The sequence below is a fragment of the Vibrio inusitatus genome (assembly GCA_024346935.1).
Taxonomy (GTDB): Bacteria; Pseudomonadota; Gammaproteobacteria; order Enterobacterales; family Vibrionaceae; genus Vibrio; species Vibrio inusitatus.
The window spans coordinates 2,018,185-2,075,855 of sequence record AP024878.1 but is presented as its reverse complement, the minus strand read 5'-3'; the positions used below and the strand labels follow the sequence as shown (position 1 = coordinate 2,075,855).

Annotated in this window: 49 protein-coding genes and 1 pseudogene (2 of these 50 only partly in view); 27 read left to right on the top strand and 23 right to left on the bottom strand. The window is 41.6% G+C overall.

Features of this window, described 5'->3' with window-relative positions; genetic code table 11:
* The 4 genes from OCU48_RS09520 to malZ all read left to right on the top strand — a co-directional run.
* Positions 1-955, top strand: partial view of an ABC transporter substrate-binding protein gene (locus OCU48_RS09520; protein ID WP_141346055.1) — the 3' portion only. Its footprint begins 11 nt before the window's first position; only the last 955 of its 966 coding nucleotides appear in the window; the start codon falls outside the window, past its left edge; its stop codon occupies positions 953-955.
* A gap of 66 nt (positions 956-1,021) precedes the next feature.
* Positions 1,022-1,939, top strand: a complete 918-nt coding sequence (locus OCU48_RS09515) for an ABC transporter permease (RefSeq protein ID WP_141346057.1) — start codon at positions 1,022-1,024, stop codon at positions 1,937-1,939.
* Complete coding sequence (locus tag OCU48_RS09510; protein ID WP_141346059.1) at positions 1,936-2,730, top strand: ABC transporter ATP-binding protein; 795 nt, start codon at positions 1,936-1,938, stop codon at positions 2,728-2,730. The genes OCU48_RS09515 and OCU48_RS09510 overlap by 4 nt, the downstream gene beginning before the upstream one ends.
* Positions 2,731-2,853: 123 nt before the next feature.
* Positions 2,854-4,695, top strand: coding sequence for a maltodextrin glucosidase (gene malZ, locus OCU48_RS09505; RefSeq protein ID WP_141346061.1), 1,842 nt, complete (start codon positions 2,854-2,856; stop codon positions 4,693-4,695).
* Positions 4,696-4,772: 77 nt separating this feature from the next.
* On the opposite strand, the gene dusC is transcribed toward malZ, so the two are convergent.
* Positions 4,773-5,729 carry a tRNA dihydrouridine(16) synthase DusC gene (gene dusC / locus OCU48_RS09500; RefSeq protein WP_141346063.1) on the bottom strand — a complete coding sequence of 319 codons (957 nt, stop codon included), beginning with the start codon at positions 5,727-5,729 and terminating at the stop codon, positions 4,773-4,775.
* 143 nt (positions 5,730-5,872) lie between these two features.
* Here dusC and OCU48_RS09495 point away from each other — a divergent pair, with 143 nt between their 5' ends.
* Positions 5,873-6,475, top strand: coding sequence for a YecA family protein (locus tag OCU48_RS09495; protein ID WP_141346065.1), 603 nt, complete (start codon positions 5,873-5,875; stop codon positions 6,473-6,475).
* 31 nt (positions 6,476-6,506) lie between these two features.
* Here OCU48_RS09495 and dsbB read toward each other — a convergent pair whose 3' ends face one another.
* Positions 6,507-7,031 carry a disulfide bond formation protein DsbB gene (gene dsbB / locus OCU48_RS09490; RefSeq protein ID WP_141346067.1) on the bottom strand — a complete coding sequence of 175 codons (525 nt, stop codon included), beginning with the start codon at positions 7,029-7,031 and terminating at the stop codon, positions 6,507-6,509.
* Positions 7,032-7,172: 141 nt separating this feature from the next.
* The gene (gene nhaB, locus OCU48_RS09485) at positions 7,173-8,762 is read right to left on the bottom strand and encodes a Na(+)/H(+) antiporter NhaB (RefSeq protein WP_141346069.1); all 1,590 of its coding nucleotides are present in this window, start codon (positions 8,760-8,762) and stop codon (positions 7,173-7,175) included.
* Positions 8,763-9,394: 632 nt separating this feature from the next.
* Between nhaB and fadR the strand changes: the two genes are divergently transcribed.
* From fadR to OCU48_RS09470, 3 genes are all read left to right on the top strand, one after another.
* Positions 9,395-10,234, top strand: a complete 840-nt coding sequence (gene fadR, locus OCU48_RS09480; protein WP_141346071.1) for a fatty acid metabolism transcriptional regulator FadR — start codon at positions 9,395-9,397, stop codon at positions 10,232-10,234.
* Positions 10,235-10,463: 229 nt separating this feature from the next.
* A complete protein-coding gene (locus OCU48_RS09475) occupies positions 10,464-10,757 on the top strand; it encodes a hypothetical protein (protein ID WP_141346072.1) in 294 nt (97 codons plus the stop codon).
* 465 nt (positions 10,758-11,222) lie between these two features.
* Entirely contained in the window at positions 11,223-11,513 is a 291-nt protein-coding gene (locus OCU48_RS09470; RefSeq protein WP_141346074.1) for a hypothetical protein, read from the top strand.
* Between the two features lie 78 nt (positions 11,514-11,591).
* On the opposite strand, the gene OCU48_RS09465 is transcribed toward OCU48_RS09470, so the two are convergent.
* From OCU48_RS09465 to imuA, 3 genes are read right to left on the bottom strand one after another with little or no spacing between them, the layout of a single operon-like run.
* Positions 11,592-14,681, bottom strand: coding sequence for an error-prone DNA polymerase (locus OCU48_RS09465; protein WP_141346076.1), 3,090 nt, complete (start codon positions 14,679-14,681; stop codon positions 11,592-11,594).
* Between the two features lie 32 nt (positions 14,682-14,713).
* Positions 14,714-16,141, bottom strand: a complete 1,428-nt coding sequence (locus OCU48_RS09460; protein ID WP_141346077.1) for a Y-family DNA polymerase — start codon at positions 16,139-16,141, stop codon at positions 14,714-14,716.
* Complete coding sequence (gene imuA / locus OCU48_RS09455) at positions 16,138-16,812, bottom strand: translesion DNA synthesis-associated protein ImuA (RefSeq protein ID WP_141346079.1); 675 nt, start codon at positions 16,810-16,812, stop codon at positions 16,138-16,140. The genes OCU48_RS09460 and imuA overlap by 4 nt, the downstream gene beginning before the upstream one ends.
* Before the next feature lie 81 nt (positions 16,813-16,893).
* Here imuA and OCU48_RS09450 point away from each other — a divergent pair, with 81 nt between their 5' ends.
* Positions 16,894-18,303, top strand: coding sequence for a DUF1800 domain-containing protein (locus tag OCU48_RS09450; RefSeq protein ID WP_244312321.1), 1,410 nt, complete (start codon positions 16,894-16,896; stop codon positions 18,301-18,303).
* A gap of 14 nt (positions 18,304-18,317) precedes the next feature.
* Positions 18,318-19,427, top strand: coding sequence for a DUF1501 domain-containing protein (locus OCU48_RS09445; protein WP_141346080.1), 1,110 nt, complete (start codon positions 18,318-18,320; stop codon positions 19,425-19,427).
* Here OCU48_RS09445 and OCU48_RS09440 read toward each other — a convergent pair.
* From OCU48_RS09440 to OCU48_RS09430, 3 genes are all read right to left on the bottom strand, one after another.
* On the bottom strand, positions 19,424-21,736 hold the full coding sequence (locus tag OCU48_RS09440; protein WP_167496195.1) for a putative bifunctional diguanylate cyclase/phosphodiesterase: 2,313 nt from the start codon (positions 21,734-21,736) through the stop codon (positions 19,424-19,426). The two genes, OCU48_RS09445 and OCU48_RS09440, sit on opposite strands and share 4 nt — an antisense overlap.
* On the bottom strand, positions 21,733-22,665 hold the full coding sequence (locus OCU48_RS09435; RefSeq protein WP_141346082.1) for a transporter substrate-binding domain-containing protein: 933 nt from the start codon (positions 22,663-22,665) through the stop codon (positions 21,733-21,735). Before OCU48_RS09435 ends, OCU48_RS09440 begins: the two co-directional genes overlap by 4 nt.
* A gap of 61 nt (positions 22,666-22,726) precedes the next feature.
* Positions 22,727-24,148, bottom strand: coding sequence for an aminotransferase class V-fold PLP-dependent enzyme (locus OCU48_RS09430; protein ID WP_141346083.1), 1,422 nt, complete (start codon positions 24,146-24,148; stop codon positions 22,727-22,729).
* A gap of 627 nt (positions 24,149-24,775) precedes the next feature.
* On the opposite strand from OCU48_RS09430, the gene OCU48_RS09425 reads away from it, so the two are divergent.
* Complete coding sequence (locus OCU48_RS09425; protein WP_141346084.1) at positions 24,776-25,213, top strand: DUF3859 domain-containing protein; 438 nt, start codon at positions 24,776-24,778, stop codon at positions 25,211-25,213.
* 95 nt (positions 25,214-25,308) lie between these two features.
* Here OCU48_RS09425 and OCU48_RS09420 read toward each other — a convergent pair whose 3' ends face one another.
* Both OCU48_RS09420 and OCU48_RS09415 read right to left on the bottom strand, forming a co-directional pair.
* Complete coding sequence (locus OCU48_RS09420) at positions 25,309-26,190, bottom strand: NAD(P)-dependent oxidoreductase (RefSeq protein ID WP_141346085.1); 882 nt, start codon at positions 26,188-26,190, stop codon at positions 25,309-25,311.
* Between the two features lie 260 nt (positions 26,191-26,450).
* Positions 26,451-27,389, bottom strand: a complete 939-nt coding sequence (locus OCU48_RS09415; RefSeq protein ID WP_141346086.1) for a LysR family transcriptional regulator — start codon at positions 27,387-27,389, stop codon at positions 26,451-26,453.
* A 321-nt stretch (positions 27,390-27,710) separates the two neighbouring features.
* On the opposite strand from OCU48_RS09415, the gene pdxY reads away from it, so the two are divergent.
* Positions 27,711-28,568, top strand: a complete 858-nt coding sequence (pdxY, locus tag OCU48_RS09410; RefSeq protein ID WP_141346087.1) for a pyridoxal kinase PdxY — start codon at positions 27,711-27,713, stop codon at positions 28,566-28,568.
* Between the two features lie 38 nt (positions 28,569-28,606).
* Here pdxY and OCU48_RS09405 read toward each other — a convergent pair whose 3' ends face one another.
* Together OCU48_RS09405 and OCU48_RS09400 are read right to left on the bottom strand one after the other, a co-directional pair.
* Positions 28,607-28,939: a hypothetical protein gene (locus OCU48_RS09405; RefSeq protein ID WP_141346088.1), complete on the bottom strand. Its 333-nt coding sequence runs from the start codon at positions 28,937-28,939 to the stop codon at positions 28,607-28,609.
* A 122-nt stretch (positions 28,940-29,061) separates the two neighbouring features.
* Positions 29,062-30,282 (bottom strand): MFS transporter, encoded by a 1,221-nt coding sequence (locus OCU48_RS09400; RefSeq protein WP_141346089.1) that lies wholly within the window; start codon positions 30,280-30,282, stop codon positions 29,062-29,064.
* Between the two features lie 117 nt (positions 30,283-30,399).
* On the opposite strand from OCU48_RS09400, the gene OCU48_RS09395 reads away from it, so the two are divergent.
* Positions 30,400-31,269, top strand: coding sequence for a LysR family transcriptional regulator (locus tag OCU48_RS09395; protein ID WP_141346090.1), 870 nt, complete (start codon positions 30,400-30,402; stop codon positions 31,267-31,269).
* Positions 31,270-31,287: 18 nt separating this feature from the next.
* Here OCU48_RS09395 and OCU48_RS09390 read toward each other — a convergent pair whose 3' ends face one another.
* The 3 genes from OCU48_RS09390 to OCU48_RS09380 form a co-directional block, all read right to left on the bottom strand.
* On the bottom strand, positions 31,288-32,811 hold the full coding sequence (locus OCU48_RS09390) for a winged helix-turn-helix domain-containing protein (protein WP_141346091.1): 1,524 nt from the start codon (positions 32,809-32,811) through the stop codon (positions 31,288-31,290).
* Between the two features lie 97 nt (positions 32,812-32,908).
* The gene (locus OCU48_RS09385; RefSeq protein ID WP_141346092.1) at positions 32,909-34,510 is read right to left on the bottom strand and encodes a bifunctional aspartate transaminase/aspartate 4-decarboxylase; all 1,602 of its coding nucleotides are present in this window, start codon (positions 34,508-34,510) and stop codon (positions 32,909-32,911) included.
* A 111-nt stretch (positions 34,511-34,621) separates the two neighbouring features.
* On the bottom strand, positions 34,622-34,900 hold the full coding sequence (locus OCU48_RS09380; RefSeq protein WP_141346093.1) for a hypothetical protein: 279 nt from the start codon (positions 34,898-34,900) through the stop codon (positions 34,622-34,624).
* A 247-nt stretch (positions 34,901-35,147) separates the two neighbouring features.
* Between OCU48_RS09380 and OCU48_RS09375 the strand changes: the two genes are divergently transcribed.
* The 11 genes from OCU48_RS09375 to OCU48_RS09325 all read left to right on the top strand — a co-directional run bounded on the left by OCU48_RS09375 (position 35,148) and on the right by OCU48_RS09325 (position 48,015).
* On the top strand, positions 35,148-36,266 hold the full coding sequence (locus tag OCU48_RS09375; RefSeq protein ID WP_141346094.1) for an efflux RND transporter periplasmic adaptor subunit: 1,119 nt from the start codon (positions 35,148-35,150) through the stop codon (positions 36,264-36,266).
* Between the two features lie 10 nt (positions 36,267-36,276).
* Positions 36,277-39,318, top strand: a complete 3,042-nt coding sequence (locus tag OCU48_RS09370) for an efflux RND transporter permease subunit (RefSeq protein WP_141346095.1) — start codon at positions 36,277-36,279, stop codon at positions 39,316-39,318.
* A gap of 744 nt (positions 39,319-40,062) precedes the next feature.
* Positions 40,063-40,419 carry an HdeA/HdeB family chaperone gene (locus OCU48_RS09365; protein ID WP_141346096.1) on the top strand — a complete coding sequence of 119 codons (357 nt, stop codon included), beginning with the start codon at positions 40,063-40,065 and terminating at the stop codon, positions 40,417-40,419.
* 9 nt (positions 40,420-40,428) lie between these two features.
* On the top strand, positions 40,429-40,926 hold the full coding sequence (locus tag OCU48_RS09360) for a general stress protein (RefSeq protein ID WP_141346097.1): 498 nt from the start codon (positions 40,429-40,431) through the stop codon (positions 40,924-40,926).
* Positions 40,927-40,943: 17 nt separating this feature from the next.
* The gene (locus OCU48_RS09355) at positions 40,944-41,300 is read left to right on the top strand and encodes a hypothetical protein (RefSeq protein WP_141346098.1); all 357 of its coding nucleotides are present in this window, start codon (positions 40,944-40,946) and stop codon (positions 41,298-41,300) included.
* A gap of 45 nt (positions 41,301-41,345) precedes the next feature.
* Positions 41,346-41,777 (top strand): hypothetical protein, encoded by a 432-nt coding sequence (locus OCU48_RS09350; RefSeq protein ID WP_141346099.1) that lies wholly within the window; start codon positions 41,346-41,348, stop codon positions 41,775-41,777.
* 44 nt (positions 41,778-41,821) lie between these two features.
* On the top strand, positions 41,822-42,253 hold the full coding sequence (locus OCU48_RS09345; RefSeq protein ID WP_141346100.1) for a hypothetical protein: 432 nt from the start codon (positions 41,822-41,824) through the stop codon (positions 42,251-42,253).
* A gap of 345 nt (positions 42,254-42,598) precedes the next feature.
* Positions 42,599-43,762 (top strand): D-alanyl-D-alanine carboxypeptidase family protein, encoded by a 1,164-nt coding sequence (locus tag OCU48_RS09340; RefSeq protein ID WP_167496196.1) that lies wholly within the window; start codon positions 42,599-42,601, stop codon positions 43,760-43,762.
* 122 nt (positions 43,763-43,884) lie between these two features.
* Positions 43,885-44,499, top strand: a complete 615-nt coding sequence (locus OCU48_RS09335) for an SDR family oxidoreductase (protein WP_141346101.1) — start codon at positions 43,885-43,887, stop codon at positions 44,497-44,499.
* A 539-nt stretch (positions 44,500-45,038) separates the two neighbouring features.
* On the top strand, positions 45,039-46,166 hold the full coding sequence (locus OCU48_RS09330) for an AI-2E family transporter (RefSeq protein WP_141346102.1): 1,128 nt from the start codon (positions 45,039-45,041) through the stop codon (positions 46,164-46,166).
* Between the two features lie 241 nt (positions 46,167-46,407).
* Entirely contained in the window at positions 46,408-48,015 is a 1,608-nt protein-coding gene (locus OCU48_RS09325; protein WP_141346103.1) for a BCCT family transporter, read from the top strand.
* 149 nt (positions 48,016-48,164) lie between these two features.
* Here the strand turns inward: OCU48_RS09325 and OCU48_RS09320 are convergent, their stop codons facing one another.
* From OCU48_RS09320 to OCU48_RS09290, 7 genes are all read right to left on the bottom strand, one after another.
* Complete coding sequence (locus OCU48_RS09320; protein WP_141346104.1) at positions 48,165-48,584, bottom strand: universal stress protein; 420 nt, start codon at positions 48,582-48,584, stop codon at positions 48,165-48,167.
* Positions 48,577-49,119, bottom strand: coding sequence for an HPP family protein (locus tag OCU48_RS09315; RefSeq protein ID WP_141346105.1), 543 nt, complete (start codon positions 49,117-49,119; stop codon positions 48,577-48,579). The genes OCU48_RS09320 and OCU48_RS09315 overlap by 8 nt, the downstream gene beginning before the upstream one ends.
* 116 nt (positions 49,120-49,235) lie before the next feature.
* On the bottom strand, positions 49,236-49,673 hold the full coding sequence (locus OCU48_RS09310) for a hypothetical protein (RefSeq protein ID WP_141346106.1): 438 nt from the start codon (positions 49,671-49,673) through the stop codon (positions 49,236-49,238).
* Between the two features lie 644 nt (positions 49,674-50,317).
* Entirely contained in the window at positions 50,318-51,385 is a 1,068-nt protein-coding gene (locus OCU48_RS09305) for a c-type cytochrome (RefSeq protein WP_141346107.1), read from the bottom strand.
* Between the two features lie 9 nt (positions 51,386-51,394).
* Positions 51,395-52,849: a cytochrome-c oxidase, cbb3-type subunit III gene (gene ccoP, locus OCU48_RS09300; RefSeq protein WP_208727157.1), complete on the bottom strand. Its 1,455-nt coding sequence runs from the start codon at positions 52,847-52,849 to the stop codon at positions 51,395-51,397.
* Positions 52,846-53,463: a cbb3-type cytochrome c oxidase subunit II gene (locus OCU48_RS09295; protein WP_141346108.1), complete on the bottom strand. Its 618-nt coding sequence runs from the start codon at positions 53,461-53,463 to the stop codon at positions 52,846-52,848. Before OCU48_RS09295 ends, ccoP begins: the two co-directional genes overlap by 4 nt.
* Before the next feature lie 3 nt (positions 53,464-53,466).
* A complete protein-coding gene (locus OCU48_RS09290; RefSeq protein ID WP_141346109.1) occupies positions 53,467-54,864 on the bottom strand; it encodes a cbb3-type cytochrome c oxidase subunit I in 1,398 nt (465 codons plus the stop codon).
* A gap of 366 nt (positions 54,865-55,230) precedes the next feature.
* Here OCU48_RS09290 and OCU48_RS09285 point away from each other — a divergent pair.
* The 3 genes and pseudogenes from OCU48_RS09285 to OCU48_RS19720 form a co-directional block, all read left to right on the top strand.
* Positions 55,231-55,691 (top strand): annotated as a pseudogene (locus tag OCU48_RS09285) (transposase); the annotation flags it as partial.
* A gap of 1,078 nt (positions 55,692-56,769) precedes the next feature.
* Positions 56,770-57,330 carry a Crp/Fnr family transcriptional regulator gene (locus tag OCU48_RS09280; RefSeq protein ID WP_141346110.1) on the top strand — a complete coding sequence of 187 codons (561 nt, stop codon included), beginning with the start codon at positions 56,770-56,772 and terminating at the stop codon, positions 57,328-57,330.
* 103 nt (positions 57,331-57,433) lie between these two features.
* Positions 57,434-57,671, top strand: the 5' portion of a protein-coding gene (locus tag OCU48_RS19720; protein ID WP_371859114.1) for an EamA family transporter. 554 nt of this gene lie beyond the right edge of the window; the window shows 238 of its 792 coding nt (coding positions 1-238); the start codon lies at positions 57,434-57,436; its stop codon lies beyond the right edge, outside the window.

Here is a 57,671-nt window from a genome sequence, read left to right as displayed (position 1 = left end):
TAAGATGATTGCCACCGCATGTTTAGTCGGTGCTACGCTTCTATCTAGTACCAGTGTTATGGCAAAAACAGCTAAGGTGGCGGTCTCTCAGATTGTTGAGCACCCGGCACTAGACGCAACGCGACAAGGTCTACTTGATGGCTTAAAAGCCAAAGGCTACGAAGAAGGTAAGAACCTTGAGTTCGATTATAAAACTGCTCAAGGTAACCCTGCCATCGCGGTGCAGATTGCTCGCCAATTTGTGGGCGAAAATCCCGACGTGTTAGTCGGTATCGCAACACCAACGGCTCAAGCGTTGGCTTCTGCGACGCGCGACATTCCTATTGTGTTTACAGCTGTGACTGATCCAGTAGGGGCTAAACTTGTTCCACATCTAGATAAACCAGGCAAAAATGTTACGGGTCTATCTGATCTTTCCCCTGTGGCTCAGCATGTTCAGTTAATCCAAGAAATACTCCCTGATGTTCAAACCATTGGTGTGGTGTACAACCCAGGCGAAGCCAATGCTGTGAGCCTAGTTCAATTACTAAAAGTAGCGGCAAAAGAAAAAGGCCTAACGGTTATTGAGTCTACGGCGTTGAAGAGTGCGGATGTGTTGTCCGCAACTCAAGCTATTGTTGCAGAAGCAGATGTTCTCTATGCACCAACAGACAATACAGTAGCGAGTGCTATAGAAGGGATGATTGTTGCGGCTAACCAAGCCAATAAGCCAGTCTTTGGCGGAGCAACGTCCTATGTTGAGAAGGGTGCAATTGCGAGTTTAGGCTTTGATTATTACCAAGTTGGCGTACAAACTGCAGATTATGTTGCAGCAATACTAGATGGCAAAGAGCCCGGCTCACTAGATGTTAAAGTTGCCCAAGGATCTGATATCGCTATAAGCCAAACTGCTGCTAAAAAGCTAGGCATTAGCATTCCTCAATCTGTTGTAGCGCGAGCTACCCAAGTTAAATAAGTAAGTTAGCCAGCCAATAGGCTGGCTTTTCCACTTTGTGGGGCTTAGAGCAGCGAAGGAGTATGTATGTCTGCTTTTGCATTTTTTGGGGCACTTGAGCTTGGGCTGGTCTACGGCCTTGTTGCATTAGGTGTCTATCTTACTTTTCGCGTTTTGGATTTTCCGGATCTTAGCGTGGATGGTTCCTTTCCTATGGGCGCAGCTGTCGCTGCCACCGCGATAGTTGCGGGTATTAACCCTTGGCTGGCAACAGGAATGGCCATTGTGGCAGGAGCAATGACCGGATGGGTAACGGCTTTTCTTGCAGTACGCTGTGGCATTTTACATTTGCTCGCCTCAATCCTTACCATGATTGCCGCCTTCTCAATCAATATTCGCATTATGGGTAGACCCAATGTTGCACTATTGGGCGAAAATACCATTCTTACTCCGTTTGAGAGTATCGGTGATCCCATGTTGATTCGCCCTCTCGTGGTGGGCGTTCTCGTTCTTCTTGCCGCCTTTTTTATTATCCGACTGCTTAATAGTGATTTTGGACTTGGTCTGCGGGCGACAGGTGTAAACGCACGCATGGTGCGAGCTCAGGGTGGAAGTACTTCTTTCTATACCTATTTTGGTCTTGCTTTGTCGAATGGCTTTGTAGGTTTTGCCGGAGCGCTATTTGCTCAAACTAATAGCTTTGCTGATGTAACATCTGGAGTAGGAACCATAGTCGTGGGCTTAGCGGCTGTGATCTTGGGACAAACGCTTATCCCCGGGCGAAAAATATGGGTAGCCGTGACCGCAGTTATTGTCGGCTCGGTGTTGTATCGTTTGGCTGTTGCTTTTGCGTTAAGCTCTGGAATGTTTGGGTTACAAGCCTCCGATCTTAACTTGGTCACGGCTGTTTTGGTCGCAGTAGCATTGATTGCGCCGAAGATGAAGGCAAAATACAAAGCGAAACAAAAAATGCAACAAGCGCGCACAGATAAGGAGGTGGCATGATTGAGTTAAGTAATATCCAGGTCACCTTTAACCCTGGAACCATTTTGGAAAACAGAGCGCTGCGAGGCGTCGACCTTGTCGTTCCTGAGCATGAGTTTTTAACTGTTATTGGCTCAAACGGTGCTGGAAAGTCGACCTTGCTAGGAGCAGTAACGGGTGAAACTCCTATGGTAGGAGGTAGCGTAGTTATCGATAGCATTGATGTCACGCGTCGTTCTGTAGATCAAAGAGCGAGTTTATGTGCTCGTGTCTTCCAAGACCCTTTGGCAGGGACGTGTGGTGACCTGACAATTGAAGAGAATATGGCTCTAGCCTACCGCCGAGGGCACCGACGTGGTTGGACCTTGGCATTGTCGAGCAAGCGCAGAAAACTATTCCAAGATCGTATTTCTATTTTGGGATTGGGATTAGAGGATAGGCTTGGCGATAGCATAGGACTTCTTTCGGGTGGACAACGGCAAGCCGTGAGTCTAATTATGGCGACGCTATCAGACAGTAAGCTTTTGCTATTGGATGAACATACCGCAGCGCTTGACCCTCGTATGGCGGCATTCGTGATTGATCTCACCAAGAAGGTAGTTAAGGAGTTTGACCTTACTGCAATGATGGTGACTCACTCAATGAAGGATGCTTTGGCTTGTGGAGATCGCACAGTCATGCTTCACCAAGGAGAGATCGTTTTGGATGTTGCCGGAGAGCAACGAGCTAATATGGGCGTTCCAGATTTGCTAGAAATGTTCAGTAAAGTTCGAGGTGAGGAACTAACTGATGACGGGTTGCTTCTCAGTTAACCGGTCACTGTTATTTATTATCTATACAAAGCGTGATCTCACCTTGATATGCGGTGGTTCACGCTTTTTTATCCCTTAACAATTCTCTAATTTGTGGGCAGTTCATTCCGTTTCGGAGTTTGTATGCAAAGCCCATTTCTATTTCATCCCCAATCGAGTAATAGTCTTACTTTTGATGGTACTCATTTAACCTTAACACTGATTGTTGAACCTATTGACGATATACAACAAATAGTGATTCGACATGAGCCGGATAATGAACAGTTTTATATCCCAATGTCGCAGATTGAAGGCGCTTCCAAGGGACGACTTCAGGTGTGGCAGGTTTGCTTCCCTATTAATCAAGATAGAGATGTCACTCATTATGTGTTTAAGGTTCAGACTAAAACGTCCCAACATTGGCTAGATGCGCGTGGCGTTTCCAATCGTATTCCACCAAAAGAGTATCATTTTAAATTTAATGCCCAACATCGCCCTGCGGATTGGATGCAGAGTCAGGTCTTTTATCAAATATTCCCAGATCGTTTTTGCAATGGTAATCCAGATATAGGTGTTTCTAGTGGAGAATACAGCATTAAAGATGGGACGGTGCCCGCTATTGAATCTGAATGGGGCTCACCTATCAACAATGATGACTCCATGTCTGTTCAATTCTTCAATGGCGACATTGCCGGTATTTACTCTAAGTTGGATTACCTGCAAGACTTGGGTATAACAACTTTGTACCTTAATCCTGTATTTAGCTCTCTCAGTAACCATAAATACGATACGACAGACTATTTAAATGTTGATCCGCATATTGGCGATAATGAAGAGCTCGCAGAACTATGCCAAGAGGTTCATCGTCGTGGAATGAGAATTGTGTTGGATGCGGTATTTAATCATACCTCGGCTGAGCATCCTTGGTTTGATAAGAGTGGCAAAGGCACTGACGGGGCGTACCATCATCTTGATTCCAAATATCGAGATTATTACTTCTTTGATGGTGAGTCGCAAAGCTACGAAGGTTGGAATGGCGTTCAAAATCTACCCGTGCTCAACTTCGAGCATCAGGAAGTGCGCGATTATATCTATGACTCTGACTCCGCAGTTATTAAGCATTGGCTACGTCCTCCTTACAATATCGATGGTTGGCGTTTTGACGTCATTCACATGCTAGGAGAGGGCAAGGGGGCATTTAATAATGCACATTATGTAAAGGCATTTCGTAATGCCACCAAACAAGAAAATAGTGAGGCACTCGTTCTTGGTGAGCACTTCTTTGAGGCAACTTCATGGCTGCAAGGTGACCAAGAAGATGGTGCCATGAACTACTATGGGTTTGCTCACCCGGTGCGCGCGTTTTTTGCCAATCAAGATATCGCATATGACCCTATTTCATTGACCAGTCATGAATTCCAGCAATGGCTATTAGAAGCAAAAGCTAAGGTTCCATGGCACAATCAGTTGGCTCAATTGAACCAATTAGACAGCCACGACACTGCACGCTTTATTACCTTATTGAAGGGGGATGAACATAAAATGCGCCAAGCGGGTCTTTTCTTGATGGCGTACATTGGTGTACCGTGCCTTTATTACGGTACCGAGGTTGGTCTTGAAGGAGAGAACGATCCTGATAACCGACGCACTTTCCCTTGGGAGCGTATTGAGCATTCCAAGTGGATACCATTCTTCAAGCAAATGCTGGCATTGAGGCACAAGTACAGGTCGCTACAAAGTGGTGATTTGCACTTCTTTGAAAGCCAAAATGAACAATTAGCCTTTGCTCGAAGCTATGGTGATGAACAACTAGTCGCTTTATTTAATAGCAGCGATAAGCCTACAGAGTTTCGCGTGCCGGTGTGGCAATTAGGCTTAGAGTTTGGCTTAGCCGAAAGTGTGCTTTCTTATGAAAAAGTGTCTATTGAAAATGGTGAATTAGTGATGACTCTTAGTGGTAAAGGGTGTGACCTAATTAGGCTATAACGTCTAGAACACTGTAATGAAAACGACCATTAATATTCATAATATTAATGGTCGTTGAATGAGTCTTAAATTTCAATTCAAGCACTAGTCAATAAATCTTGCTGGTAGCGTTGAATGTATTCCACTATCGGTTCAGCCTTGTTATAGGTGCGGATGCTATGGAACAACTCTTTTGCTTCGGGATATTGCTGGCGAAGATACGAAAACCATTGTTTGACACGATTAGGGTAATATAAGCCTTTATCACCTTTCATCTCATATTCTGAGTATCTTAATAGAAGGGATACCACTTCATCCCATGGCATAATGGCTTGGTTGTGTTTAACTACATTGCCAAGATTTGGCACATTAAATGCGCCACGGCATACCATTAGAGAGTCAATACCTGTTGTTTCAATGCAGCGTTGTCCATCTTGGTAATTCCAAATTTCACCATTGGCAATCAGTGGCATCTTGGTGTGTTGACGGATCTTGTTAAGGTAATCCCAGCGGATCTGATCGGCGCGATAACCACCTTCTTTGGTTCTTGCGTGTACGGTTAATTCACTTGCTCCTGCGCTTTCCACTGCATCGACGATTTCAAAGCAATCCTCTGGATCTTCCCAGCCAAGACGAATCTTGGCGGTAACAGGGATCTCGCTTGGCACGGCCTCACGACACGCGTTGATGATCTGATACATAAGTTCAGGCTCTTTTAATAGAACCGCACCACCTTTACTCTTGTTAACTAGACGAGCAGGGCAACCAAAGTTTAGGTCGATTCCAGCCGCTCCAAGATTAAAGGCTTTATGGGCATTTTCTGCCATCCACTGTGGATGTTGACCAAGAAGTTGTAAGTGTATAGGTGTACCCGACTTTGTCTTGGAGTCTTGCAGGAGTTCAGGACAAAGCTTATAGAATGAACGGTCTGGTAATAGTTGGTCGCTGACGCGCACAAACTCGGTGACGCACAGGTCAAAGTCGTTGATGTCAGTGAGGATTTCTCGCATTAAGTGATCGAGAATGCCCTCCATTGGGCCAAGTACGAGACGCATTTTATTCTACCTTTGTTTGCAGGAGGGCGGATTTTAGTGGGTTTTGAGCAAAATGTCACCGACAAAGTGATCTCGCTCTTGGCACTGTAGCAGCCTAGGCTATTTTCACTCATACTAGAGAAAATTTTTAGAGAGTAAATATCATGAGTGATTTGATTAGCTTGCCTGAGAGTGTTGCGCAGAGTGCTTACTTTTGGGAAGGCGCTATTTTAGCTGCTAACTTGACAGTGAAACCGCTAGAGCCAGAAATGTGGGCTTCAGAGTTGTGTGGTGAAGAGTTTGAAGCAGTGAAGCCTAGCATCATCGAGCAAATTAATGCCCAATACGGCAAACTTAAAGCCAATCAATACTCTGTGCTTGAACTAACCAATAATGACCCTGAACACCTTGCTGATTTGGCTGAAGGTTTTTTAGCTATATGGCCTATTGTTGAAACAGAGTGGCAATCCACAGAGGTAGCTGATGGCACGGTAAGAATGTTATCAGCCTTGCTAACCACACTATCTTTATTGGCTGATGAAGAGCAAACCCATCAGCAAATGAAAGAGGCAGGCTTTGAAGAGTTACCTCAAATTGCGGATCTTCAGCCACAGCTTGATTTGATGATTAATGAGGTAGCACAGGCTGCCGATGAGCATATGGTGGGAAATAAGAGTCAAACACTTAACCCCTTTAAGGATGTGGGTCGTAATGACCTATGCCCGTGCGGTAGTGGTAAGAAATTTAAAAAGTGTTGTGGTTCCTAGAGCCGAGAACCTAGGCTCTAGGTTTTAGTATCTAGGGTCTGTTCGACTTTACTCCAACAAGTTGGAGTAAACTAAATAGCACAGCAACACTTAAGCTCGCGCCAAAAATAATCACCAGCCATTGAGGCATAGATAGGTCAAAGAACTGCCATACGATTTTACTACAATCACCGGAAGGCTCGAACATCCAAGGAACCCACTTATCTAGCGGTGCCCAATTGGGAAAGTTAACAAAGATATCGCAGGTTCTAAACGGTGATGGATGAAATTGGTAGTCAACATGTTCAAGAGCCAGCATTAGTCCTTTATAGCTGAACGCAATCCAGCCAACTAAACCTAAACCACGAACGATGGCGTTTTGTGGTTTGCACAAGCCAATAGCAGCAGCAACGGCAATGCCAAGCATGGCTACTCGTTCATAAATGCACATTACGCAGGGAGCGAGTAACATTACGTGTTGAAAGTAAAGAGCACAAAGCTCAAAGGCGATCATTGCAAGTAGCAGAAGTAGCCACGATAGGCGTGAGCGAGAGAAATGGTAGAGGTTCTCGAACATTAATTTATTTCCTTATATGCGCATCTTCCATACGCAAAAAAGCCGGCGATAACTGTCGATCACGCCGGCCGATAACAGTCTGTTAGTTTTACCCCTTTAAAGCAGGCAAATCAATAGACTACAAATAATGATATAAGTTTCCTAATGATGCCCAATAGAGCTAGCTGCTTCGACAGCACTTGATGGCGATATCCAACCAAAATCATAGAACATTGCTGTCATAGGCTCTAACAAGAACATAATGCCAAACATCCCTACAAGTGCCAGTACAATGGTGTAAGGGAATGCCATGATGACCATACGACCATAAGAAAGACGAATCAGTGGTGCAAGCGTCGATGTTAGTAAGAATAAGAACGCTGCTTGTCCATTTGGTGTCGCTACAGAAGGTAAGTTAGTACCTGTGTTTATCGCTACAGCCAGAAGGTCAAACTGGTCTCGGCTAATCACACCTTGCAGTAGCGCTTCTTTTACTTCGTTGATGTAAACCGTACCTACGAATACATTATCTGAAATCATAGAGAGTATGCCGTTTGCGATATAGAACAACACAAGCTGAGTACCTTGATCTTCAACAGCGAGAACACCATCAATGATTGGAGCAAATAGGTCTTGTTCAATGATGACAGCAACAATGGCAAAGAAAACAGCCAGTAGTGCGGTGAAAGGCAGTGCTTCCTCAAACGCTTTCCCCATAGAATGTTCTTCGATAACGCCCGTAAACGCAGTCGCTAAGATGATGACTGATAATCCAACGAGACCAACAGCGGCAACGTGTAATGCTAGGCCAACAATAAGCCAAACTGCAATTGCACCTTGTATCCAAAGTTTTGCGACATCTTGTTTAGTACGACGTTTTTTTTCTTCTTGGTTGTAGTCTTCTAATATTTGTCGAACATGTACAGGTAGCTCAGAGCCATAGCCAAAAATCTTTAGCTTTTCGACGACAATAGTAGTGAGTAGCCCCATCGCTAGTACCGGTAAGGTAACAGGCAGCATGCGCATGATGAACTCACCAAATAACCAACCTGCTTGGTCGGCAATAATAAGGTTTTGAGGTTCACCAACCATGGTCATCACACCACCAAGTGCAGTGCCAACACCAGCATGCATTAGCAATGAACGTAAAAATGCACGGTATTCATCAAGGTCATCACGAGTGAGCTCTGTTAAATGTCCATCCTGAGTATGGTCATGGTTACTTGCATGTCCTTGACCAGAAACCACTTTGTGGTAAATGGAGTAGAAGCCAACAGCAACACTGATAACAACTGCGATAACTGTTAGAGCATCGAGAAATGCAGACAAAAACGCAGACGCAGCACAAAAGGCGAGAGACAGCATCGTTTTTGAGCGAATACCGAGCAGTATCTTAGTGAAAATATAAAGTAGAAGCTGTTTCATGAAGTAGATACCGGCGACCATGAAGATCAGCAGTAGCAATACTTCTATGTTGGCTACTAATTCATGCTTAACCATTTCGGGGCTAGTCATACCAATAGCGATAGCTTCAATGGCTAAAAGGCCACCAGGCTGTAACGGATAGCACTTTAGTGCCATAGCGAGTGTAAAGATGAACTCAATGACCAATAACCAACCCGCAGTGAAGGGGTCTATGAAGAAAAAAACAAATGGGTTAATGATTAAAAAGGCAACGATAGCCAGCTTGTACCAGTCTGGGGCCTTGCCAAGAAAATTCTTGATGAAGGCGTTTCCTAGGCTTAAAGGCATAACACTTCTCTCTATAGTATTTAAATCTGGTTGAGTCGGTTTTATACGACCTATCCATGCAACAACCTGATTTAGCGATTGGATAAGCTTAGGATATAAGATATTGCGGTGAGATATAGTTCGTATATTTGCTAGTCGAGGGCGCCATTTTTACTGGTAACATCTCGTAACACTCGTTTATCGGCGCATCTTCACTCGTATCACGATATTAGTCAAATTTATAGTGTGATTTAGATCTTGTTTGCAATAAATACAACTGAAAACACCCGTTTATATAACTTTATTTTGTTATTGGTGGTCGTTTGGGTATATCAAGTGTCTTTATTTGTATGAGAAATACTTTATGTCATTAAGTTGCTGTTTATTATGGTTTTAAATTTTTGTTTAGTATAGGAAATTAATTTTCAAACGACGACATACTTAGTATCATATTTCGGCTCATATGATTTTCATTAGCCATTTATCTGAAGATGGTTTTTTAGTGTTTTTTTGTTTTTATAGAATGATATTTAGTTTAATGTAATGGATTTTCTTCAAAGTTCACAAGTTATTTCCCACTGATTTTTGTAATTCAGAATTAGGTGGTATGATGAGTAATATTTTAATGAAATTCGAGTTGGAATATCCAATCTATGGTTATTAAGGCAAAAAGCCCAGCAGGCTTCGCAGAGAAGTACATTATTGAAAGCATTTGGAACGGGCGTTTTGCTCCCGGTTCTATTCTACCCGCTGAGCGTGAGCTATCTGAACTCATTGGTGTAACAAGAACAACGCTAAGAGAAGTGTTACAACGGCTTGCTCGTGATGGATGGCTGACCATTCAACACGGCAAACCGACTAAGGTAAATCAGTTTATGGAAACCTCGGGTTTGCACATCCTTGATACATTAATGACTCTGGATGCAGACAATGCAACAAGTATCGTTGAAGACCTATTAGCAGCGAGAACGAATATCAGTCCTATCTTTATGCGCTATGCGTTTAAGGTAAATAAAGAACAATCTGAAGAAACGATTAAGCGTGTTATCGAGTCTTGTGAGGCTTTGATGAAGGCTGATTCGCATGCAAGCTTCATGGACACTTTTCCGTATGCCGATAAGATTGCGCAGAACGTAAAAGAAGACAATGAGAAAGACGAGCAAAAACGCGACGAGATTTTGATCGCGAAGACATTCAACTACTATGACTACATGTTGTTCCAGCATCTGGCGTTTCATTCAGGAAACCAGATCTACGGTTTAATTTTTAACGGTTTGAAGAAGCTCTACGATCGTGTTGGTGCTTTCTATTTCTCAAACTCAGTTTCGCGTGAGTTAGCACTAAATTTCTACAAAGACTTGCTATCAATATGCGAAGAGGGAAGACGAGATCGTTTACCTGGCGTTGTTCGCCAATACGGCATCGAAAGTGGCCTGCATTGGAATGAAATGAAAGTGAGTTTGCCGACAAACTTTACTGAAGATGACAGCTAGTTTTTAGACTCAAATATATTTCGGAGCCTCGCAATTGCGAGGCTTTTTATTGCGTGGTGATTAGAGTGAGAGAACAGCAATGGTTATAGATCGTTGTTTTTTCTTTGTTTCGTGGTGAGTTCTTTAGTTTTAATAGTAATGATTATGACTATCAATGTATTTATTATTAAAGTGGTACTAGAATTAAGGGGCGCTCATAGCTTTAACTGAGTTTAAGGAGGGCGTTCAAATGAACCTAAAAACTGGCTTTATTGCAATATGTGTAGTGGCGTTTTCACCCGCAGTACTTGCGCAACAAGAGGTGTTTAACGGTTTTATTAGTGAAAGCAATACGGTTTTGATTGCAGAGAATCGGGGCGGTACCAGCAACGAAATAAGAGGTCCAAAATTTCAGTCTACTACGCTCGAAGATAAGGGCATGACAGATGCCTACGAGAATAAGGAAATGGAGCAAGACATGAAGGAAATGGTGGATGACAGTAACAACTACAATCGTGAGCGAGTTCATAACAAGCGTGTCTAAGAGCATGTTTAATGAAACAATCACTTGAACCGCTTCGTTAACGAGGCGGTTTTTTTGTATTTGGATGCCTTTAACTTCAATAGACCTTAGCAGAAGAGCCTTTAATTACCTTTCTAGCGCTTACTCGAGTCCTATTTGGTGGTATTCGTGTGATTGTGTATTCACCGTCAGGGTGGGAGTTAAAACAATCATCTCTTAAATCTTTATGGGTAAGTTGAAAGATTTTTCAAAAAGCTAAGGTCTATTGGATTAGCTTCACTTAATGATTTTGTTGTTCGTAAGTGAAGTATCCAGTAATCGTTACTGATCCTTTTTGAGAGAGTCGCGTAATTACTGTTTAGTCCCTGTTGAGTAAATAAAGATAAAAAAGAGAATGATAATTATTAGTCTTTTATTTATCGTTAGAGTGGTATCAAATTAAGGGTCGCTCACTATCTTAATTATGTGTAACCGAGGGCGTTCATCATGAATCTTAAAATCAGTTTAATCACAACCTGTATTATTGCTTTTTCACCTGTTGCTCTAGCACAACAAAATTTTTCTTTTGGCTTTGTGGATACGAATAACTCAATTCTAATCGCGGAAAATCGTGGTGGTACTAGTAACGAGACGAGAGGGCCCAAGTTCCGTTCTCACAGTATGAAAGACAAGGATATGATCGATGCTTATCAAGACAACAAAATGGACGAAGAATTGAAAAGTTTAGTAGATAGTGAAGGTTACGATCGTGACACAATACATAACAAACGCGCTTAATCTCTTCTTAATTATCTCAATTAAATGAACCGCTTCCCTTTTGAAGCGGTTTTTTTGTTTGTGTTCACTGTTATTGGGTTAATGAAAATCTCGAGAATGGCTAGATAAGCCAGACAGCTCATCACTAATATCGATTAATTGACCTGCAATTATGTGTATGACAGCCCCTTCTTTTTCTATTATCCCTTTAACTTTTAGTATTTTAGCCGTCAAATAGCTTTGCTTTTGTGCTCTGGCGGTTGCCTGCCACACCACGACATTAATATTGCCAGTGTCATCTTCTAGGGTAAAGAAAGTCACTCCTCCTGCCGTACCTGGAGACTGCCGACCTGTGACAACGCCTGCCACAGTGACCATAGATTGTTGAGGTTGGTGTGCCAGTTGGTTTTGCCGAGTAAATCGGCCTAGCTTGTTTGCCTTTTCTAACAGAGTAATAGGATGCTGTGTGAGCGATAATCCTGTTGCTGAGTAGTCTTCAATTAAGGCTTCATAGTCATTGGTATGAAAAGAATAATCTGTAGGTTTGCTCTCTTCAATTTGGCTAAACAAAGGAAGATCGTCAGCTGAATCCATTAATTGCCAACGCGTCGAGTAGCGATCACCTGCAAGGTTATATAGCGCATTGGCAGAGGTGATAGCGTGAAGTTGCTGGCGATTCATCCCTATATTTTTTATTTGTTGAAGGTGAGTAAAGCCACTCGTAGGCCGTGCAGCCAGTAATTGTCGTCTGCTAGTCTCTGATAATCCTTTAATTAGTTTTAACCCTAGTTGTACCTCACTTTGATTCTGATTTTTTACTATTGTATGTCCTTCGTTCGAGTGGTTAATACACACTGGGTGAATAGTAACGCCATGTCGTTTAGCATCTTGTAATAACTGAGATGCAGAGTAGAAACCCATAGGTAAACTATTAAGTAGAGCTGTATAGAACTCCGCAGGATAATAGTATTTGAGCCATGCGGAGCAGTAAGCCAGAACTGCAAACGAGGCTGAATGACTTTCAGGAAATCCGTACTCGCCAAAGCCACAAATTTGTTCAAATATTTTCTCGGCAAAGCTGACTTCGTAGCCGCGTTGTTGCATACCTGATATTAATTTGTCTCTAAATCTAAATAGATCACCATTTTTTTTCCAAGCTGCCATAGCGCGACGTAATTTATCGGCCTCACCACCGCTAAACCCAGCTGCAACCATAGCAAGTTTAATCACCTGTTCCTGGAAAATAGGTACACCTAGTGTTCTTGATAATACCTCTTCGACCTCTTTTGAGGGATAGGAGACCGCTTCTTCTCCGTTTCTTCGTTTGAGATAAGGGTGAACCATGTCTCCTTGTATTGGACCGGGCCTTACAATGGCGATTTGGATAACCAGATCATAATAACAACGTGGTTTTAGGCGAGGTAGCATGCTCATTTGAGCTCGAGATTCAATTTGAAATACACCGACAGTATCGGCTTTTTGTAGCATGCCATAGACATTAGGGTCGTCTTGCAGTCGAGTAATATCAGCAATGTTAAGCTGTCGATGGTGATGTTTTTCAATTAACTGAAAACAGCGTCGGATAGCGCTCAGCATGCCTAAAGCCAGTACATCGACCTTGAGTAGCCCAAGATGTTCTAAGTCATCTTTATCCCACTGTATAATGGTTCGTTCCTGCATTGCGGCATTTTCAACGGGAACCAATTCATATAAAGGACCAGAAGAAATAACAAAGCCACCTACATGCTGTGATAAATGACGTGGAAACCCGATGATTTCATCGACCAGTTGTATAAATTGTTTGCCCTTTAGTGACTCAGGTTTTAATCCCAACTCAAAGATCTGCGCCTGCCAATTGAGCCCGCGATCGCGACGATTAATGTTCTTAATAAAAAAATCGAGTTGAGTTTCATCGATACCAAGAGCTTTACCTACTTCACGGATTGCACTTTTCAGGCGATAGCTGATGACTGTAGCGGCTAATGCAGCGCGCTCACGACCGTATTTTTGATAAATATACTGAATGACCTCTTCGCGGCGTTGATGCTCAAAATCAACATCAATATCAGGCGGTTCATTACGCTCTTTACTAATAAAACGTTCAAAAAGTACTGATATTTGTCTTGGGTCTACCGAGGTAATCTCCAGGCAATAACAGACCACAGAGTTGGCCGCTGAGCCACGCCCTTGGTAGAGGATTCCTTTTTGCTTAGCGAACATCACTACATCATGAATGGTTAAGAAAAAGTGTGCGTAATTGAGTTCATCAACTAGGGTAAGCTCTTTCTCTATGAGTTGTTCAATGTCCTTAGTGAGCCCATTAGGGAATCGTAGGCGTTTTCCTTTATTCACCAACTGACGAAGATGCTGAATTGGAGTAAGAGAAGCAGGGACAATTTCTGCAGGGTATTGGTACCCAAGACAGGCTAGATCAAACTCACATCGGTTTGCTATCGAGTGCGTTTCATGTAGCCATTCATTTTTGAATAACTTGTGTAGCTTCGCTTTGTTACGTAAAGCACGCTCTGCATTAGTAAGTAGGTGCTCACTAATATTGTCGATAGTCGAGCCTAGCTTAATGGCAGTCAGTGTATGTTGCAGGGAAAGACGAGTAGCATTGTGCATCAATACACCACCACAAGCCGTAATAGGCAGAGAATAACGGTGTGCTAATTGCTGGCAATGCTTTAGGTACTGTTGATCATGGTTGCTTAGGTGCCTCTGAATGCCCAACCACAGTCGCGCACTATGGTGTTTGCTTAACCACTGCGCCCATTCATCGTCGTATTCCCTCATTTGAGGAATCCAAATGATCAAACAGTGCTTGATGGAAAGTAGATCCCACTCTGATAGTGAGTACTGACCTTTTTCACTGCGCCTGCGCGCATTAGTAATGATGCGAGCGAGTTCTGAGTAAGCCTTGTGGTTTGGGCATAACAATACGATTTGGCATTCTTGGTTAAACCAGAACATGCTGCCAACGATGAGTTTAATGCTGAGTTTATTTTGTTTGATAGCGGTATGAGCACGGACAACGCCCGCTAAAGAGCATTCGTCGGTGATAGCTAGAGCAGAATAACCAAGGAAGTCAGCCTGCATGATTAACTCTTCAGGGTGCGAAGCTCCCGTCAAAAAGGAGAAATTACTCTGGCAAAAGAGTTCTGAATATTTAAGTGCATTAATGTTCATTTTTATAGGCGTTACAGTAGAAGGTTACTCAGTTAACTGAATAAGCCTTGTATGAACCATTCCTTGGTTGGGGTCCGATATATCCATAACCAGCGTCCATTTTGTTCTCGTGCGACAAAATAGTCTCGATTGACTGAGTTTCCATCCCACCATCCACTATGGATACGCTCAGGGCCTTGTACGATTTCTACCTTGCTCTCCAAAGGGCGCGGTTGAGAGTAAATGAAACTGGGGCGTGACAACGCTGTGGGAGATTGTGTGCTTGCTGGTTTAGATAATGGTTCGATGTAACGAGTGCTAAGCTCAGGTCGTGGGTCGCTACTGATTTCAATGCCTTGAATAGCGTCTTTACCTAACTTAGCTTGCAGTAAAGAAAGAAGTTCTAGTGTCGATATCTCACCGCTATGTTGGTCAAAAAGGTCACACTTGTTGGCCGGTGTTTCCGCCATTCTGACTACCTGCAAGCCAATGGAAAGTACGGGGGAATTCAGTCGAACAGATTCCAAAGAGAGCTTGGATAGTTGCAGCCATGTCTTCACGCTATAGTCACCAATAGCAGAATAAAAGCTAATTTGTTGCTGGGACTTATCCCTTTGATAGAGGGTCAATTGTACTTCATAAGCGACCTTATCTCTAAGCTTAAGAAAACACTCCATTTGTTCAAATAAGCGTATTAAAGGCTTCTGTAACCAGTCGATATTCTCAATCTCGTACAATAGATTCAGGTGCTGATTGAAATGAGCGGGTGGGTGATAATAAGCGACAGGATGTTTAAATTGCCCTAATAGACGGCCAACATAATTGACGACTTGGATGTCGAAGCGACGTGCTATTTCTGTCATATTTAGGGTGGTTAGTTGTGTTAGGTTATTTACCCCAATACGAGCCAGTTTCTCGATATTGTGCGAGCTGAGTTCAGTGACAATCAGTGGACGAGAAAAGATAGCATTTTCAATTTCAGTGATGTTATCAGAGACGATATTGTGCTGTGTTTCTGCTAGTAGCTTTGCGCCTAGAGGGGAATAGGCTGTGGCATAGCTATAGTGAAGATGCAATTGGTCTAGATGCTGTGAAATAACCCGCCAATAACTGTTTAGATCGCGATAAAGAGTTAGCATGTTCGAGACTTTAAGTAGCAGACCTTGATGGGTGTACAGGGTGATATCTGAGGTATAGACATACAACCATTGTGCAATCTGTTGAAGTTTATCTTCCTCTACTTTTTGCTGATATGGGAATACTTGTAAATCGGCACATAGAGATGCTGCACTCCCTAAGCCCATGCCTAAAGTGATGCCTTTTTCTATAGCAGCTTGATTAGCCTGTGTGATTTTATGCTTTTCAACAATACAAATAGCTGGTTTTTCATTGCCTACATTTTGGCTTTCAGCAGAGGTTGCCTCAGAGAATAAGGTATCGAGTTGTAGCACCGGGAAGTGAATATACAACCATAGATTCATGCTTGTTGCCTCTTACGCGTAGGAAAAGGAATCACTTGGTGCTGAGGCTTTTCAGTACAAAGTTGTGGCCAGCGTTGGCTGAGATCTACGGTAAAGGTTTGCTGATGCCAGCCGCCACGCCGCTTATTCACACTTACCTTGACCCCGTTTTCAGTCGCATTTAGGTTGACACTGAGGGGGATGGGTAGTGAGCATTCATTATGCAGGTCGAGATTAAAGTGAATATTGAGTGCACGGCCTTTCTCTGCTGCTACTTGCAGTCGACGTGCTTGGTGTATTTCAAGTTGTGGGTGCCACAAACAAACACATGCGCAACTACCACTTTTTAAACACTGCTCAGCAGCCCACAGGTTATGTTTGGTATCTTGGATCACCAAAATATTACTAGTGGGTATGCCCTCTTTTTCAAAGTAATGAGCACAAGGGGAAGCTGGAGGATTGATCAGCACTACAGTTCGTTTTTGCGCAACTGTTTTTAACATAGGTGTGATGAGGCGTAGTTCACCAATACCGGCCTCTGATTGGATCTCCATCAGGCCAGTTTTTGGGAAACCCTCTAGGTGCTGATCCCACTCGTTGAAACAAGAAGCTTGGACTTTTATCGAGCTCTTCTGCTCAGAACCAGGCCAAATCAACTGCTTACGTTGTAATAAATCAATGATGTTTTGCATAATAAATACCTGTATATACATACAGTATATTTAACTTTTCATTAGACGCAAGGGATAGAATTAAACATCCTAAAGATCATTATGAAAAGATCGCGAAACTTTATGTACGGTTTAGCTAAACTAACAGCAGAAGTTTACGTGAGAGGCACTATGGATAGAGCAGTGATAGCTTGCAATCGCTTTGGATTGGGAGCGAAAGATAAGGAACTACAGTTAGCTCAACCGGATCCCGTAGGGTGGCTTAAAAAGCAATACCAATCGGATATTATTCAAGAGTTCTCTATTAGCCAGCCAACCGCAAATGTGATTATGGCAAAGACGGCGAGTTATCGAGAGCAGACTCAACAAGCGAAGAAAAATCAAACCTCAGTAGAGGATATTCAAAAGATCAGAAAGGAAGGTTCTCAGTTTGCTAGGCAAACTTATCGTGATTATTGTGGTGACTCCTTGATGGCCTCGATTAACTCCAGTAATAGCGCTAAGCATCGATTACTAGAGTTTTTTTCTAATCATTTCAGTGTCTCAGTGACTAACCCTTTGATGCGTGCTTTAGCACCAACTTTAGAGAAAGAAGCCATACTTCCGCATCTCGATGGCACTTTTGAGCAGATGTTACTTGCGGTTGAACAGCATCCAGCGATGCTCATTTATCTCAACAATGAACGTTCTTTCGGCCCTAACTCTCGTATTGGACTTAAGCGTAAGAAGGGACTAAATGAGAACCTTGCAAGAGAAATACTGGAACTTCATACATTAGGTGTGGATGGAGGGTACTCTCAATCTGATGTTACTGAACTTGCGAAAGGCATCAGTGGTTGGAGTGTCTCGGCTAAGAGTCGTAGTGGCTTCTTGTTTCGTAAATATGGCCATGAGCCTGGTAAGCGACAGCTACTAGGGAGATCTTACTCTCAGCAAGGTGAAGCACAAGGAACACTGATGCTACGAGATCTGGCCCGTCACCCGAATACGGCTAAACATTTGAGCTACAAACTTGCGCGGCATTACATTAAAGACACCCCACCGCCTGAGTTAGTAAAGTCTCTTTCAGAGTCTTGGTTAGCCAGTGATGGCGATATTCATAAGGTGATGCTTACGTTAATTTCTCACCCTGAAGCGTGGCAAAGCGCGTCCAAATTTAAGACACCTAGAGAATATGTTGTTTCTACGGCTCGAGCGGTACCGAATAGTAAATTAACCGAGCGCAGAGCGTTAACAAGCCTTAATCAGTTAGGCCAGATGCCTTTTACATCAGGAAGTCCACAGGGATTTAGTGACCTAGAAATGAGTTGGATGGGAGGAAGTAGCTTGCTGACGCGGGCTGACTGGGCAAACACCTATGCGAAGCAAAGCAAAGCAGATGTTAATCAGGTGATGAAGGTGGCATTTAACCAGCAGCTTACGCCAGATAATAAGCAACGTATTTTGCGGGCAGAAAGTCGTCCGCAAGCGCTCACCCTATTATTGATGAGCCCAGAATTTCAAAGGCGATAAGGAAAAGTAATATTATGGCATCATCGTCAAGAAGAGCTTTTTTAAAGGGAACGGCAGCCAGTTTATTGCTGTTTCATTCGCCTTGGGCTTTGGCAAAAAAATCAAAGCGATCTCCTAAGGTTGTTTGGGTTGTGTTGCGTGGGGCCTTAGATGGAATGCATACCGTTATTCCAAGTTTTGACCCTATGTTAGCTACTCACAGGCCTAGTCTTTCTATGGCTGCCAGAGGTTCTACTCTCGAATTAGAACAGGGGTACTTTTTGCACTCCGCATTACCTAACTTGCATCAGTGGTATCAAAATAAAGAGTTAACAACGGTGGTTGCTGTTGGCACAGGGTATGGCTCACGCTCTCATTTTGATGGGCAAGATTACCTTGAGTGGGGAGGAAAAAGTCGCGACACAGGCTGGCTTGCTAGAGCCCTTGAAATGCAACATCGTTCAGCTATTGCGGTTTCACAATCCACACCATTGAGCCTTCAAGGCACAGAAAAAGTGACCTCCTGGTACCCCTCTCGTCTCAAAGACAGTAGTGAAGAGACCTATCGTTCAATTCTTTCACTTTATGATACTGATCCGGCCTTGCAGACAGCATTTAAACAGGGAGTTGAGTTGAAGATGACCGCAACAATGGAAAGTATGGGTAAGCAAAGTGGCCAGTTTGTCTCTCTTGCTCAAAGCTGTGGTCGTCTATTAAAGGGCAGTGAGGGCGCAGATTGTGGAATGTTAGAGCTAGGAGGATGGGATACACACAATAATCAAGAGCCACGCTTGAAGCGGCAGTTTACTCAGTTGGATAAAGGGCTCGTTGCGTTAAGAGATGAACTGGGGGAGGAGTGGGATGATACGTTAGTGATTATTGCCACCGAGTTTGGCCGCACAGTTAAGCAAAATGGAACCAAAGGCACTGATCATGGTACGGGAAGTGTATTGCTATTTGCTGGAGGCAAGCTCCCACAAGGAGGACAAGTGCTAGGTGAGTGGCCAGGGCTGAAAGAGGACCAGCTTTATCAAGGAAGAGACCTAAAGCCTACTTCCAATACCTTTGATTGGATTTCTCAGCACCTAGCCCATCATTGGGATACTAACGTCAGTACGCTTAATCGCGCGATTCGAGGTACTTAACTAGTACGGCTATTTTGCTCTAGCAATAGAGTCTCAAATGCTTCTTTGGTGAGGGGACGACTGTAGTAAAAGCCCTGTGCAAACTCACAAGAATGTTTTTGCAGATAATCCTTATCCCACTGCGTTTCAACGCCTTCGGCAACCACTTTAAGCCCAAGTGCTTTGGCCATCGCGATGATAGCATTGACTAACTCTTGTGAAGAGGGCGTCGTTTCCATTTCTTGTAAGAATGAGCGATCTATCTTGAGCTTGCTGAACGGGAATTTCTGCAAATAACTGAGTGCAGAATAGCCGGTACCAAAGTCATCAATGGATAGTTGTGCTCCAAGTTGTTTAATTTCTTCTAGTAAGTGTACTGTTTCGTTGTTGTGGTTGAATAGCAGGCTTTCAGTGATCTCAATATCCAATAAGCTTGATTCCAGTCCTGAGTTACTCAATGCCGTTAGGATATTCTCCATTAAGGTGTCTTTTTGCCTAAACTGGGCCGCCGAAAAATTTACCGCAATAGTTAATGGCTGAATGCTCTGCCACTGTTGAGCCTGGTGACAAGCTGTGTGCAGGGCTATTTCGCCAAGCTTATGAATAAGGCCATTTTTCTCAGCAATCGGAATAAATTCATCGGGAGAGATAGATCCAAGTTTTGCATCATTCCAACGCATTAAAGCCTCGGCACCTATGATTTTTTCCGTACTGAGGTCAATGATCGGTTGATAAAACATCTCTATTTCATTTTTGTTGGTGGCTTGGCGCAATCTAGCATCGATATCAAGATTCCTTTGAACATCAGTATTCATACTAGAGTCATAAAAGCTGAAACCATTTCGGCCTTCTTTTTTGACCCTATACATAGCGATATCCGCATGTGCCATCAACTCGTCTGCATTCTCACCATCTTGAGGGTAGATAGACATACCAATACTCGTAGAGACAAAAAATTCGTTCACTTCTAGCTGGAACGGGTCTTCAAATGTAGCTAATAGCTTTGAAGCTAATAACTGAGCTTCCTTCTCTGAGTTCAAGTTGGGAATAACCAGTAAGAATTCATCACCACCAATACGAGCGACCACGTCAGTTTTACGCACGGAGTCTCTTAGTCGTTTAGCGGTCTGCATTAGGATTTGATCGCCAGCTAGATGACCTAAGGTGTCATTGATTTGTTTAAAGTTATCTAAGTCAATGAACATCACTAGAACATTCATCTCCTCTCTCTTTGCTTGAATCAGGGCATGTCTGAGCTTTTCATCTCCAGACTTACGATTGGAAAGTCGAGTTAAGGTGTCATGACTGGCTTGATAGGCCAACTCTTGTTCATACATTTTTCGTCTGTCAATTTCGGTCTTTAGACGTTCGTTCTGCCGAGTCAGGGCTGTTTGTTGGTTGTGCGTTTCTTCAATCTTAGTGGTAAGTACTAAGTTGGTATTATTGATGCGTAGCGAATAATAAAGCCCTAGTATTACGGGAACCGCTAAAAAGGAGAGGCCAATAGTAAACCAGGTTGAGGTAATGATTTGGCTTTCGGATACCGGTTCGAACCAAGCATGGAGCCTAAATGGAGTGCTTTTGACATTTTTTTCAAAATATAGAGTGCTACTTTGATTGAAAGTCATTGGATTTCCTTCTGCATTGAAGGTGTTCCATATTGGTAGCAAGCCTTGTGGTGTTGCGAGATCTAATTTACTACTGCTAGTTTCGTATTCTTGCGTGGTTAAAAGGCGAACAACCACATCTAAATTGACATCGCCAACGATCACTCCAACGAGTTCTCCATTGAAATAGACATTTTGAAGCACTCGAATGATAACTTGATCATTTTTAGTCAGTACATCTATCTTGTGATCGGTAGTACGCATTTCGTCAAAAGGGACGCGGCTGACATCAAACGGGAGTCTTGGATGAGAGTCAGCAATGACATTTGACTTAAAGCCTACCAATAGCATTCGCTCAAACAGAGCGCTGGTGTTGAGTTGGGTATCTGGTTTTGTGAGGCGCACCAGATTGCGGCGAAGCTGCAATAAGCTCGACCCTAGACCATATTCCATGGACATTCCAGAGGCGAGATTGGCAAAAAATGTATAGGTGGTTTTGTGCTTAGCTACGCCTTTAACATCTTCGATGGTAGCGTCAAAAAAGTACCCTAGTGACTCGGAGTAGCTATTTACCTTGAGGGTCAACTCGTTGAGTTGTGACTCTTTAAGGCGATTTTGCCCTGCATTAGTCACAGTAATCATGAGTAATAAGTAGGCTCCTAAGAGAAACCCACCCATTAAAATTGCATTTCGGCTATTAATAATTCTAAGCCCTATTCTCATATATCGCTGTTCTCGAGAGAGTCAAAGTAATCACTGTAAAAATAAAATACTGATGGGTAGTATTTTTCGACCAGTTGATTATAGGTGCCGTCACGCCTTATTTTGCTCAAATAGTCATTAAAGGCTTTGCGTAGGTTAGGTGAGGTTTTACGAAAGCCTGCTGCCATGAATTGCTTTTCAGATACAGGGCCTATTACCTTAATTTCTCCTGGCCATTTTTCGAGTGCTATTAGCGTATCAGGGACATCAAGCAAGGTGTTATCAGCATCTTCGTTTAATATAGCGGGTACCATCTCATTCAGTTTGCGCGCTTTTTCCGGAAGAATAACATTAGCACCGGTATCATAAAGATTGTATAGATTCGGATCTAGACAGGTTTGCTCCATAGCCAATACATCTTGTCCGTTGAGCAGTTGTTTGACTTGAAGAATATCGTTATCTACTGAACCGCTTGGGGTGATAGGCTTTAGTTTTGAGTCGGAGCGCGAGACTAACCAAACAGCGGATGGGAAATAATCATCGGAAAAGTCTACGAGTTCTTTTCGCCATGGCAGGATGGTTGCGCCATTTGAAATAACATCACCAGTAATAGGAACTTCATTACCATATTGTATGCTGTTGTCTTTAAATATGGCGTCTTTGCCAGTTAGTTGACCAAATGCGGTACTCCAAGTACTAGGCACAAATTCGTACTCTACACCAATGTATTCAGCGAAACCTTGAATAAGCTCAATATCAAGTCCACGGGCAGAGTAAAGTCCATCTCTATTGATGTAGCTAACAAAGTTGGCGTATGGGATACCAATATGACGAATGACGCCTGCTTCCTGAACTTCTTTTAAATCATAGGCATGGCTAGATTTGATACTAAAAAGCATAGCCAAGCAGAGGGCACTGACGATAGTTAAAAGCCGAGTCTTTTTTATCATTATAGTCATCCTTGGATTAATAATTTAAGGGCCCGCCTAAGCCAAGCGAGCCCTATTTTTCTTAGCTCATACGCTGGGTCAAATGTGCCATAGCGTCAACTAATCCTTGTATTTCATCTTCATCATGGAATAGGTGAGTCGAGATACGTAATGCATAAGTATCAGTAGTATCACCTAGATGCAATGGGAAGTTAGTGGTACGGATGATGTATCCGTATTCTTCACGAAGGCGATCACGAAATTCTGTTAAACGCTTACCAATATCATCGAAATCACCTGCATCACCATCGAATGGGTCAAACGTGGTTAAACCACTAGATAGCTCGCGATTTGGCGGGCAGTAAAATCTACCATCTGATAATTGCTTGGCGAGCTCAGCTTTACACAAGGCACTGAGATCAAGCACGCGCTCTTCGATTTTGTCACGACCAATTTCATCCCAAAGCTTACAAGAATCGGTCAGTGCTTGTTTTGCTGGATAGTGATCGTTGCCCACATATTGTAAGCGCTTCGCTAGACCGTAGTACATAGCGTATCTATCTTCACCTAAAGATGAATTCACGCAGTAGAAAGGACGGCGGTCTTCTGGCCAGAAATTAAGGAGGCGCTGAGCTTCGTCTCTAATATACAGGATGCCAGTTGCACCAGGACCACATTGCCACTTGTGACCAGAGCCTGCATAAAAATCACAATCCATATCGTGCAGATCAATGTTCATCATTCCGATAGTATGAGCGGCATCAACTAGGGTTGGAATACCTTCTTTACTAGCTACAGCACAGATTTCTTTAGCTGGCAGTAGAGTCCCGGTTTTGTATGGGATATGTGAGAACATGATAAGGCGTACGTTACCGTTAGTGTTGTACTGAGCAATAGCGTCTTCAAATACCTTTACATAATCTCGTTTTGTTAGCTCTCGCTCACCCGTGTACACGGGGATCTCGATTTCTATCACAGTGGCACCAACGCGATCTGCAGCGACGAACAAAGGGGAAGTGCCACCAATATGCTCATGATGCGTTGTGATGATGATATCGCCTTCTTTAAAATCTAAACCGCTAATCACAGTGATCATACCGTCAGTAGTATTACGACTCAGGACGATTTCGTTTTCATCGGCGCCAAATCCAGGAGCGATATCTGCAACCATGTCAGAGACATAAGGCCAGCTTCCAAATTTGTTTTGCATGTCCCACGGGTATTTAGCAACGATTTCGTTATTTTCTGTGAATGTCTGCATGACACTCTTAGGCATTGAACCCGTTGTACCGACGTTCATGTAGACACTGTCTTTCGCCAAGGTGAACTCTTTTTGAACCTTTTTCCAAAAATTTTTATCAGAGGAAGAGTTGTTACCAGGAAAGCTAGGCTTTTGTGCCGCCGCGTTGGTAGAAAAAAGAGTAGAGCCTAATCCTGCAACTGCAACACCTGCGCCGCCTTTTAGAAAGTCCCTGCGATTAAACTTCGACTTGGTTTCACTCATTATTTAATTCCTTTAGTAGAGTTAGTAATATATGTAACAAAAAATTAATGTAATGTTCATTTAAATAACAGTACGAGATTCTTTGTGGCTAATTTATAAGCATGATTAATTAACTATAGCCCAAAGAATTTAATGACTACCATAATTCATGATATTTACTATCTAATTGATATTTAAAGTCTTAATCGCAATTTCCACACTTTTAATGAATGTAGGTAATAACAGTGGAAAATAGCGAGTCATAATATCGTGTAGATTTCATCCATTATGGGATGAGATATTTATTATTCTTAGATACATTCACTGTAATTATATTTACAAAGTGAAACAATTGATATGCCTGGTGTTGCAGCTGGTTTCGAAGTGTGATCTCAACGGTATTTAATCCCCCTTAACGATGTAGAACTAAGCAATTAAGAACTAAACAATTAATAAAAAGAAGCCTGTTTCATCGATAACCAGAATTCGTTTCAAACGAGCTGGATGAACGATAACAAGTTTTGTTTATAGAAGGGTTAACAACCTAGTCGTGTAAGAATGCTTATTTCCACTTAGTCGGGACTGTTTGGGGTCATTTACTGATGAGTAGCAGTGTATAATAATGCTTTTACTTATAGAGAATAAATCTTGGCAAAGCGCACTCCCATCATCGAAACAACCTCTTATGGTATCTACTCTCATTGGGATGCCGACTCTAAAGATCTTCCAAAGATTACTCAGTTTACTAATACAGTAACGGCGGAAGAGGGGGTTGAGTTTGGTTTTATCGTCAATATCAAAAAGGCCAAAGGAGCCTTACTTAATTACTGCATCTATCATCCTGGTATCATCAACAAGAAAGGTAAGGTACTAGCACCTTTTGACGGAGAGATCTATGTACGCAGTAATGATTGGAATTTCTATCTAGGGGATACGATTCAGCTATTACACCCCATTGATGGTTTGGAGAGTAACCTAGGTGAGTGGCGCATGGTACTTGAGATGCAAGGTAAGGTTATTGCAGAAAAGACATTTCGTGTTGTGGGCCGTGATGAGGCTCAGTTTTGGAAGCAACGTGGATTCTAGTTTCTGCTCAGTGTGTTTTCCTACACATACAAAAAAGCCTTACTATCGCAAAGCAACAGTAAGGCTCAATTCAAACCGTTAGGTTTATCTTCTAATTACTTCTTTAGGTTAGTGAAGTAGTCGAAGATTACTGGTACGTCGTTGTTACCCATGCCTGCATCAACAGCAGCTTGTAGGCTAGTAGAAGTACCTTGAGCGATTAGAGACTCAGTACCTAGCTCTTCACATAGTGCAAGGAAGTAGCCAAGGTCTTTGTTTGCGTTAGCAACAGAGAAGCCTAGTTTTTCTTCGCCGTCTACAGCGTAGAACTTACAGAACTGCATGAACGGAGAGTTAGATGGACCAGCTGACATGATGTCAAATAGTTGCTGACCGTCAACGCCTGCTAGTTTAGCAACTGCGAACGCTTGAGACATAGTAGCAACAGTAGTCATACCCATGAAGTTGTTAACTAGCTTAGTCACGTGACCTGAACCTAGAGTGCCTAGGTGGAATACGTTTTCGCCTTGCTCTTCAAGAACTGGCTTAACTTTGTTGAAAGTATCGATGTCGCCAGCAGCCATGATGTTTAGAAGACCATCTTTAGCGTGAGCAGGAGTACGACCTAGAGGAGCATCGATCATGCCAGCGCCTTTAGCTGCTAGATCAGCACCAATCTTCTTAGTAGAAGCTGGGATAGAAGTACCGAAGTCGATTAGTGTTTTGCCTTCAGACATACCCGCTAGGATACCAGTCTCGCCGTAAACTACTTTCTCAACAACTGCAGAAGTTGTTAGACATAGCATTACGATGTCAGATTTTTCAGCAAGTTCTTTACCAGAAGTTGCTTCAGATGCATTGCCACGAGCTAGAACAGCTGCAACTGCATCTTTGTTTAGGTCCATTACGTTTACTTCGTAACCGCGAGTTTGTAGGTTTTCAACCATGTTGCCGCCCATAAGGCCAAGGCCGATAAAACCAATTACAGGTTTAGTCATGTCTAACTCCGAAAATATACTATTGTATGATTTATTTGTTGGGGCAAAGGATATACGCCCGTTAAGATTTAATCAATCGTAGATTTAAAAGAAATGTAGACCAAACTCAAATTTTTTAAACGATGATTAGTCTTAAGGTAACGAAGTGTGTCTGAAATGTGTGGTTTGCCACAAAAAATGAGCATCAGATCACATAGATAACCGAGTCGATTTTTTATTTCGTATGTGTTCTAACGATTAGGTCATATTAAAGCACTAGCTCAATGGTTGAGTGCATCTGGAGATAGGATCTTCTTTTCAATGAGTTGCACTAACAAAAAGCGTGTCTGTTTTCTAAAGAAATCACGAAGCAAACGGACAGTCGGCGTGATGGACTGACGACTGGGGCAAACTAGCCACAGCTCTGTGGGAGTAGGCTGGAAATCAGTGAGTACATTGACGGTGCGCCCCGAGAGTAAATCGTCTGCCATATCTAAGCAGGACTTAATTGCGAATCCGTGCCCAGAGACACACCAGCGTCTAACAAGGTCACCATCGTTAGAAGCTCGATTTCCTTTTAGTTTAACCTTGAAAGAGAGCTCATCTTTTTTAAAGCGCCATTCATCTTGGATAATATCGCCCAGTTGATAGAACAAACCGTTGTGATTTTTGAGGTCATCGGGATGGCTTGGAGCACCATGTGTCTTTATATAGCTTGGTGAGGCACAGAGCAGACGAGGGACATTGCAAATCTTAAAGCCATACATGCTGGCATCCGTTGGTGAGCCATAACGAAGTGCCATATCTACTGAATCACGATAGAAATCGACATTGCTATCACTAATATTACTGCGTAACGTTACTTCAGGGTGGTCATTGAGGAAGTCATCAATCCAAGGAGTGATCACGTTGCGTCCAAGATCCGATGACAGCGCAATACGGATTTCGCCACCAAGCACATCAAGATCTTCTTGGATGTTGGACTGCGCAGCGTCAAGTAACTGTAAGGCCTTTTCACACTGAGGCAAATATCGTTCTCCTGCGGGGGATAGCCGTAATTGACGAGTAGTGCGAATAAATAATTCCACACCTATTGCTTTTTCGACGCGCTTAATGGCAGCACTCGCAGTTGCCATCTGCATATCGAGACTATTGGCTGCGGCGGTGATGCTTCTAAACTCAGCCACTTTAAGTACGACCTTAAGATCATTTAGCAACATGATACTCAACCAAAAATTGACAATATATTAATCAATATAGTGTTTTTCGTTGAGGTGGCAAGTCGTGACATAGCGACAATTCATTATTGAGTAATGCAGTGGTCGTTTGCCTGCCATCATAGGCAGATAGCTTATTGAACCGAACTATTCCAAGATTGTTTGGTTGTTAGTCTTAATCTACTCGTAATTAATTTCTGATGATTCAGTCCATCAAGTAGGATTAATATCATCCAGTATTCATCGCTTATCATTTCATCGTTCAAACAGTCAGAGTTTTATTATCGATTGCTGATAACCCCCAATAACGATGAGACCAACACTATGAAAGGCATTATTTCTATCCAATCACACGTTGTGTATGGCAGCGCAGGGAACAGCTCTGCGGTATTCCCGTTACAACGATTAGGCTTCAATGTATGGCCTATTCATACGGTTCAATTCTCTAACCACACACAATATCCGCAAGGCTGGACAGGGGATAAGTTTGACCCAAGCACTATCGGTGAATTACGACAGGGACTCAGTAACATCGATGCTCTTGAAAAGTGTCATGCAGTTTTGTCGGGATATTTGGGAAGCTCTGGTCAAACTCACGAAGTGTTGAAGTTGGTAAATGAGGTAAGAAGTGCTAATCCAGAAGCAATTTATGTGTGTGATCCTGTGATGGGTGATGCAGAGAAAGGCTGTGTGGTAAGCGAAGAGGTCACCGGAGATCTTGTGAATCATTTAATGCCGGCGGCGGACGTTATAGTCCCTAATCAATTCGAGCTAAGCTGTTTCACGCAGATGAAGATTTCTTGTTTAGACGATGCTATAGCAGCGTGTCAAAAAGCGCTCACACAGGGACCAAAGGTGGTATTGGTCAAGCATCTGCATAGCATCTCAAGTGACCAGTTCATTATGATACTAGCAACAAAAGAAGGTTTCTATATGGTTGAGCGTCCATTGCTAAGTTTTGAACGTCAGCCTGTTGGCGTTGGTGACCTTATTTCTGCGCTATTTACTGGTGGTTTGCTTAAAGGCTTGCCGGCTGTTGAGGCCTTTGTCCATGCTAATAATGCTTGCTTTGCTGTATTGAAAGAGACATCAGATAGCGGTGAGTGGGAATTGCAGACAGTGGCAGCGCAGCAAAGTCTCGTTGAGCCGAAAGAATATTTCGCTGCATTACGCCTAGCCTAAAATTGAGCCTTTCTTTTTATAATGGTAGGAGAGTGTGACTAATTCGCTGGCAAAACTACAGGAGAGCCTTGGTTGTTGGACTTACTATCCAGCTTCTTAGATAGATACTCGTAAGCGTGGATCATGTAAAGCTTATTGGTTTCTCGTTGGCACCAACTTTTGGAAAGGCCTCTTCGATTGAACTCAGCACCTATCGCCGCTTGAGTTTGGTTAGAGCGACGACCGTAGTACAAAGTATCGCAAAGCTGGATATTAGACATGTACTGTGGATAGATATTTATCGCGGAGGTATTGGCATTTACGTGTTTAGCTTGATTGTGCGTACATCCAGTTAAAATTAATAAAAACAAAGCAATAAGGCTCTTTTTCATTGTCTATACGTCATCAATTAATGGAAGAAAGCGCCATTATAAGCATTCGTTCAAGGTTTGTTTGTCAATTTTGCAACAGACCGTAACAGTGCTCTGGTGAGTTGAGTGCTCGATGAGCTACGTCACGTTCGTTTAGAAATGAAAATGCCTTTATCGTTAGATGATTCGTGCTTGTCTATTCGCTTAAGATGGCTTATGGCAAAAAACATCACGATGAAAAGTGCTGTGCCACCAAACACAACGGTTGCCCAGCCACCATGCTGCCAACAATAAAGCAGCAAGAACCCACCTAAACTCCCTCCAATGTAGTAATGAACAAGGTATAACGCGGTTGCTGTTGCTTTGGCGTGTATCGCTTTGCGGCCAACCCATCCATAGGCAAGGGTATGAGTGAAAAAAGCCCCAAAACTAATTAAAAGAAGCCCTATCATCATGGCACCAAGGTGCTCTAGTAAGGCAATCCACATTCCAAGCATACTGAGTAACGAACCTAAAAACATACCTTGAATTGGAGAGAAGTGACGGGTCCAATGCCCTGCACATTTAGAACTAAAAGTTCCGGCTAAATAGCAGACAAAAATCAGTGAAGCTAAACCAACAGGAACATTGTGCGGAGCGCCGACTAAGCGAAACCCCATTACAGAGTATAAGTTTACAAACAACGAAAAATTAATGCCTCCAATGAGCATCGCAATCCATACTCTCTGGTTTTTGAAGTGGCTGATTATCGCTCTGTGTTGATGATGAAAACTTGCAGAAGAAGGGGTAAAGCCCTGTTGTTTTGGCAATAGGTAACCTACGAGCAAAGCACCGGCTAATGTAAATACTAGAGCGACTTGAATCGCCGTCGCCACGCTGTAGTGATCGGCAATTAACCCACCACTAATTCTTCCTGTAATACCGCCTAGGGAATTCGCCGCAATATAAGTACCAATGGCCATTGAAAAGGCTTTTGTATCAAGTTCTTCCGCCATATAGGCCACTGCTACTGCTGCAAAAGCGGCAAGAGCAACGCCAATAATTGCTCGACAAACCACTAGAAAGAGGAATGACTGACCCAAGAGCATAAGCCCTGATGCGACTGGAATTGCCAGTAGTCCAAACATCATCACCGGCCTTCTTCCTAGAGATTCTGAGATCACAGCCATAGGAACCAAGCAAAATGATAGAGCCAACGTTGTCGAAGCAAATAGCCAATTTACCTGAGTTTCAGATACAGAAAATTGTATAGCAAAGGCAGGCAGCATAGGTTGAAGTAGATATAGATTGGAGAAAACCAGAAACGACCCTAGGGCGAGTGAAAGGGTGATACGTTTATATTTTGGTGAACCAAAGCTGACCATGCTTGCCTCAATTAAAGATGATGCACAAAAATAATGCACAAAGTGTGATTAAGCTATCATCAAGGTTTCAATATAAGAAATATATTAAAAATATTATCACCATATATTTTTGATCTTATGGAATCTAAACAACTCAAGCATTTTCTGGCAGTAGCAAAACACGGAAACTTCACGCAAGCAGCCAAAGAGATACATATTGCGCAGCCTGCACTGAGTATATCGATTAAGAAATTTGAGCAATCACTAGGGGTGGTCTTGTTTCGCCGCCAAGAGAAAAGAGTAAGCTTGACCAAAGAGGGTGAAGTTTTATTAGTACATGCCCAGCGAGTTATTCAGCAACTTCATGATGCCACCTTGGCAATCGACGAGCTAAAGGGCCTAAAGAAAGGCGAGGTGCGTTTGGGAGCACCCTCGATGATGGGGAGTTATTTTTTTCCACGTGTGGTGATGGCGTTTAAGAGCCAATATCCCGACCTTAAATTGACACTAGTTGAGGCGGGTACTCGCTCTATCCGCAAGATGTTACTTGAGGGTGAGCTAGATTTGGGTGTGATTAATTGTGATGATGTGCCGGATGATCTGCATGTTGACCATTTGTTCACAAGTCAGATGGTGGCAGTTGTTGGCTCAGAGCATGAATTAGCTGACAAGCAAACCATCGGCTTTGAAGAATTCTTCGAATATGAACTGGTCATGTTCAAACATGGTTATTTTCACCGAGATTTCCTTGATCAGATCAGTGAAGAAAATGGTTTATCTATGCGGTCGTCCTTTGAAACCAATTTGCTCCCTATGATCCTGAGTATCGTTAAACAGGAGTTTGCGATAACGGCCTTACTTGATCTAGTTACGGAGTACGAAAGCGGTATCGTAGGAATACCGTTTTCTCCTCCAGTAACATTGGATCTTGGTTTAGCATGGCGTAAACAAGGCTACTTATCGATTGCAGATCGTACTTTCATCGAATTCGTCAAGCGCTACGTGTAGCCCTGACGTCATGTCGATTTATAAAGTAGAAGCTTTCAATTTTTGTTTTATGTTGGTAAGCGAGCTATTGAAAAATACGACCTCACCTATAGATAACATCTCCGAAGAATCGGATTCAATCATGGCTTGCTGATAATACTCTTCAGCGGCTGATGTATATCCAGACAGCTCGCTCAGCTTTGCTGAAGCCAAGTAGTAGATTACGGTACGTTGGTTGTAAGGTATTTCTTTCAGATACTTACGTGCATCTAACGGTAAGTCTTTTGATAGAGCAAGTACAGCCAACGCTTCGAGTGTCCTATAAGACGTATTGTCTTGTGTATAAAATTGTTTCAATGTCGCTTCATGTTCTTTATTTAATGACATTATTTCTTTATCCATTGATTGTTCTTTCAATAGATACATATTTATCAAAGTGAGCATATAGTTCATGCTATAAGTGTATTGATTATCGGGTTCAATTTGTAACGATCGTGATAGATTCATTAGAACATCATCACTTTGTGCTATGCCTGATGATGTAGCAAAACCACTTAGGGTATATTTCAGCGCATCCATATTCTTAGGAAGTTCGTTGATCGTCTGTGCTAATTTCTTTTTACTGATATCAATATTAAAAGAGTCAAGTATGTCGTCCAAAGCTAAATTGATAGATCGATTTAGTTCACTGCTATTCAAGCTGTATTTTCGATTCAGATGGGTTGCTCCTGACACTCTGTTGCTAAACTTAATGTTTAGGTAATCATGTCCGTTATTGTTTACTACATCTAGTTTTACAACATTGGCAGCGAGTTCACCGATGTCACCTTCGCTGATGATTCGAAAGTCTTTATAGAACTTTACTTGGCGTAAAATGTACATACTTAAACCTTTACCCAAGTTATGCCCTTTCATATTTGCAGAGTAAACCACCTGAATATATCTAGGTTCATATGAGAGGTAAGTAGGCGCTGGTATCGCTTGTGTTCCCTCGGCAGCGAGCAATTTGTGACGCTGATTGAGATAACTCGCGGCAATGCTCAAAGTGACTAACAACACAAAGGCAAGCATTGGCCTTAGCAATGCAGACCGTGGTTTAGGCTCTTTAATATGAATAACGGCTTTTGACTCGAGTAGGCTGTTAGGCTGTTCTTCGGTATCAGAAATAATAGGCTCTGGTGATGAAGTTTCAGACTCAGATGCTTTGGTTATTACCGCTGATCTTTGCGCAACTTCGATAATTTCTACATCAGAATCGAGTTTATAACCACGTTTAGACACAGTAACGATGTAGCCAAATGGATGCTCGCCGTTTTTCTTGAGTATCTTCCTTAGCTCGAAAATGGCTTGGGTGATTACCTGATCAGTTAAGATCATACCATGCCAAACTTCGTTGATTAGCTCATCTCGAGAGAAGATCTGATGTGGGTGCTGACAAAGAAAAAGAAACAAGTTTGAAAGGCGCTTTTCGATCAAGAAATCCTTGCCGTCCAAAATAAACTTGTCTTCATAAGGAATAAATAACCATTCTCCGACTTTGTAATGAACTTTATTCTCTTTCATATGAACTTTTAACCATTAATCTGTGTTGAAAGACGTTGCTACGAAACTGAGTTATCCAAGGGCACTCAAATAGTAGAATTGAGCGCCCTAGATTTACTTAGTTTGCAGAGCTCGCAATGAATTCTTGATGATATTCATCGAACATTTCGTTGATTGCTTTGGAGATCAAGGCATATTGCTCGTCTTCAAGGTTGGCAAGAGAGACTCGTAGCGACCAAGTCGGTGCATCAAATCCAGCACCAGGCATAACCACAATGCCGTATTCAGAAGCAAGACGGACGATAAAGTCTAATGGTTCATAGCTCGTTTCTAACCATTCGAAAAACGAAGCTTCATAAGTAGATTGAACAATGTCTTTAACATCAATTTCTGCATAATAGAATGCACCATCCATGTTGAAGCCACTCACGATAGGCTCTTTCTTGCTCTCTTTCATCAATGTGTTGTAACGGTTACGTACGATTTCTTTGGCATCTTTTTGATATTGTTTACCTTGCTCTAGCAAAGAGGCTAAAGAGAACATGGTCATTTGAATCTGCTGTGGAGTAGATAATCCTGCAGTATGGTTTAGTGCCACTGCACGGCTGTCTGCGACTAGGCGATCAATAAACTTCAAGTTTGCAGGCTCTAAGCTAATGCCGCTGTAGCGTTTTGTTAACTGAGCTCGTGTGTCTTCTGGTAGGTCAGCAATCATACGGTCTAGGTTGTTGTCTTCACTTAAACCGACAACACCTAAGCGCCAACCAGTTGCACCGAAATATTTAGAGTATGAGTAAACCAAAATAGTGTTTTTCGGTGCAATCATCGCCAAAGAAGTAAAGTTATCAGCGAACGTGCCGTATACGTCATCCGTTAGAATGATTAGGTCTGGACGTTCTTCAGCAATAGCGGCAATTTTGTATAGCGTTTCATCACTTAATTTTACAGAGCCAGGGTTACTAGGGTTAACAAGGAAAAATGCCTTGATAGATGGATCTTTTAGCTTTTCTAGTTCTGAATCTGGGATCTGCCATGCAGCGCTTTCGCTAGCCATGATCTCTACTTTGTTCAGGTTGTAATCTTCAAGCTCCGGCATTTCAATGTACGGTGTGAAGATAGGTGCGCCAATGGCAATATTGTCACCAGGGTTTAGCAGACGGTTACTTTTTAATGTATTAAAGATGTACACCATTGCAGCGGTGCCACCTTCAACAGCAAATAGATCCATTGGTGAGCTTGGAAGCTCTTTGTCGTGGCACATTTCTTGTTCTAGATATTTACGTGCAATGAGTTCAGAGTATTTCAGCATACGATCTGGAACAGGGTAATTATCACCTAAGATACCTGAAACCCATTCATAAATTAGTTCATCGCCATTAAAGCCTTGTTGACATGTTAGGTAGTTGTACGCGTTTAATAGAAACGCAATGCCTTCAGCTTGTTCATTATCTTCGCAATAACGAAGAAATCGACCAGAAATATTGTCTTCTGAACCAACACCACCAAAGCCATCATACTTTTTGAAAGAGGTATTAGATTCTTGTAATGCAAATAATCCAAGTTGAAAAAATGCGCTGCGTGGTTCAGTTGCAATCCAGTTAGGATTACCACGTCCTGCATTAATCATTGACTTTTCACTATCATTTGCAAGTTCCATCAACGTGTTTTTAACTTCAAATGGGCTTAGTGTTTCTAGTTGTTTTTCTTCGTTGCGTTTCATTTTAAATTCTCTTTTAGTACTGTCTTAATATTCGGATAGGGTTGATTTTTCAATGTTATATATACATTCTTTAATCATTTATTCTTGCGTTGTTAATAACGTAAGGATGTTCTATTTACCTGTGCTAGCTGTTTTATGATGATTTCTAGTGTGTTGTTTATGGTCATGCTTTTTATCATGATGGTGACGATCATGATGGCCATCAGAGTGATTGTTAACTAAATGCTTGTGACCTTCATTACTACCACCGTGTTTATTGTGAGGATGAGATTTCTCTTTGTCTTCATATAACATATGGTCTTTGTTGTGTTTGTGTTCGACTTCGTTACCATATTTGCTTTTCATTTTCTCTGCAGTCATATGTGCATTCTTTTGTTGTTTCTCAGACATGTTGCTCTCCGGGGTTGTTGTATTAACTGGAGCCTATTCTACGGTGTGTATTAAAGAAAAAAATAAGAATGCCATAACAAATACCTATTTGATTTATTGCTTATACTTTTGTTAAGTCGTTGATTTTATAGGACTATAAAAATTTTATCGTATGTTAGATATACTTTATCCGGTTGTGATTAATTTATGTCCATTAAAGGGGATTATATAGGCAACAACACAACCCCATTAGAAAGTAGAGAACATCATGTCTAAGAAAGCTATTTTAATTGTAGGCGTATTAATATTGCTTATATTGTCTTTTGTTTTTGGATTTAACGTTATCAAAAATAAAGCAATCAGCGAAAAAGTAAAAGAATTTAAACTCCCACCAGTATCAGTGACTACTGTAGAAACACAGGAATCTCAGTGGAAGAGTTATTTAAATATCATTGGTGAGGTTGAATCAGCAGAATCAACTAATATTACTACTCAGATTTCAGGCCAAGTATTGACAGTGAATTTTAAATCTGGACAGTTTGTCAATAAAGGTGATGTTGTCGTGACATTAGATGACTCACTTCTAATGGCTCAATATAAAAGTCAGAAAGCAAAGCTTGATCTAGCGAAGATAGAATTATCAAGAAAAAAGAAATTACTTGTTGGTAATAATGTATCTCAAAATTCTGTAGACCAAGCACGTACTCAATATAATGCTGAAAGAGCAAGCTTGGCTTATATTGCAACACAAATTGAACATATGAAAATTCAAGCTCCATTTAGCGGTAAAGTAGGTATTCGTACAATTGATGTAGGCGATTATCTAACTCCAGGTTCTTTCATTGTTGAACTAGAAAGTACCGATAATTATTTTGTCGATATGTACATTCCAGAAGAATACAAAGGTAAGGTTAATGTTGGTCAAGATGTAACTTTTACTAGCGGTGCATTTGAGGGAGAGACTTTTCACGCAACGATAAGTGCAATTCAGCCTTCTTCTAACTCTCAATCTCACAACATTGAGGTTCGTGCATTGATATCTGGAGAGGTTAATTCGTTAGTGTCTGGGATGTATGTAAATGCAGAGGTTAATTTAAACCATCCGGTTGCGGTAATGCCTATTCCCGATGTAGCAGTGAATTACTCATTGTATGGAGATAACGTATTTGTAGTAGGGCCTGCGACAAAAACATCTGAAAAAGGTGCTGCAACATTTAATGTAGAGCAACGTTTAATCGAAATAGGTCCTAAACATGATGATTATGTTGGTGTGGTATCGGGACTAAAAGCTGGCGATCAAATCGTGACATCTAACCAACAGCAGTTGAAGAAGGGTTCGATCATCTTGATCAACAACTCGAAGCCATTTCCTCCTGTAGCTAAATAAGGTAACAATAATGAAATTTACTGATTTATTTATCAGGCGACCGGTACTGGCCGTCGTTCTGAGCCTAGTGCTTTTGGTTCTTGGTCTTAAGGCATTTACTGAACTTCAGGTTCGCCAATATCCAGAAATTGAAACGGGAGTTATTACCGTTACTACCGTATACCCTGGGGCAAGTGCTCAAAGTGTGCAAGGGTATGTGACTCAACCGCTTCAAGCGCAGATAGCGCAAGCTGAGGGCATAGACTATATGACCTCTAAGAGTACTTTGGGTCAGTCTTTGATTACTGTGAACCTGAAGTTGGATTTTCCAACAGACCAGGCTCTGACTGAAATATTATCGCTAGTACAGCAGGTAAAATATCGTCTGCCAGCAGGTACGCAGGATCCGAGTATCGTTAAGTCGACATCGCAGTCACCGATCCTATATGTTTCTTTTGAGAGCGATACGTTAAAAGCTGAACAGATCTCTGATTATGTTAGCCGTGTGGTAAAGCCAACGTTCTCGACTGTAGATGGAGTATCTAAGGTTGATATCCTAGGTAAGAGTGACTTTGCAATGCGTATTTGGCTAAAACCAAATCAACTAGCAGTGTACGGCCTGACGGCTATTGATGTTCAAAATGCGATTAAGACTAGTAACACAGTAAGTGCAGCCGGAAAGGTGAAAAGTAACTTTATTGAAGTCGACATCAATGCACATACAGACGCAGCAACTGTTGAAGACTTTAAAAACATTGCGCTGAAAGCCAAAGATGGCCAGATAGTTCATATGAAAGACATCGCGACGGTAGAGTTGGGGGCGGCGACCTACAACGAACAAGTTATGTTTAATGGTAATCATGCCATCGTAACCGCTATCAGTAATACATCGACATCTAACCCAATTTCAGTGGTGGAAGATACATACAAATTATTACCTTCAGTAGAAGACAGCTTGCCTCCGGGCATCAATGCAAACGTTATTTATGACTCTACAAAGTTCATTAACAGTTCTATTGATGAAGTAACAAAGACACTAGCAGAAGCGGCATTGATTGTTATTATCGTGATCTTTGCGTTCTTAGGCTCAATGCGAGCAATGTTGATCCCTCTGATTACTATACCGCTATCACTTATTGGTTCTATGTTCTTTATGATGGCGCTCGGATTTAGCATTAACCTGCTAACTCTATTGGCAATGGTTTTAGCGATATCCTTGGTAGTAGATGATGCTATCGTAGTGGTAGAGAATACTTTCAGGCACTTAGAAACAGGAGCAAGTCCAACAGAAGCGGCAATTAAGAGTGCTCGTGAGATATGCGGTCCTGTTATTGCGATGACAATCACTCTAGCGGCAGTTTATGCTCCGATTGGTTTCATGGGTGGCTTAACCGGTAAGCTGTTTACGGAATTTGCATTTACCTTAGCCGGTTCTGTACTAATTTCAGGATTTATTGCTTTAACATTAACACCAATGATGACCTCAAAGATGCTTAACAAGCAGGTCTTAGAAGGCAAGATGGTTAAAAAGATTGACCATGTTATTGAGAAACTGGTTAATCGCTATGTTCGTGTGCTTACCGTTGTCATTGACAACAGAAAGTTAGTTTGGCCTTTGGTTGCGACGTTCTTGATTTCTCTTGTGTTCATGTTCACACATACGTCGAATGAACTGGCACCTCAGGAAGATCAGGGTGTTGTTATCATGATGGGTAACGGACCTCAGCAAGGCAACACGGATTACCTTGCGCATTTTACAGAGTCGTTATCGAACAAAATGATGGATTACCCTGAAACGAATATGACGTTGATGGTGAACGGTTACAATGATGATCAAACTTTCTTTGGTCTTGGTGTATTGAAAGACTGGGATGAACGTGATGCTACGGCGCAAGATATAATGGGCCGTTTTACTAAGGATACAGCAACAGATCCTGGTCTTCAGTTGTTTACTATTTCACCACCAGATCTACCAGGCACAGCGCAGGGTCTTCCGTTTCAGATGGTAATTAAGACGCCAACAGGCTCTTATCAGGATTTATATCAGTATGCTGAAAAACTGAAAGAGTATGCGCTTAGCAGTGGCAAATTTATCTACGTACAGAACGATCTTAAGTTTGCTAAACCGCAACTAGAGATCACTATCAATCGAGATAAAGCGGCGCTAATGAATGTGAATGCGCAAGATGTAGGTAATGTTCTAACACGTTATATTAGTGAGGGCTTCATTAACTATTTCGCATTAGATCAACGCAGTTATCAGGTAATCACTCAGGTATCTCGTGATGATCGAAGCTCAGTCGATGACATCAACCAGTATTACGTTCGCTCTAATAATGGCGACATGGTTCCTTTGTCGGCGCTGGTGGATATTACTGAATCGGTTCAACCATCATCTGTTGATCAGTTTCAGCAACTAAACAGCGCAACCATCGAAGGTAAAATGATGCCAGGCATTAGTGTTGGCGAAGCATATGAAGTAATGTTAAAAGGTGCAGATGAAATTTTGCCAAAGTCTTATTCAGTAGATTCGTCTGGTCAGTTAAGACAATTTGTTGAAGAGGGAAGTTCGTTGATTGGGACCTTCTTCTTAGCATTGATAATTATTTATTTGGTACTGGCAGCTCAGTTTGAAAGCTTCCGAGATCCATTGATTGTATTGACCAGTGTGCCTCTTTCTATATTTGGCGCTATGATTCCGCTGTATTTGGGGCTAGATACCTTGAATATCTATACAGAGGTTGGACTAGTTACACTAATAGGCCTAATCAGTAAGCATGGTATCTTGATTGTAGAGTTTGCAAACCAACTTCAAAAAGAGTGCAACGGTGATAAACGTCAAGCAGCAATCAAAGCCGCGAGTGAGCGACTACGACCAATACTTATGACCACTGCCGCTATGGTTATTGGGGTGGTACCACTGCTAACTGCTGCAGGTGCAGGTGCTCAAAGCCGCTTTGCTATTGGTCTTGTAATTACCGTAGGTATGTCAATTGGTACACTATTCACACTGTTTGTTGTTCCAACTATCTATACCTTCTTGGCGGAGGACCATAGTAAAGAAGAGTTGTAATTCATAACGGATTTAAAACAGAGTAGGGCGAACCTTTAGGTTCGCCCTTTTTTTGTCTCATGATTATCCAGCCATGCCGCAGCTAGTTAGTGATTTCACTTCTTGATCCTGCGTAATGGGATGGTCGCAATGGAATACACTTGCTAAATAGACTGGATAAGAAAATGGGCTTCTGGCTTAGATTGAAAAAGTAAGTCTTAATTTATATCGGTATCTGTAGAAAACAAAGCGGCTAGGTCTACTAACTACACTGACGATATAAATACTTGCATACATTAAGGTTGTTAGTGTGAGTCCGACATTTCATAACACCAAACCCCTGCAGTAAACGTAATGGATTTATGTATTCAAAGTAAAGCTTGAAGCTTAGTGGCCGAGCAATTCTTATCTCCAAATTGAATTACCCATTAAGACCTTTCTACTTCATCATAACCTACAGATTAAAGACGAATAATAGCGATAATGAAATTATTATATCCGCAATTAAGTTAATGATTTTAAATGATTATTTTAAGTTTAGAGTAATCTGATTGTTACTTGATGTTTTCCTATCTACACCCTCATAAACTCTCTCCCATCAGCACAGTATGTGGTCTTCTTAACGGAAGTCGTTACTGATCATTTGTTGGGTTATTCGTCTTGTTACGAATGACACTTCTGTTAAGAAAAGTAGGCAGCAATAGCATCTTGTCCTTAATCAAAACTTTTCTGTCAAATTGTTAAATACAAATAGTGAGTACAAAAATGAAGAAAGCACTAGGTTTATCCACTCTCCTTTTATCACTTATGAGCGCATCAACTTTTGCAGCGACTAGCGCACAAGCTGACGTGGTAGTGCAAGAAGATGTTGACCAAATTACTTGTGGTGAGTTCGTTGAACTTGATGATGAAGTAATGCCAATTACCGTTGGTTATCTATACGCAGTTAATGCAGATGGTACTGATGTTGATGTTATCGAAGTTCAGGATCTAGTGAATGTAGAAATCGCATCAATTGTAGACGAATGCAGCGTTACTCCTGAAGCAAAAGTCGTTGATGTAATTGATACCCAGGTTTCAGAAAAAGCCAAAGTAGCCAATAACGTTGAAACAGCAATGTAAGGTCTGATGATGAAAAATAACAAAATTGTAGCAGTGGTAGATTCGCACATAAAAGCCGAAGAAGCAGTAGCAAAACTGGTCGACCACGGATTCGATGTTAACCATCTTTCTATTATTGGCAAGGGCTACCAAACCGAAGAGCACGCAACGGGTTTTTACAATATTAGTGATCGTGTTAAGTCATGGGGTCAAGCTGGCGTACTTTGGGGCGGTATCTGGGGAGCATTGCTTGGTTCAGGAATGTTTTGGGTTCCTACCTTTGGCGCATTGGTTGTAGCCGGTCCACTAGTTGCCACTTTGGTTGGCGCTATCGAAGGTGCTGCAGTCACTGGCGGTGCTGGTGCACTAGGTGGTGCATTGGCAAGTATCGGTGTCCCAAAAGACAGCATCATCAAATATGAGACTGCAATTAAAACTCATAACTATTTGATTGTTTTGGATTTAGAAGAGCAGGAAATTGCATCTGCAAAAGAGCTTCTTGCACAACATACAGTAGACGTTCACTAAGGCGAGTTAAAGAGAGCATGAAAATAAAAACACTTGTCGTTGCATTGCTTGCAAGTGCAACGCTGATGGGTTGCACCAGTACTCAAGAGTTTCTGGATGATAACCAAATTAATGCAACTCAAGCCGCTGGAAATCGAGGCAAGTTTGAGTTCAGTTGTGATGCGGTAACGACCACAGTACTAAATCGAAAAACGATCGACTTATATCGATTTGAAGTACCCCAGTATCAGATTGGTGTTGCAGGGTGCGGCAAGAAAGAAGTGTACATCGTGAACTGTAATGAAGAGAACGGTTGCATGGTATATGACAGTAAGCACGATTTTTTAAAAGATGACAAGCAACAACCAGATTCAACATTAACCAGTATCGAATGATAGACCATTTCTATCCTTCAAAGAATAAATATAGAGAGCATTAAAATGAAACTACTTAAACAAGCACTACCTATTATCGCCGTTTGTTCAACACTTGCTTTTGCACAAGGCGTTGCAGCAAAAAATATCACACAAGATAGCCAATTTACTGACCAAATGACTCAGATCGAACAAGTTTTTGATGAACAAGTTTATGTCGTAACGGATTCAGATTTCACTGGTTCAACCGCAGTGTTGGACGTAGAGAAAGAAATGGGTGATATCTATGTGACCAAAGAACAAGTGAAAGAACTGGGCTTAACAGAAACTAAGTCTTTTCATGTGTACTGCGTGATTGATCAGAGTGAGATCAGCAAAAGAATCGCAAAATTGATTCGTCAAGATTCTCCTAAATACTTTTCTGTAGCCCTATATGAGAATCAAATGGGTAACTCAGACATGGTTGAATATGTTGCCAAGGTAACTGAATACAAATAGTCCACTAGTGCTATTTTGCACAATTACTTAAAAGAAAACCAAAAATGAAATTATTTAAACAAGTACTACCTGTCATCGCCGTGTGTTCAACAATCGCGTTTGCTCAAGGTGTTGCAGCTAAAAGCGTTGCAAAAGACAGCCAGTTTGAAAACCAAATGACTCAGATCGAAGAAGTGTTCGATTCACAAGTATATGTAGCGACTGCTGAAGATTTTACTAGCTCAAGTTTTGTCATGGATGTTGAGAAAGAGATGGGTGATATCTATGTATCTAAAGAGCAAGCGGAAGCGTTGGGATTAACAAAAACACTGTCGTTTAATGTGTATAGCGTGATTAATCAACAGCAAGTTAGTGACACAATTGCAAAAATGATTCATCGAGATGAACCAAAATATTTCTCTGTAGAATTGTTTGAGAATCAAATAGGTAAGTCTGACACTGTTGAGTATGTTGCTAAAGTAACAGAGTACGAATAACGCACTAATATTGGTGCAGCTTAATCGACAGGGCTGTACCTAACTCCTAAAAATAGTGTGGAAACCCAAAAAGCCTTAGCCTTTATAGCTAAGGCTTTTTGGGTTTTGTTTTAGGATCGTCTGAGTGTTTCTAGATATAAATAAATGTAACTATTTGCGTCTACTGGTGGTAAATGAGTGCATCCGACCGCATATAAAAGGGTAATATTTTATGAGCGCATTCACTTTTTGCACTCTTCTGACTGAATTTTCTGAAATGTTGCTATCTAATACCATATGCAACCCAAATATAATGAAATGCCTCGAGATGAGGCTAAAACTCTGGACTGGTTTCTACCTAAAAATATGAAAAGAACACTAAATGGATTGACTCTTACGCTGCTAGCATCCTTATCATTTTCTGTTTTGGCTGCGCCAATTGCGCTACCAAATCCTCCTTCCCTTTCAGCAAAGGGTTACGTGCTGCTAGATTACAATTCAGGAGAGGTGATTGCAGAACACAATCCACACACGCAGCTTAAGCCTGCGAGTTTGACTAAGCTAATGACCAGCTATACCGCAGGGCAAGAGCTTAACCGAGGCAACATCTCCAAAACGGATAGCGTGACTATCAGTCGTGAGGCTTGGGCAAGAAACTTCCATGATTCATCAAAGATGTTTATTGAAGTGGGCACCAATGTTCAATTTAGCGACTTGCTTCGTGGTCTAATTGTTCAATCGGGTAATGACGCCTCTGTGGCTATCGCAGAACATGTTGCCGGCTCTCAAGGGGCATTTGTTGATTTGATGAACAATTGGGCAAGACGTCTTGAGTTGAATAATACTTACTTTGCAAATCCACATGGCTTGGATGATCCAAACCAATCGACGACACCTTATGACATGGCAAAGCTGGGTCAGGCGTTAATTCGTGACGTTCCAACGCTATTTCCGCTTTATAGCGAGACATCTTTTACTTACAACAACATTACTCAACACAATCGTAATGCCTTGTTGAGAGATAAAAGTATGAATGTAGACGGTATGAAAACCGGATACACCAAAGGCGCGGGATACAGCCTAGTAAGTACGGCAACTCAGGGAGATATGCGTTTGATCTCTGTAGTCATGGGCACCTCTAGTGCCAATACTCGAACCTCTGAGAGTAAGAGTCTACTTAACTACGGCTTTAGGTTCTTTGAAACCATCAAGCCTCATGAAGCCAATGCTGAAGTGACCTCTACTCGAATCTGGATGGGACAAGACAACCAACTTAGTGTTGGTGTAGAAGAAGACGTTTTCATGTCAGTACGCAGAGGTGCAGGTAACAATGTACAGGCTGTTGTAGATTTACCTAACGAACTAAAAGCACCGGTGTATCAAGGAGATACTATCGGTACACTAAACTATATGGGCTCTGATAATCAGGTCATTAAGAGTGTGCCACTGGTTGCTTTACATGATGTAGAGCCGGGCAGTTTCTTCAAGCGACTGTTTGATCGTATTCGTATCTGGTTAGGTTGGGCTTAATTCAAAGACGCAACGCTGGTCGCTTGTAAATCAAGCGGATAGCCAAAAGTTAGTAATATACCACTAGCATCTCCAATGCCTTTAATGCAAAATATAATCATTATCATTTGGTGGGTTTATTTATGCAAAAGATCGTGATTTGGGGAGCCGCTAGTGGTTTAGGCGCTGCTATGGTGGCTCATTTTGTTGAGCAAGGATTTGATGTTACCGCAGTAGCACGAAATCCAAGTAAAAACGTTATGTTAGACAAGGTATCTACATTAACCTGTGATGCCACCGATAAAGAGCAAGTGGAAGCGGCTGTGGATTGTATCGCTAACGATGCTTGGGTGATTTCAAGCATGGGGAGTTTCCAGTCGGAAAATCCTGTTGATTACATCGGACACAGATATTTAATTGATGCGCTCGAGAGTAAGGGAGTAGAACGATTGGTACTGGTTACTTCTTTAGGCTGTGGGGACAGTTGGTCAACTCTCTCTGACAAGGCAAAGATGGTATTTGGTTCGGCAGTTCGAGAAAAATCTTTGGCGGAGTCATGGCTACAAACCAGCACCCTGTCGTACACCATTTTGAGACCGGGTGGCCTTAAGGATGGTGGTGCAACGGGTACAGCTAGTCTGTCACAGCATAAAGAGGTACACGGTTCGATTTCGCGAGCAGAAGTAGCAAGGCTTATTGAGCAATTGCTCAACACTGAATCGAGCATCGGAAAAGTGTTCCAGTGTGTTGACGTCTAAGCATTTCCTCGAGTTTAGTTCTGCATAATGAGTCATTGGTTCAATGGCATTCTAATTTTACCGATACGGTGTTTACTGCTTTATATCCTTATGTAAAAGATCGGAATCTAACGGTAGTTTCTGCCTCTAAATTACTCAATATGACGCCACGAACTTTTCAGCGACGTCTTACTGAAGAGAAAACCAATTTTCGCAATATTAAAGACAATCTCATTTATACCGCAGCAGTAAATTTAATGGCAAAGAACTTGTCCCTTACTCACATTGTTGCATAGTTGGGTTTTTCAGATATTTCCCATTTCTCTCGTTCATTCAAACGCATCAGTGGTTTAACACCTCAGATGTATCAAAAAGTCATATTGGGATTGGAGCAGGAGAGTAACTAGTCTTAAATATACTAATTTGAATATTTAAATTAAATTCGATATAAGTGTATGTTTTTATTGAAAATAAAAGGTTTACTGCTAGTCTTCTAAATTAGAAGCATTTATTGTGCTCGCAGATTAATTTCTCTCATATGTAAGAAAAGGAGTCTTCACTTGAGCGATGATAAGGATTATTTGAAAAAGGTGCTGTCTGATGCATTTACTGAGTCGTTGATTCGATTCTCAGTGATTGCGTTTTTAGTCATTGTTTGCTGGTGGGCATTTGCCCCTTTCTTACCTATTTTATTATGGGCACTAGTGTTAGCAATAGCACTTTATCCAGTACGTCAATATTTTGAGTCTAAATTTGGTTGGACCTCTAAGCGTTCTTCGATAGTCATTGCTATTTTAGGTGTGTTCCTCTTAGGCACTCCAAGTGTCATGGTGAGTAACTCCATAGCCACCAAAACCTTCGAAGTATATGAGGGGTATAATGAGGGTACCTTAATCGTACCACCACCAAAGGCAAGCGTTGAAGAATGGCCGCTGATAGGGGAGGATGCATACAAAGCTTGGAGTGAAGCATCACGAAACTTACCTCTATTTGTGAAAAAGCGTCAGCCACAATTAAAGGATCTGGCCAATGGTATTATTGAATCTGCCAGTGGTATGGCAAAGAGTGTGTTTCTATTAATTGGAGCCATTATTATTGCGGGGATTATGCTTGCTTGGGCGGAGCCTGGTTCAAGTTCAATTCGCCGAATATTTGTCAGTTTCTCCGATGAGAAGAAAGGGCCCGAGCTTCATGAGTTGACTACGGCAACGATTCGACAGGTTGCGGTGGGTATCATTGGTATCGCTTTCTTAACTTCAGTAATTTTTGGAATCGTGGTGGCGTTGGCAGGTGTTCCTGCAGCTGCATTGTTTACCTTAGCCGCCCTAATATTCGCTATTATGCAATTGCCGGTCACTATCATTGCCATTGTTGCGGTTGCTCTGCTTTGGTCAGGCAACGATTCATCGACCATTCATAATGTGATTTTCTCGGTGTTTATTATTGCCGCAAGCTTAGTGGATAATTTCCTAAAACCAATGATTTTGGGACGAGGATTGGATGTGCCAATGCCAGTAGTTCTGATCGGGGCGATTGGCGGCATGATGTCTGGAGGCATATTAGGCATGTTTATTGGTGCTGCATTCCTTGCTGCTGGCTATCAAGTATTCATGAAGTGGGTTGATACAGAGAGTGAGCAAGCGGCTGAGACGATTGAACAGCAAGTGAGCAAAGAAAAAGAGAGCTAATTTCAGGTTGTTTGATACAAAGAATGAAATAGAAAGGTCGGCATATGTCGACCTTTTTTATGTTGATGAGTTATTTATTGATACATATTTTGAGTTCTCACGTTAGTAAGCCAATTAGAGTGGCTATGTGATCTGTGTTACACTGCGTGCGCACAATTTCGTGTGAAACCTAAACGGAGGACTGTTCTGTTGTATTTCTCTATTGATAGAGATTTAGAAACGCAACCTAATATAATTTTTTATGGATGATGAAAATAAGAAGTACAGTATAGAAACTACCGACTATGAGGTAGGCCAGGATAATATTCAAAAATGGGGCTTCGATATACATAACCCCGTATTCGGAACTAGCGCAGTTCTCATCATAGTAACCCTCTTAAGTTTGTTATTGGTTGGTCCTACAACCGCTCTCAACTCCCTCAACTCCCTTAAAAACGGCATCATTGAACAGTTTGACTCGTTCTTTATGTGGGCAACTAACTTTTTCCTTTTATTTGCTTTTCTGCTGATACTTTCCCCTTTGGGTAAAATTCGTATTGGTGGGAAAAATGCACAATCAGAACACAGCACTTTATCGTGGATAGCCATGTTATTTGCTGCCGGTATGGGTATCGGCCTATTGTTCTGGGGTGTTGCAGAACCCGTCGCATACTTTACTGATTGGTATGGAACGCCATTGAATGTAGAGGCCTATAGTGAAGAAGCGAAAGCCATGGCGCTTGGCGCAACTATCTTCCACTGGGGTCTACATGGTTGGAGCATTTACGCCATAGTGGCATTGTCACTGGCTTTCTTTGCTTATAATAAAGGCCTACCGTTATCTATTCGTTCTACGTTCTACCCAATATTTGGTGACCGAGCTTGGGGATGGCTAGGGCATACCATTGATATTCTTGCTGTATTAGCGACCTTATTTGGACTTGCAACCTCTCTAGGCCTTGGCGCACAGCAAGCGACCAGTGGTTTCAACCATGTATTTGGCCTTGATGGGGGCATTGGCACTCAATTAATCATCATTACATTGGTGACCTTTATTGCTTCATTGTCGGTAATGCGAGGCATTGACGGTGGTGTTAAGGTCCTAAGTAATATCAACATGATAGCCGCGTTTATACTGCTTGTGTTTGTGACTATTGTCGGCTGGAATAGTGTTTTACCTTCTTTGTGGGCAACGATCTCAGGCTATGCGGCAAATGTCATAGAACTGAGTAACCCTCATGGTCGTGATGATAGCAGCTGGATGCACGGCTGGACTGTTTTCTATTGGGCTTGGTGGATCTCTTGGTCACCATTTGTGGGAATGTTTATTGCACGCATTTCAAAGGGTCGAACGGTTCGAGAATTCTTGATTGCGGTTATCGTCATCCCAACGGCAGTAACTTTAGTTTGGATGTCTGTATTTGGTGGCATTGCGATAGACCAAGTGGCAAATAAGATTGGATTACTTGGCGCCAATGGATTGACGGATATTTCGTTAACCTTGTTCCACGTATACGATGCAATGCCATTTAGCTCCGTACTATCAATACTTTCAGTCGTATTGATCTTGGTATTCTTTGTCACCTCTGCGGATTCAGGCTCTCTAGTTATAGATAGTATTACAGCGGGTGGTAAGGTTGATGCACCTGTACCACAACGCGTATTCTGGACTTGCATGGGCGGTGCAATTGCTGCTGTGATGCTGTGGGTGGGTGGTAAAGATGCGCTCCAAGCATTGCAATCAGGAGTAGTAACAACGGCTTTACCGTTTGCTCTAGTACTGCTGATGATGTGTGTGAGCTTGATTAAGGGTCTCAGAACTGAGATCCATGAGTACAAGGCACCAGTACCTTCAGATCAAGAAGCGTAAGCTTTTTATTATCTAAGCTGAACCTAGAATAAAGCCTGAGCGGTGTTACGCTCAGGCTTATTTTTATCTGATTATTCAAGCAAAACTTATACCCAATAAGACATAGATACCAGCCTTCTGAGAATGATTGATATTGCTATATCAATGCTCTAACCATTTATGACGTATACATCACTGACACTGTGTTTTTCGATAGCTCTCTCGTTCCCCAAAAATCTCAGATAGCTATGATGAGTTTTTGACACAATAATAAGTTGAGCATCAACTTGTTTAGCAAACCTTCCTATAGCAACGCCTATTGGCCCATTTAAGATAAAGACATCGTCAGGTTGCACATCTGCGTTATGGAACAAAGTCTTCATTGTTGTATGCAGTTCTTTATCCTCTGCATTGATATAGTTTTCTGCTGCGACTTTGCCTAGATAGACTATATCGTCCTCACGTTCCTGCTCAATATCAGTAACATACACAACATACAGTGGGCCTTTAAATCGCTTCGAAATATCAAGTGCTTTTTTCAGTTCTTGTGGGGATGAAAGATTCAAAGCATAAATAATAGGTTTATTCATTCGTCGGTTCTCCTTTGACAGGGTTAAACCCAGCGTATTCTAAGCGAGAGATAAAGCGATGGTAGACTAGTGCAAACAGAACAATCAGGATACTGCCGGTAAACACCGGATATAACGAGAATAAGTAACTACTGTGCCCGCCCAGCATAATTAATATTGGGTTGCCACCTGCGGGTGGATGGGTGACTTTAAGCATTATCATGCTAAATACACCAATACCGACCGTCAAGCCGATAGACCAGAAAGTGACAGGCAAAAATTTTAACGCGGTAATTCCGATGAGTGCTGTGACTAGGTGCCCTAAAATAACATTTTTGGGTTGTGCCAAAGGACTCTTTGGAAGCCCAAAAACAAGCACCATAGAAGCGCCAAAAGGGGCAATGAGGGCGAAATCACCTTTCAATATATCGTCAATTAGTGCCAATAAAGCAATACATGTCCCAGAACCTAGTGCCGCGATGATAGCGGCTACAAATCTAGATTCTGCCGGATGTGTAACGACATAATGGAATCTCGTTTTAGATGGTTCTGACAAAGTGCGTGCTCCATTGTTCTGGGTAACTGTGTTTCATCGTCGTAGTATTATCCCAAACTAATTGTCTGAAAGTTGAATACTGATTTGAACCAACGCCAGAATGTTAAGGTGGTTGTTTAGTTGTATTCAGTTACTTTTGCAACGTATTCAACCATGTTAGATTCTGCACCCATTTGGTTAGAATAAAGCTCCACAGAAAAATAATTAGGTTGATCGCTACGCACAATTTCAGAAATTTTATTACTGATTTCTTGAATGTTTGCCGCACTATAAACACTAAACGTTCTCGCTGGAGTCAACCCTACGTTGTTAGCCTGATCTTGCGAAATATAAATGTCTTTGAGTTCAGTTTCGATATCTAAAGCGGTCTCTGTTTTGTCAAACGCAGAGTTGGTCGCTATAAACACGTCACCAGATTGAATCTCCTGATCTACTTGAGTCATCAACTGAGTAAAACTTTGATCTTTAGTGATATTTTTTGCTATTGCACCTTGAGATAGTGTAAGTGCTGAAAGCATGATTACAGTTGTTAGTGCTAATTTGCGATTTTTCATAATATATTCTCTTTGATTAATACTTCTATTTTTCAAGGTGCAGACCTACAGTTTCAAAGCCTCTATATCCCGTACTTAACTAGCGACGACTAAATTGTTTAGTTTCGAGTGCGTTTAGTAGAGGAGTACCTATATAACAGGATGAAGCTTACGCCATAATATTTTCAAAATAATCATGGATTAATTAAGAATTAATACTAATTTTTTGTTTTTAAAATCAATGTCTTGATGAGGGTTGTTATCTTTTATTTATATAATTATGAGAGGTTGTTGCAGTGTTCGAGGGCGCCTCTGTTTTCTGAAGGCTATTCCGCAATGTGGAGAAGGTAGAGGTTAGTCTCCTAACCTTGAAAAGTGAATGATACTTCCTAGTGTCGAACATGCTATCTGCAATGAATGGACACCAAGCAATTCGGTTGTACTCTGATTAGCAACCGAATTTGTGAGTATAATAATTACCAAGAAACTAGGGGATTCCCTCTCTTTATTGACTGATGCAGTTTTGCATATTCAACAATCTGATTGAGCAAGGTGACTTAAACTATGCAAATGCATCGATTACAGAAATCGTTCAAGCATTGTTTAGCAAAAGCCTCTTTAGTGACTTTCCCCACCTAACTCGGTGTCTAAAACTGCAGTAAATATCAGTTTAATTGGTGATGCTCTTCAAGAGGTGAACTTCCAAGTGTGACCCCATTAATTGTCTCTCCATATGCACTGTCTTTACTTTGGTAAATCTTTTTAGTTTCAGCGATAGAATTTTTAAATCTTGGATCTTGAGGTCTTTCATGAGAATTCATAAAAGTGGCGACATCCCAAGCTTGTTGTTTCGTGAGTTGCACACTTTTCCCAAGTGGCATATTTTCATAAATGAAAGCAGCGGCGGTTGAAAATTTGTGCATTCCAGCCCCCCAGTTGTAACTGTTTTTCCCCCAGAGTGGTGGTAACGATTTGATACCGGCAACTTCTTTACCTTGTCCATCAGAGCCATGGCATGCAGCGCAATGTTTCCGGAACACAAGTTCACCGCGTTCGTAGTCGGGTGTTAATTTTGGTTTATCCAGTTTTGGGAAACCACGACCTGGCATTTTGGCTCTTGTTTCTACAGTACTACCTACTTTGTCTAATGCCTTTTGTAACTCAGGATGAAATGGGAAATCATCGACTTTCCCTCCGGCTAAGAGTTGCTTATCAGACAGCTCTGGAACGGAAAGATTTTCGAGTCCATGCATATTGTACAAGGTGGTTACACCTAACCAGTATGCGTACGCAGAGAAGTCGACTAGGACATCGCTGTCAGTTGTTGGCATTACGCCATTCATAGAATAACGAAAACAGCCTTGCACCCTTTCTTGATATGAATTGACGTGCTTATTTTTGGAACGGTAAGCCGGATAAGCAAAAAATGAAGCACCCATTGGGGCTGCATTGGGTAATCGGCCCGATGACAAGTGACAATTCGTACAATTTTGCTCATTAAAAACGTATTTATTGCGCATGCTTTGCGAGTTTGTCATGAGCTGGTACCCGCGCTTTACCTTATCGCCAAACGGGGTGCTCGGAATTGTCGATAACTCATAAGGAAATAAACTATCACTACCTTCTATCTTTTCCACCGAAGGTAAACTTGGTTGCTTCTCTATTAAATCAGACTGGTTTGCGTAAGCATTTAATGAAAATAGTAGAGTAAATAACGTCAATATTGGCTTCATTTTCAGCTCCTACTTCATCGTCGAAAGATAATGAGCGACGGCTTTTATCTCATCGCTGGATAGTTTAATGGCAATATTCTTCATCATATTGTCAGGGTCACCAGTACGTTTATTTTGTTGCCAGTCAAGTAATTGATTTTCTAGGTACGTGGCATTTTGCCCGGCAAGGCGAGGGAAATTATCGACACCTAATGTATCAGTACCATGGCACGTCACACATGAAGGAATTTGTCGTTGCCAATCACCTTGATTGACGAGGCGTGCTGCAGGATCATCGTAAGTAACTTGCGATCCCCGTGGAGAAATATTCTTAAGAGGTGCTTTCTGTTTAGCGTAATAGTCAGCGACTTCTGTAATAGATTCATTATCTAGTCTAGCCACCATTGATTTCATTGTGGCATTTTGCCTGTCACCACTTTTGAAGTTATGAATTTGGTCTTGAATGTATTGTGCAGAGAGTCCGGCAAGTTTTGGGGCAATATCGCCAAGCCCTTCTCCGAGCTTACCGTGACAAGCGATACAGCTATTTGCCGCGAATGGCATATCACTTAGGCTATTTCCACCTGTTGTCTGAGTTAAAGGTTCTGATGGCTCAACTTTATATTCCGTTTGAATACTTCGCAGATAAGCCCCAACAAGTAAAATTTGATTGTCGGTAAAGCGAGTATCAAATGCCGGCATTTGATTGTTGAAGCCGGTAGTAATCGAGTGATGTATTTCTTCTTTAGTACCACCATGTAACCAGACATCATCGGTTAAGTTAGCCGCGCCTATCGCTTGATTGCCCGTACCATCTGCACTATGGCAAGCCACACAATTCTCAACAAAAAGTGGATTAGATTTTTTTTCGGTTTTGATATTTATAACATAGTCGGTCAGTTCGGAGATCTGAGGTTCTGTCAGCTGTGGTTTCCAAGCGGGCATCATTCCGTGACGGCCATGGGTAATCGAACTAATGATATTTTGGTCGTTACCACCATATAACCAATCTTGGTCCGTTAAGTTAGGATAATTAAATTGACCTGTAGCTGAAACAGTATGGCAAGCTGCACAATTATCTTTGAACAATGATTTCCCAGCGTTAATGAGGTCACTATTTTTTGCTAATACGGTAAGTGGAATGTTGGTTGGTGTTTTTAACATTTGAGCAATCTCGTGATCTAGGTTTTTTATATGACCATTGACTGAGTCGCTCTCACCTGTCCAGTTGAGGACACCTTTCCAAGAAGCAATACCAGGAAAAAGTATCAAATATACAAATGCACCAATAAAAAAAATGAGGTAACCAAAAAAAACGATACTGGGAATAGGCGCATCATTTTCTTTAACACCATCATAAATCATCAGAGTCTTATCTTTGTCCGCTTGTTTATTTCGTCGATAAAGCGATACAACGGCTGCAACCATACAAAGAAGGAACAGAACAGTGAAGACACTCGCCCAGTCTAACCAGAAATCACTCATTGTAAGTCCTTCTTATTTTTATGTGTATCAACACCCAAGCTCATTAGGTAGGCAACCAGAGCATCCCCTTTAGTTTTTCCTTTCACCTCTTGTGCAGCGTTTGCAATCTCATCATCGTGATACGGCACTCCTAACTTACGTAATGCTTGCATCTTTTTAGCGGTAATTGCGCTATCTAAAGGCTGCTCAAATAACCACTTGAATGGTGGCATAATCGATTCAGGAACCAAGCTTTGCGGATCTTTTAAATGTTGTATTTGCCAATCTTCCGTATATTTCAAACCGATATTGGTTAGATCAGGACCGATACGAGAGGAGCCCCACAAGAAAGTGTGCTCGTAAATATCGTCTTCCATCTTGTTTGGTCGTCCATAGCGTAAACGCTCCGCTTCGAGGTTTCTTACCATTTGAGTATGACAAACATGACAGCCTTGAGACATATAGACATCACGTCCTTCGAGTTCCAGAGGCGAGTAGGGCTTTGCATCCGAGATAGTTGCCAAATGAGGCGTAACAAAGAATCCAGGTAACACCCAAACAACAAAAGAGAAGGCGGCAACACCAAAGGAAACAATAACAAATGCAACGACAGATTTAGTAAAATTAAAAGTCATTGTTTATCCCTCGACTGTCTTTACTGATACAGAATGCACAGTAACGGTTCTATAGAGGTTATAAACCATGATGAACATGCCAAAGACATAAAACACTCCCCCTAAGAAACGAATAAACATATACGGCGAGATAAATTTTAGCGTATCAATAAAGCTATAGGTCAGTGCACCAGTGTCTTCTTGTGCTTGCCACATCACACCTTGACCTATCCCTGCAATCCACAATGCAACGATATAAAGCAACACACCAATACTGGCGAAATAAAAATGTACTTTGACCAGTTTCATCGACCAGATTTGAGATTTACCAAAGAGTTTTGGTATTAAATAATAGAAGGTTGCAATACAACTCATACCAACCCAACCCAATGCTCCAGAGTGTACATGGCCAATAATCCAATTAGTATTGTGAGCAATCATATTAAACCAGCGAATAGCCAACAACGGTCCTTCGGCGGTTGATAATGCGTAGTAAATGACAGAAGAAAGGAAAAACCAAAGAATATAATTTTCTCTTAGACGCATTTTATCAGCTGTGATAGTTCGATAGATATTGTAAGCACCCGCCCATGACGGTAGCCACAATAATAAAGACATTACTATTCCTATATTTTGAATCCAATCGGGAACAGATGAATAAATCATATGGTGCGTGCCAGCCCATGTATAGAAACCAATAATTCCCCAAAAATTAATAATTGAAAGCCGGTAAGAATATATCGGCTGTCCGGTGACTTTCGGTATGACATAATAATTAATGCCAATAATAGAAGCGGTTAGCAGAAAACCGACGGCATTGTGACCCCACCACCACTGCACAAGCGCGTCACTAGCCCCAGAAAATATAGAATAGGACTTAGTTAACGTGACAGGTAACACTGCATTGTTGACAACAAATATCATGGTAATGACAATGATGACAGAACCAAAGAACCAGTTAGAAACAAAAATATGTTTGGTTTTTTTCATCGCTAAAGTAGCAAAGAAAATGTAAGCGTACAGAAGCCACATACTCGCCATTAAAATATCGAGAGGCCATTCCAATTCCGCATACTCTTTTGTTGAAGTAAACCCTAAAGGGAGAGTGATATAACCTAAAATGAGTAGTATTTGCCAGCCGTAAAAAAGTATCCAGGCCAGCTTTTGCGAAACCAGCTTTGTCTCAGATGTAGTGCAGACGACATAAAGAGAGACACCGATTAGTATATTACAAACCAGTCCAAAAATGACGCCGTTAGTATGTAGTGGCCTCAACCGACCAAATTGAATAAATTCAGAGCTAAAGTTAAGTTGAGGCCAGTAAAGTTGGGCCGCGAGGGCTATGCCAATGAACATTGCGACTATTCCCCAAAACAAAGCCGCAAACATAAAAGCCTTCATTACCCTAGTTTCTTGCATCATAAATATCCCTAATTATGAATCTTAACTACCTAAATCTATTCGTAGTTTTAAAGCGCTAACCAATAGCTAAAGACTAGCTCATAGCTTTTATTTCAATCAATTTAATTCAACTTTTTCGAGTCCAACGGATGAGAATATTTGGTCATTGGGTTAGACCCGACTTCAGATAATAACTGCGATATTCAAGGGAATCCGTTAAATGTTTATTTAGCAGGTTCACCGAAAAGCATTTTCCAGATCCTGAGGCTTAAATAGATTTTACTAAATCAATAAGCTACAAAGCGGTCTTGTTACATCCATAATCGTCCTAGCCATTACCACCACACTGATGGTAAACGAGTTTTCTCCATGTCATTGAAATACTGCAAGGTTTATGGCGGGAGAGAACAGAAAGTCAAGAAGTATGGTACTGCCAGGGAGCACAGAGTATGGTGTGAATTGCCTATCGCAGTTGATATCAACACCCACGAAATAGTAGCCGCAGAGCTGATGTTGTTTAATATAACCTATGCCAAATTCCCACCTTACTGAAGCCGACTCGTCGTAAATCATAGAAATATCAGGTGATGGTACTTATGACACAAGGCGTTGTCATATCCTCTCGGGAATAAGTAAACAAACGATACTACTGATTGCGCCAGAAAAGTAGCAGCCTTCTGGAAGTAAGGGAGTCTTTGTAATTTAGCGGTAGGGCAATCATAAATGCGTGATCAGAGGCCACAATGTATCGAATAAAACTGCTATTAGGTGGCAAAACTTATGCAATGAGCAAAGCGCTGTACAAGCATTCTAGGATAGGTATGAGCGAAGCTCAATATATCGTTTAACAATCAAGCACAACAGGGCAGACATGTCTCTAGCTGAATTAAGAAACTAAGCCAGGAGAGTCCAGATCACGTAGTGATTTAGGTAAACAAATGCAGGTGTAGTACGAGTCCGAAGGCTGTTTTAAAAGATACATTGTCTAAGTCAAGCCATATTGGAGACTTAGTTTGCTTCAGATATAACAAAAGCCACTGTAAACAGTGGCTTTTGTTATTTAATGTGGCGGAGAGATAGGGATTTGAACCCTAGGTAGACCGTCAAATTTGATTTTAAAGCACTGATTTTGATGAACTAAATTCTATTCTGAGCTTAGACGGGCTCTGTGATTGACTCACCTTATTGGTTACCTTAGCAAGCCCCATTTTAGAGCGCAATATTACACCGAAAAATAGTTAGGGATTTAGGGGCTTCAGTGAAAGAGGTATGCTCCTCTACCTTGCTCCAAGAATGTTTATATCCATTGAAATGTTGAACAAAATCCGGAACTCGATGGTGAAGAAATTGGTTACTCCGGTACTAAGATAACGTTTGGTTACATGTGGTCAAATACATCAACACTAGAAGAGTTTGTTCAAGGCTTTGATGATACGGAATGGGTTTTAGAAGATGATCTAAATATCTCAGGCAACTGGAATACCAGAATTTAATTTGCAGATTACGGTGAGCATGATCAGAGTTTTCTATGTCATATCCAATATGAAAGGGCTGCAGTGGAAGGTGAATTATCAAGAGTCTTAATTGCTACTGAAGACTGTTAGCAAGCTGCTCCTACTTCCTCCGCTAATACCGAAGAGTTATTAAGTTATTTTTTATTGATTCAATGATAAGCGTTTTTTGCAGTGCCAAAGTGAATTTGGCTATTCAAGTACGGGTTTGCAATATCTGAGATAATCCTTCAAATGTGAATTTTGTAAAATCATTGACTTATTTCTGTCCAAATTCGAGTTGGCGGGTTCATCGCTAACTCATTCCTGCCCCTATACAAGTTAGACTATATTGTGGTTAACTTTCGTTTCTGTATGAAAGGCTTACGTGTAGGGTAATGCAAAGCCTACCATTCAAGGAAATATTGTAGGTAATATGACAAATATAGAATCCGTATGCTCATTTTTTGAAGGGCTAGGTATTGCTCATCCTGAACGTTACTTTTCTACGTTTTCAACTTCATTAGTCGATGAATCTTGTGTATTGCTACGTCAAGGCGAAGAGCAGACCCATGCATTCTATTTGGTCTCTGGTATCTTGAAGGCCTGTCATTATTCCGATTCAGGAGTAGAGCGATGTAAGGAGTTTTATTTCCCACAAAGCCTTTGCATACTTTTTTCGAGTTGGATAGAGAATCGAGAGTCTAGCTATCAAATTGAATCATTAACTAAAGTAGAATTCATTAGAGTTCCAATGAGTATGCTTAATTCTCAAGAATGGGTTAACATAAAAATTAAGCTCTTAGAACAGCAACTGCTTTATAAAGAAAAAAAAGAAAGTTTTTTTCTGCTCAATACGCATGAAGAAAGATATAAACATTTAGTTTGTGATTTTCCCCACTGGGTCAAGCACTTAACAAGTATTGATATCGCTAATTACATGGGGATAAGCCCTGTTAGTTTATCAAGAATAAAAAACCGCATTAACAATTGTTAATTAACACCATTGAATTTCAATAGAACATAGAACCACTATTCTTTACTTAGAGAACTCTATTTTGTGGGTTTTATTATCTCTTCTATCTGCTGTTTTTTTAACCGTGAAGGATGTCTCATTAAAAAAGTCGACATCTAGACTATCAGCAATACAATCTACAGCGGTAATGTTGTTCATTCTTTGTCCTATTTGTCTATCCTCCATATTCATTATCGAAAAGGTGAACTACGATGTTGATCTAGTGATAATGATGTTGTCGGCTGCCACGCTTGATGCCGCTGCTATGACATTTTATCTCTTAGCTTTGCGCAATGGATCCTTAGCCAAAGTCATTCCTCTTT

Bases quoted from the DNA above. Each gene is read 5' to 3' on its own strand.
- OCU48_RS09515 (WP_141346057.1), top strand. From the start codon at position 1,022: ATGTCTGCTTTTGCATTTTTTGGGGCACTTGAGCTTGGGCTGGTCTAC.
- OCU48_RS09510 (WP_141346059.1), top strand. From the start codon at position 1,936: ATGATTGAGTTAAGTAATATCCAGGTCACCTTTAACCCTGGAACCATT.
- malZ (WP_141346061.1), top strand. From the start codon at position 2,854: ATGCAAAGCCCATTTCTATTTCATCCCCAATCGAGTAATAGTCTTACT.
- dusC (WP_141346063.1), bottom strand. From the start codon at position 5,729: ATGCGTCTCGTACTTGGCCCAATGGAGGGCATTCTCGATCACTTAATG.
- OCU48_RS09495 (WP_141346065.1), top strand. From the start codon at position 5,873: ATGAGTGATTTGATTAGCTTGCCTGAGAGTGTTGCGCAGAGTGCTTAC.
- dsbB (WP_141346067.1), bottom strand. From the start codon at position 7,031: ATGTTCGAGAACCTCTACCATTTCTCTCGCTCACGCCTATCGTGGCTA.
- nhaB (WP_141346069.1), bottom strand. From the start codon at position 8,762: ATGCCTTTAAGCCTAGGAAACGCCTTCATCAAGAATTTTCTTGGCAAG.
- fadR (WP_141346071.1), top strand. From the start codon at position 9,395: ATGGTTATTAAGGCAAAAAGCCCAGCAGGCTTCGCAGAGAAGTACATT.
- OCU48_RS09475 (WP_141346072.1), top strand. From the start codon at position 10,464: ATGAACCTAAAAACTGGCTTTATTGCAATATGTGTAGTGGCGTTTTCA.
- OCU48_RS09470 (WP_141346074.1), top strand. From the start codon at position 11,223: ATGAATCTTAAAATCAGTTTAATCACAACCTGTATTATTGCTTTTTCA.
- OCU48_RS09465 (WP_141346076.1), bottom strand. From the start codon at position 14,681: ATGAACATTAATGCACTTAAATATTCAGAACTCTTTTGCCAGAGTAAT.
- OCU48_RS09460 (WP_141346077.1), bottom strand. From the start codon at position 16,141: ATGAATCTATGGTTGTATATTCACTTCCCGGTGCTACAACTCGATACC.
- imuA (WP_141346079.1), bottom strand. From the start codon at position 16,812: ATGCAAAACATCATTGATTTATTACAACGTAAGCAGTTGATTTGGCCT.
- OCU48_RS09450 (WP_244312321.1), top strand. From the start codon at position 16,894: ATGAAAAGATCGCGAAACTTTATGTACGGTTTAGCTAAACTAACAGCA.
- OCU48_RS09445 (WP_141346080.1), top strand. From the start codon at position 18,318: ATGGCATCATCGTCAAGAAGAGCTTTTTTAAAGGGAACGGCAGCCAGT.
- OCU48_RS09440 (WP_167496195.1), bottom strand. From the start codon at position 21,736: ATGAGAATAGGGCTTAGAATTATTAATAGCCGAAATGCAATTTTAATG.
- OCU48_RS09435 (WP_141346082.1), bottom strand. From the start codon at position 22,665: ATGATAAAAAAGACTCGGCTTTTAACTATCGTCAGTGCCCTCTGCTTG.
- OCU48_RS09430 (WP_141346083.1), bottom strand. From the start codon at position 24,148: ATGAGTGAAACCAAGTCGAAGTTTAATCGCAGGGACTTTCTAAAAGGC.
- OCU48_RS09420 (WP_141346085.1), bottom strand. From the start codon at position 26,190: ATGACTAAACCTGTAATTGGTTTTATCGGCCTTGGCCTTATGGGCGGC.
- OCU48_RS09415 (WP_141346086.1), bottom strand. From the start codon at position 27,389: ATGTTGCTAAATGATCTTAAGGTCGTACTTAAAGTGGCTGAGTTTAGA.
- pdxY (WP_141346087.1), top strand. From the start codon at position 27,711: ATGAAAGGCATTATTTCTATCCAATCACACGTTGTGTATGGCAGCGCA.
- OCU48_RS09405 (WP_141346088.1), bottom strand. From the start codon at position 28,939: ATGAAAAAGAGCCTTATTGCTTTGTTTTTATTAATTTTAACTGGATGT.
- OCU48_RS09400 (WP_141346089.1), bottom strand. From the start codon at position 30,282: ATGGTCAGCTTTGGTTCACCAAAATATAAACGTATCACCCTTTCACTC.
- OCU48_RS09395 (WP_141346090.1), top strand. From the start codon at position 30,400: ATGGAATCTAAACAACTCAAGCATTTTCTGGCAGTAGCAAAACACGGA.
- OCU48_RS09390 (WP_141346091.1), bottom strand. From the start codon at position 32,811: ATGAAAGAGAATAAAGTTCATTACAAAGTCGGAGAATGGTTATTTATT.
- OCU48_RS09385 (WP_141346092.1), bottom strand. From the start codon at position 34,510: ATGAAACGCAACGAAGAAAAACAACTAGAAACACTAAGCCCATTTGAA.
- OCU48_RS09380 (WP_141346093.1), bottom strand. From the start codon at position 34,900: ATGTCTGAGAAACAACAAAAGAATGCACATATGACTGCAGAGAAAATG.
- OCU48_RS09375 (WP_141346094.1), top strand. From the start codon at position 35,148: ATGTCTAAGAAAGCTATTTTAATTGTAGGCGTATTAATATTGCTTATA.
- OCU48_RS09370 (WP_141346095.1), top strand. From the start codon at position 36,277: ATGAAATTTACTGATTTATTTATCAGGCGACCGGTACTGGCCGTCGTT.
- OCU48_RS09365 (WP_141346096.1), top strand. From the start codon at position 40,063: ATGAAGAAAGCACTAGGTTTATCCACTCTCCTTTTATCACTTATGAGC.
- OCU48_RS09360 (WP_141346097.1), top strand. From the start codon at position 40,429: ATGAAAAATAACAAAATTGTAGCAGTGGTAGATTCGCACATAAAAGCC.
- OCU48_RS09355 (WP_141346098.1), top strand. From the start codon at position 40,944: ATGAAAATAAAAACACTTGTCGTTGCATTGCTTGCAAGTGCAACGCTG.
- OCU48_RS09350 (WP_141346099.1), top strand. From the start codon at position 41,346: ATGAAACTACTTAAACAAGCACTACCTATTATCGCCGTTTGTTCAACA.
- OCU48_RS09345 (WP_141346100.1), top strand. From the start codon at position 41,822: ATGAAATTATTTAAACAAGTACTACCTGTCATCGCCGTGTGTTCAACA.
- OCU48_RS09340 (WP_167496196.1), top strand. From the start codon at position 42,599: ATGAAAAGAACACTAAATGGATTGACTCTTACGCTGCTAGCATCCTTA.
- OCU48_RS09335 (WP_141346101.1), top strand. From the start codon at position 43,885: ATGCAAAAGATCGTGATTTGGGGAGCCGCTAGTGGTTTAGGCGCTGCT.
- OCU48_RS09325 (WP_141346103.1), top strand. From the start codon at position 46,408: ATGGATGATGAAAATAAGAAGTACAGTATAGAAACTACCGACTATGAG.
- OCU48_RS09320 (WP_141346104.1), bottom strand. From the start codon at position 48,584: ATGAATAAACCTATTATTTATGCTTTGAATCTTTCATCCCCACAAGAA.
- OCU48_RS09310 (WP_141346106.1), bottom strand. From the start codon at position 49,673: ATGAAAAATCGCAAATTAGCACTAACAACTGTAATCATGCTTTCAGCA.
- OCU48_RS09305 (WP_141346107.1), bottom strand. From the start codon at position 51,385: ATGAAGCCAATATTGACGTTATTTACTCTACTATTTTCATTAAATGCT.
- ccoP (WP_208727157.1), bottom strand. From the start codon at position 52,849: ATGAGTGATTTCTGGTTAGACTGGGCGAGTGTCTTCACTGTTCTGTTC.
- OCU48_RS09295 (WP_141346108.1), bottom strand. From the start codon at position 53,463: ATGACTTTTAATTTTACTAAATCTGTCGTTGCATTTGTTATTGTTTCC.
- OCU48_RS09290 (WP_141346109.1), bottom strand. From the start codon at position 54,864: ATGATGCAAGAAACTAGGGTAATGAAGGCTTTTATGTTTGCGGCTTTG.
- OCU48_RS09280 (WP_141346110.1), top strand. From the start codon at position 56,770: ATGACAAATATAGAATCCGTATGCTCATTTTTTGAAGGGCTAGGTATT.